This window comes from Tenacibaculum larymnensis (assembly GCF_028829235.1).
GTDB lineage: Bacteria > Bacteroidota > Bacteroidia > Flavobacteriales > Flavobacteriaceae > Polaribacter > Polaribacter larymnensis.
This window is the reverse complement of record NZ_JAIWJY010000014.1, coordinates 1-57,671: the sequence shown is the minus strand read 5'-3', so window position 1 is coordinate 57,671 and position 57,671 is coordinate 1. Positions and strand designations below refer to the sequence as shown.

Genomic DNA, 57,671 nt, shown 5'->3' with positions numbered 1-57,671 from the left:
GATTTATCAAAATTTGATTTAGATAAATTCGCCAACTATCTAGTAGAATTATTTGGTGATAGAGTGGCTGGTTTATTACACACTATTAACGACGAAACTGGTGATAGAACTATTGCCACTTCAGGAAGCGTTAAATTGGTATACGGAAAAGATAAAATTGTAGAAGAGTTATTAGGGCTGAATTTTGAAATTAGCATGAAAAGCTTTTTTCAAACCAACCCTAAATCTGCCGAAAAACTATATACCAAAGTTGTTGATTATGCGTTAGAAAACAAAGATGCAATTGACAATACCGTAGTGATGGATTTATTCTGTGGTACTGGAACCATTGGGCAAATTATTGCTTCAAAGTCGAATAATACTAAAATTGTTGGTGTAGATATTGTAGCCTCTGCTATTGAAGATGCTAAGAAGAATGCAGAACGAAACAATATTGAAGGTTTACAATTTTATGCAGCTGATGTAGGAAAGTTTTTAAATGAACACCCACAATATAAAAACAAAATAAGAACCATTATTTTAGATCCTGCTCGTGCAGGAATTGCGCCAAAAACGCTTAAGAAAATCATAAACTTAAATGCAGATAGAATGGTTTATGTATCTTGTAACCCAGCAACACAAGCTCGTGATACTGAAGAGTTGATGAAAAACGGATATCAATTAAAAAAGATTAGTTTAGTAGATCAATTTCCACATACATCACACATAGAAACAGTGGTTTTATTTGAAAAATAAATATTAATGAAAAAATACATTGCTCTATTCATACTTCTAGTAGGTTTAACAGCCTGTGAAAAAGATGATTTCTGTACACAAAACCCAGTAACACCCAATTTAGTGCTTCGTTTTTACGATATCGATAATACGAATGATTTAAAAAGTGTAGAACGCTTATCTGTAATTGCAGAAGGTAAAACTGATAGTCTCTTTACCAATAGAACAACAGATAGTATTGCTATTCCTTTAAACAGTATATCTCAAAAAACAGTATATACATTAAAAATGAATGATGTAGATGGTAATATAGCTAACAATAAAACCGCTACGCTTACTATTGAGTATAACCATGAAGAAGATTTTGTTTCTCGCTCATGTGGTTTCAGAATTATTTATGAAAATGTAACTTTAAGTAATACAGGTTGGATAAACAGTTTATCAACTACAGAAATTCCATTAATCGACAATCAAGCTAGCGCCCATGTACAAGTATTTCATTAGTTTATGTTTCGTTTTTGTATTTGTGAACGGATACTCACAAATAAACACGTCTAAAAAAGAAACCAAAGAAAAAAAAGATACCGTTACATATAAAACAGGATATGGCTTACGTATCGGATTAGACATTAGTAAACCTGGTCTTGCTATTATTGATAAAAGTTATAGTGGTCTCGAATTAGTGGGTGATTATAGAGTATCTAAAAAATGGTATATCGCCACTGAGTTAGGTTTTGAAGATGAAACCACTTATGAAGATTTTTCGTCTTCTAGTTCAAAAGGAAGTTATATTAGACTTGGAGCAAATTACAATGCTTATGAGAATTGGTTAGACATGAATAATGAAATTTATGTTGGTATGCGTTATGGTTTTGCCATATTTGACCATACCTTAAATAGCTACCAACCTAATGTTTCTTCGGGTACCGAAAATCTACCTCCTTATTTTCCCTCAAACCCAGTTACAACACCTATGTCTGATGACGGACTTACCGCTCATTGGACTGAATTACAACTAGGTATAAAGGCAGAAACTTTTAAAAACCTGTTTATAGGTTTTAGCTTTTCATATAAAATTATGTTAAGTGTTGACGATCAAAAAGGTTTTAAAACACTATACACACCAGGTTTTAATCGTGTTTTTGAAAGTAGTACAGGTTTCGGATTCAATTATACAATATCGTACTTAATCCCTTTTGTTAATAAATAAATTATCAGCATACACTTGATTTTACTAACTTTACTGCCTGAATAATAAAACTTATTAACAATGAATAAAATTCCAAGCGTAAACTTAGCAGATTTTTTATCGGACGATGCTGAAAGAAAACAAAAATTCATCAATGAAATTGGTGACGCTTATGAGAATATAGGATTTGTAGCATTAAAAGGGCACTTTTTAGACGATGAATTAGTAGACAACTTATATGCTGAAATCAAGAAGTTTTTTAATTTACCTACAGATGTAAAAGAAAAATATGAAATTCCAGGTATTGGTGGTCAAAGAGGATATGTTTCTTTTGGTAAAGAGAGTGCTAAAGGAAAAAAAGAAGGAGATTTAAAAGAGTTTTGGCACTTTGGTCAGTATGTTGATGCAGATTCAAAGTATGCTAAAGAATACCCAGAAAATGTAGAGGTTGAAGAATTACCTGAATTTAACAAAGTAGGTAAAGAAGCATACCAAATGTTAGAAAAAACAGCTAAATACGTGTTACGTTCGTTAGCATTACACTTAGGCTTGGAAGAAACGTATTTTGATAACTATATTAAAAACGGAAATAGTATTTTACGTCCAATTCACTACCCTCCTATTACTACTGAACCTAAAGGTGCTGTAAGAGCTGCTGCCCATGGAGATATTAACTTAATTACTTTGTTAATGGGAGCACAAGGAAAAGGGTTACAAGTACAAAACCATAAAGGAGAATGGATTGATGCTATAGCGGAAGATGATGAATTAATGATTAATGTAGGTGATATGTTATCACGTCATAGTAACAACAAATTAAAATCAACAATTCACCGTGTAACCAACCCTCCTAAAGAATTATGGGGAACATCTCGTTATTCAATTCCATTTTTTATGCACCCTGTTTCTGATATGAAACTAGATGTTTTAGAAAACTGTATTGATGAAAACAACCCTAAGCAGTTTGAAGATATTACTGCAGGTGAGTTTTTAGATGAGCGTTTACGCGAATTAGGATTGAAAAAATAAATCTAAATGGATTTACAAGATCAATTAAAAAATTTATTTCCAGATCATCAGTTTGAAGAAAAACCTGTAGAAAAAAAACCTGATATCTGGTTACAAGAAGAACCTATTCTTTGCAAGTATGAAAAACGAAAAGGGAAACCAGTTACTATTATAGACGGCTATAATGGAGCTACTAAAGATTTTAAAAAGCTTGCTAAAGAAATTAAAACTAAGCTAAGTGTTGGTGGTAGTTTTAAAGACGATAAAATAATAATTCAAGGAGATTATAGAGATACTATAATGCAACTTCTTAAAGACAAAGGATTCAACGTAAAACGCGTTGGTGGATAAGTAAAAAATGTCGAAGAATTGAATCTTCGACATTTTTTTTATATTTACAACTTTTGTAAAGTGTTAAATACCAACCAATAAATAATAACGTATAAAATAAATCGTTTATTTTATATAAATAAAGAAATCAACAAATTCCCTAGAAATCATGAAACATTCTTTATTGCACATAACCAATGGAGACGTCACAACTCAAAGACTTCAAAAGTTAAATATTGAAGGAGATATTATTACATGGCGTGAAATGTTATGTGAAGGAAAAACTTCTGTAGACGTAGGTAGTGAAGACTTTTGGAAAACCCGCTTTGACTTTTTAAAAACTACGTATAAAGTTACCAAGAAGAAGTTTATAGATTATACCCTTAAAGAGTACCGTAACCTTTGTAATCAAAAACAACAAGACGAGATTGTTTTATGGTTTGAATACGATTTATTTTGTCAAGTAAACATGCTAGCTGTAATAAGCTGGTTAAAAAGATATCGTAAAAACCACAAAATATCTTTAGTTACTAGTGGAAAAATAGACAATTCAACAAAACTATATGGTTTAGGAGAATTATCTGACGACCAGTTAATAGAGCACTTTAATAATAAAATAGAGCTCTCTCAAGACGATATTGAGTACGCAGACTACATTTGGCAATTGTATTGTTCAGATAGTCCGTTACCTCTTGAAAATGCGCATAAATTCAATCCAGAATCACCATTTGTATATTTAGAAAACGCTATAAAAGCACATTTACTTCGTTTTCCATCTATTGAAAATGGTTTGAATCATATAGAAAATAACATTTTAAGAACAGCTAACGAGCATACGTTTGCAAACCAAAATGAACTTCTTACCAACCTTTTAACCCATCAAGAAAACTACGGGTTTGGTGATATTCAATACATTAACAAACTTGAAAGTCTTAAAAAGTTATTTACCTCATTTGACCCTGTAAAACTTAGTAAAACAGGTAAAAAGGTATTGCAAAACCAAACAAACTATTATGCTAAAATTCGTTCCGATTTTTCGTATCTTGGTGGCGCAAAAAAATACAGCTATCTCTATGTAAACTCTACTGATAAGCTGTTAAAAATAACATCATAAATGAGTATACAACATTCTGAGCTCATCTTAAATCCAGATGGTAGTATTTACCATTTGAATTTAAGACCTGAACATATTGCTACCGATATCATTTTTGTTGGAGACCAATATCGTGTTGATAAAGTTACCAAACACTTTGATAACATAGAATTTAGCACCCAAAAAAGAGAATTTAAAACCACTACTGGTACCTATAAAGGAAAAAGAATTTCTGTAATTTCTACAGGAATAGGTCCTGATAATATTGATATTGTTTTAAACGAGTTAGATGCCTTAGTTAATATCGACTTAAACACACGTCAAGCTAAAGAAAAGCATACACAGTTAAATATTACCAGAATTGGAACTTCGGGTTCTTTGCACGTAGACATTCCTGTTGATAGCTTTTTATTAAGCTCTCACGGATTGGATTTAAACGGAATGCTTCAATCATATCAAGTAGATAAAATTTCACATCCTGATATTGAAGAAGCTTTTATAAAACATACTAGCTGGAGTACAAAAAAATCGTACCCTTTAATTGTTTCCAACGGAAAAACTTTAGAAGACAAGTTATTATCTGACAAAGTATATAAAGGAATTACAGCCACTGCTGGTGGATTTTATGGTCCTCAAGGACGTGTTTTACGTTTACCTTTACAAGACCCTGATTTAAATAAAAAGATTGATAGTTTTAACTACAACAACAATCGAATTACCAACCTAGAAATGGAAACTTCTGCTATTTACGGATTAGCTAAATTACTAGGACACAATGCTGCTTCAATGAACGCTATTATTGCTAATAGAGCAAACGGAACGTTTAGTGAAGATCCGTACAAAGTAGTAAATGATTTGATTGTATACACTCTTGAGAAATTAGTTAAATAAATGCTGAAATTAAAAATAGGTGGTGTTCCAGAACATTTTAATTATCCATGGTACATCACTTTAAAAAATAAAGAATACACCAAAGAAGGAATAAACTTACGCTGGAAAGATTATCCTGGAGGTACAGGAGCTATGGCAAAAGCTTTACGCTCTGGTGAAGTTGATATTGCCTTAGTACTTACTGAAGGAATTATAAAGGATATTATTAACGGAAATCCGTCAAAAATTACACAAACCTTTGTAAAAAGCCCGCTTGTTTGGGGAATCCATGTAGCTGCCAATTCTAAATTTAAAACTATTGACGATTTAGAACATGCAACTGTAGCTATTAGTCGCTTTGGTTCAGGTTCTCAACTTATGGCAATTGTAAATGCTCATAACAATGGTTGGGACATTAATAAATTACAATTTAAAGTAGTTGGAGATTTGCAAGGAGGAATTGATGCTTTAACAAATGGAGAAGCAGACTATTTTATGTGGGAACACTTTACCACCAAACCATTGGTAGACAATGGTACTTTTAGAAGAGTTGGTAACTGCCCTACTCCATGGCCTTGTTTTGTTATTGCTGTTCGTGATGAAGTACTAGAAAATCATTTTGAAGAAGTAAAAAAAGTACACGATATAATTAATAATTGTACTAAAGACTTTAAGGATTTTGATAATATTGATGAAGTTCTTTCCAACAGGTATGAACAACAAATAGACGATATTCAAGAATGGTTATCTATTACTGAATGGAATGACGGTGAAGCTATTTCTGAAAATTTAATTTCGGACATACAAAATAAAATGATAGAGTTCAACGTTATTGAAAAGAAGGAAAATTCTGGTGACTTAATCAGAAATATGTATATTTGATTTTTATAAAACGGAATAATGATGAAAAAAGTAGTATTTATTGCAATTTGTACTGTTAGTTTATTAGGTTTTTCTTCTTGCGGAAGTACTAGTCCTTGTGGATTAGCAAAAACTAATCAAAACAAACAAAAACAACATCAACAACAAGAGGTAGTAGTTGCAGATGCAACTGAAGTAGCAATCGCTGAATAAGTTGATGTTTCTTTATTCAAATTCAATAAATCCGCTTTTTTAGGCGGATTTTTTATTTTTAACTATTATAGCATAAAAAAATCCTTTTCTAAATAGAAAAGGACTTAATGTATTTTATATTGATTTTTACTTTGCTATAATTTCTCCTAATAATGCACCTTTTTCAAAGGCAAACACCATTACTAATAATAACATGATTCCCGCACACGTAATAGCGTAATATTTTGTTTTATTCTCTTTCTTCATAATATAATTTAGTTTTAATGATTAATTTTTCTTTTTTAGCATAGGTACAAACCTGAAACCACCTAGTTCGTGCTTTTCAAATTCTTTTGGTGACTTTCTAATAAACAATGTCATTACTTGCTCTTTGTCTCCCACAGGAATCAACAACCTACCTCCTACTTTAATCTGTCCTAATAATGCTTTAGGAACATATGGTGCTCCAGCGGTAACAATAATTTTATCAAAAGGAGCTTCTTCTGGCAGCCCTTTATAACCATCACCAAAAATAAATCGTTTAGGTTTATAACCTAACTTTGGTAAAAACATCGAAGTTTTTTTAAACAGCTCATGTTGTCGTTCTATTGAATACACCTCTGCATCCAACTCTAACAATACTGCTGTTTGATAACCAGATCCTGTTCCAATCTCTAATACTTTATCGCCTGGTTTTATTTCTAATACTTGTGATTGAAATGCCACAGTATAAGGCTGAGAAATTGTTTGTTCAGCAGCAATAGGAAATGCTTTATCTTGATAGGCATGCGCTTCAAAACTACTATCCATAAACAAATGTCTTGGAATTTTTCTAATAGCCTTTAACACTTTTTCATCATTAATTCCTTTTGCTTCTAAAACGTTTGCTAATTGATTTCTAAGTCCTTGATGTTTGGTTGTATCCTTCATTCTTACATTAATCTACCAATGGGTTTTACTAGCTAAATTACTATAAAATTTATAATTTCTTATTTAAAACACCCATTATAGGGCTTACTAATTATAAAATTTCGGGAGGATAAAAGTAGTAATAAATCTGTATAAAAGTGTATCTTTGTTTGCGTTGATTTTTTGTAGAAATCATTTCTTTTTCAACAAACCAATCAAATAACTAATAATCTTTCACTTATGTTAAAAGCTGGAGTTTTAGGCGCAGGTCACTTAGGAAAAATCCATTTGCGTTTGTTACAACAATCAGATAAATATGAATTAGTAGGGTTTTATGACCCTTTTACAGAAAATGCACAAAAAGTAGCTGATGAGTTTGGCTATAAATTATTCGATTCAGTAGAAGCATTAATTGATGCTGTTGAAGTAGTTGATATTGTTACTCCTACTCTTTCTCACTTTGATTGTGCTAAACAAGCTATAGAAAAAGGAAAACATATTTTTATTGAAAAGCCTATTACGAATACAGTGTTAGAAGCTGAAGCAATAAGAACTTTAGCTAGTCAACATCATGTTCGTGGTCAAGTTGGACATGTAGAGCGTTTTAACCCTGCTTTTATGGCTGTTAAAGACTTGATTGACACACCAATGTTTATTGAAACACATCGTTTGGCTGAATTTAACCCTCGAGGAACAGATGTTCCTGTTGTGTTAGATTTAATGATTCATGATATTGACATTATTTTATCTGTGGTAAATTCAAAAGTAAAGAATGTGCATGCAAGTGGAGTATCAGTTATTTCAGAAACTCCTGATATTGCCAATGCACGTATTGAATTTGAAAACGGTTGTGTTGCAAACCTAACAGCAAGTAGAATTTCAATGAAAAACATGCGTAAAAGTCGTTTTTTCCAAAGAGATGCTTATATCTCTGTAAACTTTTTAGAAAAGCAATCGGAAGTTGTTAGAATGAAAGATGTACCAGAAAAACCTGATGAGTTTGCTATGATTTTGCAGAATGCTGAGGGAGTTAAAAAGCAAATTTATTACGATAATCCTGAAGTAGTTGCCAACAATGCTATTTTAGATGAATTAGAGTCGTTTGCAGATGCTATTAAGAATAACACTACTCCTATTGTTTCGTTACGTCAAGGTACTGAAGCTTTACGTGTAGCACATCAGATTATAGATTGTTTTTAGAATAAAGTAAATAAGTAATAACCGCGTTAGGGATTGCAGTGAAAATCCTTTTTGTTATTCTGAGTGAATCGAAGAATACAACAAAAAAGATTGTAGCGGAAAGCCCGACCCGCAGGGGAACGCCCATATAAATATCAAAACACAACAACATGAAAAATATCGCCGTAATTGGAGCAGGAACAATGGGAAATGGAATTGCGCATACTTTTGCTCAATTTGGATACAATGTTCAACTTATCGACATTTCGCAAGCTGCCTTAGATAGAGGACTAGCAACCATTACTAAAAACTTAGACAGAATGGTAGCGAAAGAAAAAATTACTGAAGACGATAAAAATAATACTTTAAATAACATTACTACACATACTTCTATTAAAGAAGGTGTTCAAAACACTAGTTTAGTTGTTGAGGCAGCTACTGAAAATGTAGATTTAAAACTTAAGATTTTTAAAGATTTAGATGAGGCTTGTGCTGAAGATACTATTTTAGCTACCAACACTTCTTCAATCTCTATTACTCAAATTGCAGCAGCTACCAATAGACCTGAAAAAGTGATTGGAATGCACTTTATGAATCCTGTGCCAATTATGAAGTTGGTTGAAATTATTAGAGGATACAACACTTCTGATGAAGTAATGGACTTTACAGTTGATTTAACTAAGAAAATTAATAAAGTTCCTGTTGAAGTAAATGATTACCCAGGTTTTGTTGCCAACCGTATTTTAATGCCAATGATTAACGAAAGTATTGAAACTTTATACAACGGTGTTGCTGGTGTTGCTGAAATTGATACTGTAATGAAATTAGGAATGGCACACCCAATGGGACCATTACAATTAGCTGATTTTATTGGATTAGATGTATGTTTATCTATCTTAAACGTAATGTATGACGGATTTAAAAACCCTAAGTATGCTCCATGTCCGTTATTAGTAAACATGGTTGCAGCAGGAAAATTAGGAGTAAAATCTGGTGAAGGTTTTTATGATTATTCAGAAAGTAGAAAAGCTGAGAAAGTAGCGAAGATGTTTTCTTAGTTCTTTAAGACTTTATAAAACAAAAAAGAGAAATTTCTTAATTGAAATTTCTCTTTTTTGTTTAAGATATATTTTTACCACTGCTTAATTAAACTACGAATTCCTTTCTCAACTCCTTCGTAGTAATTCTCATTCTTAAACTCTGAGATTATTATACTATCAATTACTTTTTTACAGATTTCATCTGTAAGTGTTTTTTCTGTTCTTAACCCCGTAGATATTCGTATTTCTCTTAATTTAACAAGAGGTATCCGCGATGATTTTCCATTCGCCTTGTATCTTCTTAAAGATAACCATAAAAACGCCGTTAGCGTCTCCTACGGTTCTTTTTAAATGATATTCTCCCATTACAGAATAAGCCCCATTGGTAATTTTAGAAATATCATTAACCTTAAACGTTAATGTTCCAGAGTACTCTTTTGTTGGATACCCTTTTTTATAATTATCTAAGGTTTTTTGCCAACCAAAAGTTATTCCGTTACGTCCATAAAACTTTAATGAATCACTTTTCCAATATCCTTGCATAAAGCCTTCTAAATCGTGATTAGACCAAGCTTCTTCTTGTGCTTTCATTACTGATAAGATTTCTTGCTTTTCTGTTTCTTCTGAGACAGTTTGAGTTGCTTCTTGTTTACACGCAACAAATAGTGCCAATAAAAAAATGACAGTTAATAACTTCTTCATCTTAAAATAATGAATTTATAATTTCTTTTATAGTAATACCTTCGGCTTCTGCTTTGTAGTTCTTTACAATTCTGTGTGATAAAATAGGAATAGCTACTGCTTGTACATCTTCAATATCAGGTGAGTATTTTCCGTGTACTGCTGCATGTGCTTTAGCTGCTAAAATTAAATTTTGAGAAGCTCTAGGACCTGCTCCCCAATCAATATATTTTTTGATTAATTCTGTTGCTTTATCTGAATTAGGACGTGTTTTACCTACCAATCTAACTGCATATTCAACTACATTATCTGCCACAGGTATTTTACGGATTAACTTTTGGACTTCAATAATCTCATCTGAAGAAAAAATTGCATTCACTTTTTGTTCAGCTATTGAGGTAGTATTTTTTACGACTTGTACTTCTTCTTCAAAACTTGGATATTCCAAGTTAATTGAAAACATAAAACGGTCTAATTGTGCTTCTGGTAATGGATATGTTCCTTCTTGCTCAATTGGGTTTTGCGTAGCTAGTACAAAAAATGGCAATTCTAACTTATAATGATGCCCTGCAATAGTTACCGATTTTTCTTGCATTGCTTCTAACAATGCTGCTTGCGTTTTAGGTGGTGTACGGTTAATTTCATCTGCTAAAATAATATTTGAAAAAATTGGTCCTTTTATAAATTTAAAATGACGTGTTTCATCAAGTATCTCACTTCCTAAAATATCTGATGGCATTAAATCTGGAGTAAACTGAATTCTATTAAAGTTTAGTCCTAATGCGCTAGAAATTGTATTTACTAACAAGGTTTTTGCTAATCCTGGTACTCCAATTAACAATGAATGACCACCACAAAAAATTGACAATAATGTATAATTTACAGCTTCTTGCTGTCCTATTATAACCTTACCTATTTCTTGTTGTAGTTGACTATATTTTTCTACAAGTGTGTTTACTGCTGTTACCTCAGACATAAATCAAAGTTTTTCTTTGTTCAATAAATTTAATTACAAACTTTTATAAAATGAAATTCCCGCTTTCGCGGGAATGACAATATACTAAATTTATTACTTCTTATTTGTTTTCTTTTTTCCAATCTTTCTTAAAAGTACACTTCTTATAATCGTTGCTTAATTTTAAGTAAGTTTCTTGGATTTTTTCTTTCGTCCATTTTGTAATTTCTTCCTCTTTTTTCTTAGCTAAAGCAAACTGTTGCATTCTTACATAGTCTTCTACTAAATCAGCTTTATGTGTGTCTGTTTTCTCTTTTAATAAGATTACTTTATACATCTTTTCACCTTCACGAGTTTCATCGTAATAAACATCACATAATTCACCTTGTTTTAATTCACTAATTCTTGCAAATAAATCTGGAGGCATTCTTGTTAACTCAAAAGTAGGCTCTTGTGTATAAGGATTCATTATAATACCCGCACTATTTTTTGTTTCTTCATCTTCAGAATACTTCTTTACAGCTTCTTCAAAAGTTATTTTTCCTTCTTTAATATCAGCTACTATCTTCTCTATTTGCTCTTTAGTTTCATTTAATTTTTCTTCAGAAACCTCAGGCTGCATTAAAATATGAGATACTTCACGTTGATTACCTTTTATTTTATGTAACTGAAGTATATGGTATCCAAAAGCAGATTTAATAGGCTCAGAAATTTGATTTACATCTAACGAGAAGGCAGTTTCTTTAAACTCTTTGATAAATGGGCTATCCTTTGTTATTACATATTTACCTCCGTTTTGAGCAACTCCAGGATCTTCTGAATTAATAATTGCTTTTAACTTAAAGCTTGCACCATTTTCTATCTCTTTTTTAATCTCTTTTAGCTTGTTAATTACACGCTCTTTCTCTTCTTCTGTTGGTTCTGCTTTAATTACTAATTGTTGTAATTGAACTTCTGCAGGTATTTCAGGAAGCTCTCCTTTATCTTCTAATCCTTTGAAATAAATACGAATTTCTTCAGGAGTTACATCAATATTTTCAGTAATTTTTTGTTGCTCCTTTTGTATGAGTATGTTTTCTTTTTGAACTCTTCCTAACTCTTTCTTAAAATCTTCAACATCATTAAACCCATAAGCTGCAACCGCTTTTTCTTCACTTCCGTATTCTTGGGTAAAAAAAGCAACACTTCTATCTACCTTATTATCTATTTCTGATTGAGATACTGTAACACTATCAATAACCGCATGGTGAGCTAATAACTTTTGCTGCATTAATTCTTCTAACATTTCACAGTCAGAAATCTTTACTTTTCCTTCACTTCTTAACTCTACCTCTTGCTTAAACTTATCTATATCAGAATCTAAAACAATGTTTTTACCTACTACAACAGCAACACCATCTATTTTAGTTCCTTGTGCGTTTAATGTTGTTAAGCTTGCTAAAAACAACGTAAATGCTATACTAATATTCTTTAAAGTTCTTGTTTTCAATTGCATCATTTATCAGCGTTTTTTCAATATCTCGTATTAATTCTAATTTTCTTTTATGTAAAATAATTTGCTTTATTCTAGGGCTTACATAGCTTAATGGAGCCGTAGCATTTTTTGGTAACATATTTTTTACAGCGACCAAATATACTCCTAAACTATCTTCTTTTTGTATGAATTTTGATATTTTTAACAAGTTTTCTTTCGTTTCGTTACGAAAAGGTGGAATTTTTTTCTTTAAATAGTCAAAAGTTACCCAAGTTGAATCTTGCAAGCGATATGATTTAAAATTTAATAAGTGTCGTTCTAAATCTTCTTTATCTTCTTCTTTTTCTGATTTAAACTGTTTTATTGTTTCTTTTTTATCCAAGTAGTTTTTACCAAAATGCACATATTCAAACTGTACAAGCTCTTCACTTACCTTAAAATTATCTTTATTTTCTTGGTAGTACAACGCTATTTCTTCCTCAGTAACAACAGTATCTAGTTGTTGTTTTATTAAACGCTCTTTATACCCATTAATGTATAAGCTCTTTTTATAATCGTTAACTAAACTTTGTATTTCTTCACTGTTTACTTCTGAGATATTTTCCTCTGCTTTTATATACAGTAGTTCTTGTTTAGCCCATGAGTTAATCAACCCCTTCACAATAACTAAACTATCTTTTGGTGAAAGGTTTTTGGGTAATAAACCTGCAATATCTTTCTTATACAAATGTTTATTATAAACAGTAGCTATTGGCCTTTCATTGGTAACCTTTTTTGTCTTTAAACTTACAAGATCACATGAAACTATTATTAATAATGTAATTAAAAAAATATATTTTCTCACTATACTATTGGTTATACGTATTCTTTAATTTTCTTAATGCCCCTTTTCTTACTCTAACCATATTATTTTTTCGTAGCTCTTTAATCCATTTTTTTTCTAGCTCGTCTTGATAATCACTTATTACTTGCCCCCTTATATCATCAAGTTCTTTGCCATATTTTACTTTGTTCGCAATATAAAAAGATTTTAAGCCTAAGGTATCTTTTGATGCCTTATTCCATATTTTTTTTTGCATTAAGTCAAATAGTAGTAAACCTTCTTTATATTCTAACAATGTATTTCTATATTCTAAATTTGTTTGAAACAAACTTTCTTTAAAAGAACTTAATAATGCTCTTCGTTTAAAATCTCTAAAACTTTCTGTTATTGTCTTATTTTTTAGTTTTATAAACTCTAAAAAATCTTTTTGAGTAAACTTTTTCTTATTAACAGAAAGTAACACTGAATTTAGCTCTTTTATCTTTAACTCCTCTTTTTTATTTTTTTGAAAAACTGTCAATGCTTCAGGATATTCTTTAACTTGGTATTTATCCATTAGTTTTCTGAACAATGCCTGATCGGATACCTTTATTCTTTTAGATTGTTTTACTTTTCTAATTAACTCATTTTCCATTTCTGAAAAAGATGGTACTGGATAGTTTTTTATGAGTTTAGCTATATGCCAACCATATTTTGTTTTAAATGGTTTACTATAATCTCCAGAATCCTTTAAGTTTCTTACATTATTCTCAAATTCATCAACCATTTTTCCTGTTCCAAACCTTGGTAACTTACCTCCTATCTTAGCTGTATTAGTATCTTCTGAATGTTCCTTTGCTACTTCTTCAAATAGTTTTCCAGACTCCAGTAGTTTATATAATGAGTGAATCTTTGACTCGCCCTTAGATGAATGTCTAACTAAAATATGAGCTGCTTCAAACTCTCCTTTAGAGTTTCTTATATCTGTTACTTTTACAATATGCCATCCAAATTTTGTTTTAAAAGGCTCTGAAACTTCTCCTACCTTTGTTTTGTATACTGCCGTCTCAAAAGGATATACCATTTGAAAAGCTTTAAAATAACCTAAATTTCCTCCATTAATTTTTGCTGATGGATCTTCTGAAACCTCTCTTGCTACTTTTTCAAAACCTTCTCCTTGTAAAATACGATTTCTGTAACCTACAATCTTATTTCTTAAAAACAGTGTATCTACAGCTAACCCTTCACTTGGATATCTTACTAAAATATGACTCGCTTTAACTTCATTTTTAGTACGATAATAAGCTTCTTTTACTAGTTCATTTAATACTTCAGCATCATACAAATAAGGTGCTAATAATTCCTTTTTGTAGCTTTCTAGCTCTTTTTGGTAAGATTTTACTGTATCTAGTTTTAACTTATAAGCTTCTTTTACTTTTAGCTTATAATTAATAAATAATTCTAAATAACTTTCGATATCATTAGCCTCTTTATCCTCGGCAATCATTAAATTCTTTTCATACATCTGCCTAAACTCCGAAACCATTATTGGAGCATCATTAATACGAAACAATTCCATATCCTTTTGACCAAAAGAAGAAAACGTAACGTAAAAGACAGCAGTTATGAAAAATACTTTTTTCATGCTATAAATTTACAAAGAAATAATTCCTTTTATAGCTTCTGCCTTCTTATAGTATGAAATAACCTCGTCTGAACTTTTAACAGTTAAATGTATCGATACACTTACATACTTTCCTGTTTTAGATTTTTTTGTATCAATAACTGCTCCTCCATTATCAAATAAATCTTGTACTTCTTGTACTTGATTACCATCAGTAGGAACTATAAACTTGTATAAATATTTAGCAGGAAACGTTGTAGTATCTTCTAACTGTGATTTTAACTTTGCGTAAAAAGCTTCTCTATCTTGCATAACTCAAAAAATTACTGTTTTATTAAAAATCATCAAAAAATATAGAAATTGTAATGATGAAGCACAAAATTACACTATTTATTATATTTATAACTTGAAACTTTTATTTTTGCCCCATGCAACAAAAAATAGTTTTAATAGGTGGTCCTGGTACAGGTAAATCCTCTATTTTAAGAGAATTTATTAGACGTGGATATGAATGTATGCCAGAGATTTCAAGAGAGGTTACACTAAAAGCTCAAAAAGATGGGATTGACCAACTTTTTTTAGAGCAACCTTTATTATTTAGCCAACTATTATTAGAAGGAAGGGAACAACAGTACATAGATGCTCATCAAAGCGATGCTGAGATTATCTTTTTTGATAGAGGAATTCCTGATGTACATGCTTATATGAATTATTTAGGATCTGACTACCCAGATATTTTTATTGAAAAAAGTAATAAGTATTTATATAGTAAAGTTTTTATGTGTGCCCCTTGGGAAGCCATATATAGATCTGATAATGAACGTTACGAGACTTTCGAACAGTCAGTAAAAATAGATACCTTTTTAAAAGAGGCTTACGAGGAAGTAGGCTATAATATTATTGACGTTCCTTTTGGGTCGATACATGAGCGCTGTGACTTTATTTTACATTCGTTAAAACACGATGTATGATGAATCTCTACAAATATTAAAACATTATTGGGGTTATACTTCTTTTAGAAAACCGCAACAAGAAATAATTACTGAAGTATTAGCAGGAAACAATGTTGTTTCTTTACTTCCTACAGGAGGCGGAAAATCTATCTGCTTTCAAGTACCTACATTGGTTAAAGAAGGAGTTTGTATAGTAGTTTCTCCTTTAATTGCCTTAATGCAAGATCAAGTTTCTAACCTTGTTGATAAAGGTATAAAAGCAACTTTAATACCTTCAGGAAGCACACAAGATGAGATTATTACATTATTTGATAATATTCGATTTGGAAACACTAAGTTTTTATACATTTCTCCTGAACGATTACAATCTCGTTTTATTCAAGAAAAAATAAAGCAACTAAATGTAAATTTAATTGCTATTGATGAAGCACATTGTATTTCTGAATGGGGGCATGATTTTCGTCCATCTTATCAAAACATTACCATTTTAAAGGAACTACAACCTACCTCTCCAATAATTGCTTTAACTGCTACAGCAACTCAAAAAGTAATTTCAGATATTATTTCTTCTCTTGAATTAGAAAACCCTACTGTATTTAAAAAATCTTTTTTTAGAGAAAATTTAGCCTACCAAATTTTTAAAACTGAAGATAAACTTGGTAAACTCAATCAGATTTTCACCAAAACAAAGGCTCCTGCAATTGTATATGTAAATACTCGTAGTAAGACAAAAGAAATTAGTAATTATTTAAATGCACAAGGCTTTAAGAGTTCTTTTTACCATGGTGGATTATCTTCTGTAGAGAAAAAAATAGCTTTTGATAATTGGATGTCTGAAAAAACTCCAATTATTGTTGCTACGAATGCCTTTGGTATGGGAATAGACAAACCCAATGTTAGAGTGGTTGTACATATTAACTTACCTTCTTCTATAGAAAATTATATCCAAGAAGCAGGTCGTGGAGGTCGTGATGGAATAAAATCTTTCTCTGTAGTATTAACAAACAATAGTGATATTTCTTTAAGTAATGAATTACTTGAAAAATCATTACCAACCATTGAAGAAATAAAAATTGTTCATCAAAAACTATATCAGCATTTTCAAATTACGAAAGGAGAATTAATAGAAACTGCTTTTGATTTTAATTTTTTAGGCTTTTGTAGTAAATACAATTTCATACCTAACAAAACATTTAATGCACTTCAAATACTTAATAATAATGGAGTCATAGAATTAAACCATAGTTTTCAACAAAAATCTACTGTTCAATTTTTAGCTTCAAGTAAACAAGTTATATCACATACAAATCAAAACACCCAGATTAAAAATTTTATTCAACAAATGTTACGTATGTATGGTGGTATTTTTGAAACTCCTGTAAAAATTGATGAGTTTTATATTGCTAAAAAATTAGAAACTACTTCATGGTTTGTAATTGACACATTGGAAAAGTTAACTCAAAAAGAACTAATCTCCTATACTAAAACTACTAATAATGCTGAACTTTTCTTTTTACAACCCAGAGAAGATGATAAAACCATCAACCGAATTTCGGTAAATATCAAACAATATATTAAACAGAAAAAAAAGAAAAATAGAGATTTACTTCAGTTCATAGAAAATAATTCAGTTTGTAGAAGTGTACAACTACTCTCCTATTTTGATGAACATCAATCTCAAAACTGTGGAATTTGTGATGTTTGTTTACAGAAAAAAAATAAAACTAGTATCAATCAAAAAGATATTCTTTCTAACTTACAAAAAGAGAAAACCTATACGGTTACTGAAATCTGCTCGCTATTAAATGAAAAAGAAGCGAACATTTTAATACTTTTGCGAGAGCTTCTTTCCGAAGAAAAAATACACACAAAAAACAATAAATACTTTTTAAAATAATGAGAGATTTACGCATCGTTTTTATGGGAACACCTGATTTTGCTGCTACTATTTTACAGCATTTAGTGGAGAATGATTATAATGTAGTTGGTGTTATCACTGCAGCTGATAAACCTGCTGGTAGAGGTCGTAAGCTTAATCAATCAGCTGTAAAAAAATATGCTTTATCTCAAAACTTGCCTATTCTTCAACCTAAAAACTTAAAGAGCAAAGAATTTCAAGAAGATTTAAAAAAGTGGAATGCTAATTTACAAGTAGTTGTAGCTTTTAGAATGTTGCCAAAGTCAGTTTGGGCAATGCCAGAATTTGGCACCTTTAATTTACATGCTTCATTGCTACCAGAATATCGTGGTGCTGCTCCTATTAACTGGGCTATTATAAATGGTGAAACAAAAACGGGTGTTACTACTTTCTTTATTGATGATAAAATTGATACTGGTGAAATTATTCTGCAAAGTGAGGTAACAATTAAAGAAGATGAAATTGTTGGTGAATTACACGACAGATTAATGCATTTAGGAGCTAAACTAGTAGCTGAAACTTTAGACTTAATAGCTAAAGGTGATGTAACAACTACTAAACAACCTGAATTAGAAGAAAAATCTGCACCAAAATTATATCCACATAATTGTAAAATAGATTGGTCTAAATCTTTAAATGATATTTACAATCATATTCGCGGATTAAATCCATATCCTGCTGCTTGGACTACTATAGTTAACGGAGAGGATGAACTTTCAGCTAAAATATATGGAGTTGGCAAAGAGCCTTCTTCACATAATCTTGATATTGGTACCATTGTTACTTCTAAAAAAGAACTAAAAGTAGCTGTAACAGATGGTTACTTAAATATTCATCAAATTAAAATTTCTGGTAAAAAATTAATGGATGCTCAAAGTTTATTAAACGGTTATCAGTTTAACAAAGAGGCAAAAGTGCTGTAGCCCTTTATTTATAGGGTTTTAACGTTTTTAACAAAAAACGGCCAGTGGTTATTAACAATTAAGGGCAACTTATTAACAAAACAGTATTTTTTTTAAGTCAAATCTTGCACAATCCCGCATTCCGTCTATATTTGTTGAGCTATTGAAGCAAAAAAACATTAATTAATTTTAAAATCTATTTAAATTATGAACAAATCAGATTTAATCGATGCGATGGCTGCTGATGCAGGAATTTCAAAAGCTGCTGCTAAAGCTGCATTAGACTCTTTAACTGATAACGTAACAAAAACTTTAAAGAAAGGTGATAAAGTTGCTTTAGTTGGATGGGGAACTTGGTCTGTTTCTAAGAGAGCTGCTAGAACTGGTAGAAACCCTCAAACAGGAAAAGAAATTAAGATTGCTGCTAAAAATGTAGTTAAGTTTAAAGCTGGTGCTGGTTTAAGCAATTCAGTAAACTAATATTTTCCACGAAACATATTACAAACAGCATTTAGGCAACTAAATGCTGTTTTTTTATATCAAAGTGTCACAAAAAATAAATACTGGTTGTCTATTATATAGAACTTAAAACCTTTTAAAATGAAAAATATAGTTACTGTCATCGGACTTTTATTTTGCTTTTCTACAACTTTTGCCCAAAGAACCTTCAATGCATCAGATATTATGAAAGATGTTAAAAACGGGAAAGCGGTAGAAATTTCTAACGCCACTATTAAAGGTACATTAGACTTTACTTTTATGGATGAAGCCTTACCTAAATTACCTAAAAGAAAAAGTTGGTGGAACAATGGTGGATCTAATACCATTGAAAAACAGATTACCAATAAAGTTTCTTTTGTTAATTGTGTTTTTGATGATGATGTATTAGCTTACATTCCTCATGAAAAAAGCGGATATACCTTTGTAGCTAACTTTGAAGATGTTGTTGTATTTAAAGACTGTACTTTTGAGCAAAAAGCTATGTTTAAATACTCTGATTTTGAAAGAAACACTAATTTTTCTAATACTAAGTTTAAAGGAGATTCTACCTTTAAATATGCAAAATTTGATAGAGATATTACTTTTGAAAATACTTCTTTTGAAGAACCAGCTACTTTTAAATATGCAGATTTTAAACGTTTTGTAAGCTTTAAAAACTCTATTTTTAATGAGAGTGCTATTTTTAAATATACTGAGTTTAAAGACGGGGTATCATTTAGAAATGTAAAATTTGAAGAAGACTTAAATATTAAATATACTAAAGTGTCTGGTGAATTTGATATTACAGGAATGGAAGTAGCTTTTGATATAGACTCAAAATACACTAAAATAAATGGAAAAAGTTTTAATAAGTATTTAATGAAAAGATAAACTTTATTTTCAGGATAAAAAAAAGAGGAGCTACGCTCCTCTTTTTTTAAAAAACTTTTTAATTCAATTTTTAAATACATTACACTAAATTTTTAGTTTATAATTTTTCTTTCCAAAAAACTCCTTTTAAGGTAACTTCTTCTTCATTATTATTGGTAAAAGTAACTTTAAATTCCCCTAATGTATGGTATACAACTCCTTCAATTTCTTTCATTTTATATAAAGTCACATTACCAACTCCATTATTTTGATAAGCATCATTAGTAGGTAGATACATTTCTACAACCATTCCTGATAAATATTTTGACTCTTCTAGACTCAATGTACTCTCATTCAAATCGTTTCCGTTTTCGTCATACATTAAGCTATCAGGAGTATTTACCTTATTTCCAAATGAATAACGTAAATACATTGTTGATATATATTCTGTACTAATTCTAAATTGTCTAAAATAAGCTGAATTCAGTAATTGTCCACCTCCATAACTTACAAAACTAGCTTCTTCGTTCTTTACTTTACTTCCGTTTTTATATACTTCAAAATAAGCTCCTTGTTCTCCTTTTACTTTATCCCAAAATGTTACTCCTATTTCAGATGGTTGAGGCTCTGATGATATTTCATTTTCTGAACATCCCACAAAAAAGATTAATGCAGTTAATGCTACTATTGTTTTTAAGTAATTTATTTTCATAATTTTTATACTATATAAGATGTCATTTTGAGTGAATTTCAAGCATTTCAGGGAAAATAAATAAGAAATCATTCGTAATTACATAGTATAACGCTATTAACAAAAGTAAAAACACCCAAAATGACTTATATTTTATTTTTTTAACCTTTTAAATTAAACTTTTCCTTTACCTCTTCCCAGCTAAGTCTTAATAAACTTTCCTTATCAATTCCTTTACCACTTAGTTGAGCACCCGATGGTATTAAAACATAACGAAACTTATTTCCTTTAGCAGAATCATATTCAATATCCCTAAGGTCATTTCCATCTATACTATTTAAATGAATCCATAAAATATTACCTGTAGAAGTAGGATACACTTTATAACTTCCATTTCTAAACTCATAACTAAATGGTGTAAAGTAATTAGCTCCATAATTTTTTCCATAAACTAAAATTGCTCCTCCTTCATCAGAAAAATCATATAAACTATTGTACCCTATAGCTGCTAACACAGGATCTGGCACAATATATTTCATTATCTTTACAGTGTTTGAGTTAGTTGAATTCCAGTCATAATCCACCCAAGTAGTTGCTACAACATTAGCTGTACCTTTTAAGTTAATTGGAATACCCCAGCTATTACTGGTTTTAGGTCCATATAAATCTCCTGTGGTACTATCTAAATAATAATCTCCTACTATACCTAATGAGGTTGAAGGAGCCCCATTACCATTTAAAATTACTGAACCATCTTGTCCGTCTGCACCATCTTGTCCGTCTGCACCATCTTGTCCATCAACTCCATCTTGTCCGTCTTGTCCGTCTTGTCCGTCTTGTCCATCAACTCCGTCTTGTCCATCAACTCCGTCTGCCCCTTTTAAACTTAAAGGTGTTCCCCAGCCATTTTCTGCTTTTGGTCCATATAGGCTACTTGTATTCATATCTAAATACATATCCCCTATATTTCCTGTAGTTGCTTCTGGTATTCCACTTCCACTTATAATAACACTACCGTCTTTGCCAGGAATTCCTTGAATACCTTGTTCTCCTTGAGGTCCTTGTTCTCCTTCATCACCCGAACAACTTACTATTACTCCCATTGTGGCTAGTAATATAATTAATGTGACAATCTTTTTTATTATATCATTCATTTTAAATATTTTTTCTATCTATATTTTCTCTTTTACTATTTTAAAAAAGTAGATTTTTAAAAATCTACTTTTTTTGCTACATACAATGTTCCTGAAATAGAAACTTCAACTTCATTAGAATCTATAAATGTTCCTGAAAACTCCAAAAGAGTTTCTGTTTTACCTACCTGGTCAGTTCCTGAATTCACAGTACTGTATGGTGCATCTTTTTTAATAGTAATTGCTCCTGACTTAGAGGTATATACTTTATTATTAAGAGTAACAACTACAGCTGAGTTTTCATCTTCACTTCTTCCAAAAGGCTTTAATTCTCCGTCTATTTTAACTGGAAATGCATTTACTTTTACCTCTTCATCTTCTACGTAAGCAAAAATTGTATAAAAGCTCCTTTGTGATTCCTGATCAGTTCCTTTCACAATAGTAGCTGAAGACGTTGAAACTGTGTTATTTTCATATTTAGTACCATCTATAGTAATTTCATAATAGGAATCCTTAGTCGATAATGGACTATCATCAAGATCATCACTACTCGAACAAGATACTATTAAGGTAAGACCAATAAAAAGACTTAAAAATTTAAAAATGTGTTTTGTTGTTTTCATAAGTTTATTTTTTAATTATGTGTTTATATACTTACAGGCTGTACATTACACCTGCACTAAATACAATTTGATTACCATTATTTAACATTGCTTTAATTTCTGAAAAGCCTGTTACTTTATTAGAAATAGTGTAGTTTAAACCTCCTCCTAGGTTTATTCCAAAATCTGTTGAAGAAACTGAATATGCCGAATTTAATGAAGATGACACACTTGTATAAAACAAATTAATACCAATTAAAGGGTATACGCTAAATTTTTCTTTCAATTTAAAAAAGTAATGTGCATCTGCATCAAAACTCATCATTGTTGTTGATAGTTCAGGTATACTTTCTGTGAAGAAATAACTCATACTGGGTGATACCTTAAGTTTTTCAGAAATATCAAATGAAGCTTTTACTCCTAACCCTAAATCTGACTCAGAGCCATATACCACACCTGCTCCTACTTTTGTTTGACTAAAACTTACTACAGCTATTAATAATGCCAAAGTTGTAAATACGTTTTTTCTCATGTTCTTTTTTTAAAATTAACTTTTGATTTTAGTGTTCTCCCTGAACACAAAGCAAATGTGCATCAATAAGCTAATCTTTAAAAAACCTTTTTTATAACTCGTAAGGTTATCTTGTATTTTGCTTAATAAACCTCATACAACTGATTTACAAAAACAAAAAGCAAACTATGAACTATTTTATGTTATTTATGGCTTAAATTAATAGATTTATAACTTCAAATCTATATTTAGAAGAGATAAATAATAAATTAGCTTAAAAATTTACATAAATGATTCGAGCAATAATTGTGGATGATGAGTCTAAATCAATAGAAAACTTAATTTGGGAATTAGGTAGTTTTAAAGATCATATAAAGGTTATACAAACATTTACTTGTCCAAAAGAAGCTATTCTTTTTTTAGAAAAGAACACTATTGATACGATTTTTCTAGACATAGAAATGCCCTCTATGAATGGTTTTACTTTTTTAGATAAACTTAATAGTAACGATTTTGCCATTGTTTTTACTACAGCTTATAGTGAACACGCTTTAAGAGCGATAAGAAAAGGAGCTTATGATTATTTATTAAAACCTATTAGTAATTCACAATTAAAAGAAGCTATAGAACGAATAAAAAAAAGAAAATCTCCTACAATAAACATAGATACACTAGAAAATATACTAGTTGACTTTAATAATAAACAAACAAAAAAAAGAATTGCTGTACATAATGATGGATGTTTAACATTTATTGAACTTCATAAAATTATTTATGCCGAAGCAGACGGTAGCTACACTAGGTTGATAATTCAAGGAGAAAAGGATATTGTCTTAAGTAAAAAACTAAAAGACGTTACAAATATGTTAGGAGACAAATTGTTTTACCGCATTCATAATTCATATGTTGTAAACCTTCAAAAAATAAAAAAATTTTTCAAAACTGAAGCTTATTTAGTTATGGATAACAATAAAAAAATTCCCGTAGCTCGCCATAAAAAAAATGATCTTTTAAATCATTTTTAACACTAAAAAATTGAAAACAAAATGCTATGTATCTTTTAAAATACTTCTTAATAATTGTTTCTCTATTCTATACTATAACAGCTCAGTGTACTAACTCTATAGATAGTTTAGACTATCAAAAAACATACACTTACAAGGAAATAAATAGATTTTTAAAAAAACATAATAAAGACACTACTATACAGAAAGAACTTTTTGAAAAATTCAAAAAAAATAATTTTGCTTATGGTCAAATATACGAGCTGATTCATTTAGGAAATAACTACAGAAAGTACTCTTTATTTGACAAAGCTATTATTACTCATAAACATGCTCTAGAAATAGCTAAAAGAGCAAAAAATGATGAATTCATTATTTTTAGTCTTAATATGATAGGTGTAGATTATCGAAAGAAAGATGCTCATAAAACTGCTATCGATTATAACCAAGAAGCCTTGAAAGTTGCTGAAAAAATAGTAAACCCAACTTACGGAATATTAAGAAGTATTGAGGTTTCATATAACTCAATTGGTAACATTTATTTTTACTTAGAACAGTATGATTTGGCCTTAAAAAACTACAAAGCTGCACTAAAATATGCTAAAAAATCTAAAAATAAGTGGTCACAATCAATTAATTACGAAAACATAGGAAAAATTAAAATAGTTCAAAATAATTTTAATGAAGCCGAAGAATATATTCTCAAAGCTTTAGAGATTGATACAAGCATTAAAAATCATTTCGGGCGTATGATTTGTTATAATAGTCTTGCTTACGTTAATATTAAAACAAATAACTACCAAAAAGCAAAAGAATATTTAAAGCTGGCAATGCCCATAGCCTTATCTGTAAAAAACAAATTTTATATTGCTAGTACTAAAGCTAATTTAGGATACTTATACTTAAAAACAAAACAACATAAACTTGCAAAAGAGTTTTTAGGTGAAAGCTTAAATATAGCAACTAAAGAATCTTTTAAAACTTTATTGGTAAACATACACAATTACTTCTATGAATTTTATCTAAATAACAATCAACATAAAACTGCTTTATATCACTATAGAAAACATATAGAAATAAGACAACAACTAAATGCTAATAAAAAGGCTCAATATGTTAATGACTTAGTTCTTAAATATGAAACTAACAAGAAAAAAGAGCTAATAGAAAAATTAGAAAGCGAAAAAAAAATAAGTGATTTAAACCATGAAAACTCTAAAAATCTTTGGTTAATGGGGTTTAGTATAGTTATATCACTTTTTTTAATTATTTACTTTTTTTCACGTCAAAAACAACTTCAAGCAAAGAAAAAAATTTCTGACTTACAAAGTACAGTATTACGTTCTCAATTAAATCCTCATTTTATTTTTAATGCATTAAACTCGATTAAACACTATATTATTAAAAATAAAAAACACGATGCAATAGACTATCTTAATAAATTTTCTGAATTTACAAGAAGAGTCCTAGAAAAAAGTATACTAAGAAGTATCTCTTTAGAAGATGAACTCTATAACTCTCAACTATATGTTGAACTTGAAAATGCTCGTTTTGAAGATAATATTAACTTCGAAATAGATGTTTCTAAGGATATTTCTCTTTCTAGTATCATTGTTCCACCATTTATTTTACAACCTTTATTAGAGAATGCTATTTGGCATGGAATAGCCTCCATAAAAAATAAAAGAATCAGTATTCATATACATCAATTAAAAGAACATATCTATATTACAATTACTGATAATGGTATTGGTAGACAAAAAGCTTATGAAATAAAAAAAGAGCAAAAAAAATATAAAAGCTCAATCGGTATTAACCTTGTAAATCAAATTTTAGAAAATTTTTATAAAGAAAAATACACCCTTTCTTACAAAGACTTAGATATTAATAATGAATTTAACACCTCAAAAGGAACTATGGTAACTATAAAAATACCAATATTAACAAAACTACTTTAGAAGTTTATTTAAACACTTAAAACTATATGGAAGTAACTTCTTTTTTATGGCACATAGTAATAGCTAACCTTACTATATTCTTTATTATCAGTCTTTTTATTTATAAAAACATTAAAGAAGAGGTTTTTAAATATTATGCTGTTTTTAAATTTTTTTTACTTTTTTATTTAATTATTAAATCTGGAAATATTATTACTCCTGAGCTCAACTACTTACGCCCTTTAAACTGGGGAATTCAGGTAGTTTATAACATATATTTATCTTACTTTGGAATATCTTTCCTTAAACTTCAAAACTATTTTCCAAAAACTATAAAACATATAAGATATATACTTAAAAATGTTTTAATTGGTAGTAGTATTCTTTGTTTTATTACAATAGTGTTTAGTTATACTATTTTTTATTTTTACTTCTTTACTTTTATCTACCTTCCTTTTCATCTTTTAATTAGTTTTTATCTTTTATACTTAGCTAGTAAAACTCAAGCAAATGAACGTATTTATTATTTTTTAGGTACGTTGAGTTACATTGTTTTTGCTAGTATTGCTTTTATCTTAACTATTACTCAAAATATTTACATTGGTGCTTTTAGTGCTGTTTCTTTTTTTTACATAGGTATACTTATAGAAGAATATAGCTTTGGTTATGGTTTAAGTGAAAAAATAAAAAAAATATACTATGATAAATTAACCACAGAACGAAAACTTACCCTCGCTCAAAAAAAAATAAACAAACACTTAAAAAGTGAAGTAGATAAAATTAAGATAGAAAAACAAGTAAAAGATTTAAAGTTCATTGTAATGAACTCCAAAATGAATTCTCATTTCATTTTTAATGCTCTAAACTCTATTAAACACTATATTATTAAAAGTGATAGAGATAATGCCATTAATTATCTGGGGGAATTTTCTGAATTTATTAGAAATATTTTAGAAATAGATCCTACCAAAATGATATCTCTCGAAAAAGAGTTAAACAATATTAACCTGTATGTATCTCTTGAAAATATGCGATTTAATAATGAAATTAAATTAAAAACCATTGTTAATTATGGTATAAGTTTAGAAAACACAAAAGTACCTCCGTTTATACTTCAACCTTTTATAGAAAATGCAATTTGGCATGGTCTTGCTTCCAAAAAAAACAAGAATATTAAATTAATTGTTGAACAACAAAATGATAACATAGTAATTAGCATTACAGATAATGGTATTGGAAGAAAAAAAGCTTCTAAGCTATCATTTAAAAGAGAATCTTATAAAAAGTCAATGGGAATTGATATTACTAAAAACATTTTAAAAAACTTTTATGAAAATAATTTCTCTATTAACTTTTTAGACCTATATGATAATAAAGCACCCATAGGTACAAAGGTTATAATTGAAATTCCAAAATAATTTGCATATGTAAATAACACAAATAATTAACCTTTAAAATTTAGGTTGACTCTTATTATTAATTACACTAACTTAGTATACAACTTCTTACCCTCAAACCTACAAATACTAATGGAGTCCAGAAACCATTCAAAAACGGGGTAAATCCGAAAAACCAAACGAGTAGGAATTAAATTTAATGTCATGCCTAAATATGTTATTGAACGAGAGCTCGCAGGAGCTAGCGAACTAACCCCTGAGCAACTAAAAGAAATTTCACAGAATTCTTGTGGAATTTTAGATGAATTAGGACCTAAAATACAGTGGGTTCATAGTTATGTAGCAGAAGACAAAATATATTGTATCTACAATGCACCTGATAAGGAAATGATTCTTAAACATGCAGAAAAAGGAGGTTTTCCTGCAAACAAAATCAATCAAGTTTCAACTATTATTGACCCTATTACTGCCGAGTAATCATTATTAAAACACTAAAAACAAACCTAGTAAGAGAATTCTTACGAGGTTTGTTTTACTTTCTAATAAACTGGGTAATTATTTAAAAATCATAAACTTTTTTTAACTTTAAGATCTAATTAAATAGTAACTACTTTAATCATCATAGCAGAGAATAATGACATTCGACAAAATTTGGGATACTCATAAAGTCCATTTACTAAATTTTATCAATACTAAAGTTAATGACAAACATATTGCAGATGATATTCTACAGGAAGTTAGTTTAAAACTATATAAGAGTTTGGCTAAAGAAATAGAAATAAAAAATTATAAGAATTGGCTTTTTCAAGTTACCAGAAACACAATTGCTGATTACTACAGAAAGCAAGTAAAACAAGATAAAATTGTAATGAATCAGCCTGAAATGAATATTAATTTCGATCCTTGTGTTTGTGACTTATCCTCTTTTATTATTCAACAATACCTTCCTAAAAAATATAGTGATCCTCTTTATTTAAGTGATATCGAACAAAAACCTCAACAAGAAATTGCTGACACTCTAAACCTAAGCTTAACAGCAACAAAGTCTAGAATACAAAGAGGGCGTAAAAAGCTAAAAGAATTAGCTATTGAATGTGTTGATTTTTCTTATAATAATAAAGGTCAAATAACTGATTTTACACTAAAGAAAAACTGTGAACTCCCACAAGAATTAAAAAATGAGATGAAAAGAATAAACTTTATGCCATAATCTTGCATCTTTTTACTTCCTTTTGACGACTACAAGAGAAAGTAAAAACATATGATACATAAAAAAACATCTTTACTAGCTGTCCCTTTCTTATTATTATCAACTGCTATATTCAGTTATTTAACTCTAATAAATAAATGGAATTTTGAAATTTCCTCTTATGCTATTTTCTGCTTTACACTCTTATATATTTTAGTTTTAGAACGTATTATTCCGTTAAAAAGAAAATGGACTCCTCAAAAAAACTCACTTTGGACAGATATTAAACATTTAATTTTCTCTACAGCTTTATTTGATGCTTTTGGAAAAACACTCGCCTTATCAATAAGCATTTATGTTCAAGAAAATACTTTTACTTTATTCAACTTCTGGAATACACTCCCTTTTTGGGTCTGTTATATTATCGCTAATTTAATTGGTGAACTTCTTCCGTATTTATACCATCGCATTAGTCATAAAGGTAACTCTAAATCATATTTAAGTCTCTTACTCTGGAAAATTCATTCAATTCATCATTTACCAACAAGTTTAAATTGGTTTAAAACAAATTGGATACATCCTCTTAATATGTTTTTAAACACACTTTTAAAGATGGCTCCTATTCTACTTTTAGGATTCAGTAAAGAGATTATTTTTTTAGTAGGAATTACACATACTGTTATTGCCTATATTTCTCATGCCAACATTCAAACAAGAAAAAGTTTTTTGGATTATCTTATTGTTACACCTCAAATCCACCATTTTCATCATAGTACCGATATGGAAGAGGCTAAAAACTTTAGCAATATCTTTCCTTTCTGGGACTTGTTATTTGGTACCTATTACAACCGAAAGGGAGCTGTTAAAGAAGTAGGAGTTATGAAAAGTTCTAAAATTAATTACCCAGAACCTTTTACATATTATAAGCAATTAGTATTTCCTATAACAACTTTAAAAGAATGTTGTAAATAAAAAATCACAACACAATATATTTGATATATCAAATATATTTTTATTTTTGCTTGATATATCAAATAAAATGAATTTTAATACACCTACAACTACTGTTTTATATTCTATCGAAGAAACTATAAAGGCATATCGTAAGCTCAGTCAACATAATATTGCCCAAATTGTTCCTGATATAACTGTAGATCAGGCTCTAATTTTATTAATGCTTGAAAATAATAATAAAACTCAAACAGAAATTGCCGATTTAGTTTTTAAAGACTATGCCTCTATGACACGTATAGTGAAACTAATGATATCTAAAAACTATTTAATTAAAACAACGGATAGAAAAGACAAGCGAAAAGCTAAGTTAGAAATTACAGATAATGGAAAAGAAATTATAAAAAAACTAAAGCCAGTAATACAAAAAAACAGACAAACTGCCTTAAATAATGTATCTAATAAAGAATTAGAACAGTTATACAAAACTTTAAAAAAAATAACTAAAAATTGCAATTCTTAAAATGAAGAGATTAATCTATTTACTTATACTTACAATTACTTTTTCTTGCACAAAGAAGAAATCTACTCTTATTAAAAGTCAAAAAATAAATCAAATTGCTAATTACTTAGACTCTTTAGATGGATTTAGTGGTGCTGTTTTAATTGCTAAAAATGACAGCATATTATTCAAGAAAGCATATGGGTTTGCTCATCTGGGACACAAAATAAAAAACAATACAGAAACTAAATTTTCGTACGCATCTATAGGCAAATCTTTTACTGCTGTTGCTATACTAAAACTAGTACAAGAAGGAAGATTATCACTAAAAGATCCTATCGGGAAATTTCTTCCTAACTATAAGAACAAAGAAACAAGAGATTCTGTTACTATAGAATTATTACTAAAACACAGAAGCGGTCTCCCAAATTACTTTCATTCCGAAAAGTTCTTAAATACCTCTAAAGATAAATATAGAACTATGGAGCAACTTTCGCATTTGTATGAAAATGAACCTTTAGAGTTTAAACCTAACAAACAATTTGCATATAGAAATACTAATTATATTGTACTAGGTAGAATTATAGAAGCCATCACAAAATTGCCCTATAATGAATATGTACAAGAGCATATATTCTCTATAGCTGGTATGCAAAACACAGGTAATTTTGATATTGATCATACTATTGAAAATGCTTCTGAAAACTATACCCTTTCAGACAGTTACCCTAATCAATTACAAAAAACAATTTTCATGGGAGGTGTAAAAGGTACTCCAGCTGGAGGTGGATACACAAACGTAGATGACTTATATAATTTTACAGTAGCTTTTAAAAACAATAAGCTTTTAAACAAAACCTATACCGACCTTATGAAAAAAGAACCAAAAAATGATTGGTATGGGTACGGAATGCAGTTTGCAGGAGCTAAAGGTTCTGGAATTTATGGTCACAGTGGAGGACATTTCGGTACTGGTGCTGAATGGCGAGTTTTTGAAAAACAAAATTACATCGTAATACTTTTAACTAATAAAGATCTAGATCAAGGCTTTTTTGACGCTCGTTTTTTTATAGAAAAAACAATCTCAGGCACAACTCCAAAGCTAGACAACTACTTTTTTACTAAAAAGATAATTAAAACTTGTTTGAATAACAGTATTGAAGAAGCTAAAACAGAAATTAAAAACTCAAAATTCAAACTTTCTGAAATAAACTTAAACGCTAAAGGCTATGAAATGATAAAAAGAGGCTTTTATAAAAATGCTATTGATTTATTTATGCTTGAAGTATTCTCTTTCCCTGAGTCTTATGATGCATATGATTCTTTAGGAGAAGCCTACATGAAAGACGGACAGATAAAAAAAGCTATCAAAAATTATCAAAAAAGCCTCGAGTTTAATCCTGATAATACAAATGCTGTAGAGAAACTAAAAGAATTAAAATCTATTTAATTGTAATTAAATGAAATACTACACTATTCTACTAATATTCATTACATCGTTAGCTTTTGCTCAACAAGAGACAACATTAGAAAGTTACATGGATGCTCAAGCAAGTATTAATCATTTTTCAGGAACAGTATTAGTAACTAAAAATGACTCCATCTTATTAAAAAAAGCGTATGGAACTGCTGATTATGAATGGAAAGTTCCTAATACAATTGATACAAAGTTTAGTTTAGCTTCAGTATCAAAACAATTTACAGCTGTTGCTATCATGCAGTTAATAGAAAAAGAAAAGGTCTCATTAGATGATAAACTTACTAAGTATTATCCAAACTTTCCTAAAGGGGACCAAATAACAATTAAAATGATGTTGACGCATAATGCTGGACTCCAAATGGATTATGATGAGTTATATCTTACAAAAACATCATTAGATAAAGATTCTGTAGCAAATTATATTATGCAAAAACCTTTGTTGTTTAAACCAGGTTCAAATACAGCATACAGTAATATTGGGTATTATTTACTTGCACGTATTATTGAAAAAATTTCTAATCAATCCTATGCAGCATATCTTAAAGTAAATCTATTTGATAAAGCTAAAATGTATAATACAGGAATTAGTAACAACGATTCTATAGTTCCTAAATATGCAGAAACCTATTACCAAAAAGAAGGTACGCTTATAAAAAAACCTTATATAAACTGGAATTTTAATATTGGTCATGATGGAATTTATTCCACTGTAGAAGATTTATATCTCTGGAATAAGGCTCTATTTGACAGTACTATTTTACTAAACGAAACCTCTAAAAAGAAAATGTTTACATCGTACAATGACCAAAAGTTTGGGTTTGGTCTAATGATAAATCCCTTCTATAATCAAAACCATGAATTAATAGCTCATGATGGAGGATTTTATGGAGCCATGACTTCGTTTAATAAATTTACCAATGATAACATTTTTATTACCATTTTATCTAATAATCAATCTCCTTCATATTTAATTGCTTACGGACTTGCTGCTATTATTTTCAATAAGCCTGTTGAGCTTCCATATAAACATCTACAAGTCAAAATAAATCCTGCATTATATAACGAGTATGTTGGTAACTATGAAAATGTTACAATTCTTAAAAGGAATAAAAAACTATACTACTCTAATTATGATACTGAATTATTACCAGAATCTGATGTCAAGTTTTTTATTACTAAAAAAAATAAGACTATTGAATTTATTAAAAACAAAAAAGGTAAAGTCACCAAAATTATAGTTAGAAAAGCTGGAGTCGCTGAAATTAAAAAGAAAACTAGTTAATTAAATAGTACTCTACCCAAGTCTTAAATATTATTTTAAAGAGTTGTTTTAGCTCTTTAAGAATATAGATAAAAAACGTAAACCCTAAAAATGAAAAAAACAACTTATTCCCTTTTACTTATAATCATACTTTCTTGTACAAATAAGAAACCTACATCTATTAAAGATCCTAATGTAGATAAAATTGCTAATTACTTAGACTCTTTAGATGGATTCAGTGGAGCAGTTTTAATTGCTAAAAATGATAGCATTTTATTTAAGAAAGCTTATGGATATGCTCATTTAGGGCATAAAGTTAAAAATAGAACAGATACAAAATTCAATCAAGGTTCAATTGGTAAATCATTTACTGCCGTAGCCATATTACATTTAATACAAAAAGGAAAACTATCACTTCAAGACAATATAGGAAAGTTTCTTCCAAATTACCCTAATAAAACTGTTAGAGATTCTATAACAATAACTCATCTTTTAACACATACTAGTGGACTACCTCATTTTTTCGCTAGAGAATCTTTTATAAAAGGATCTAAAGATTTATTTAGATATACAAATGACTTTAGTTCTCTTTATGAGAATGAATCAATGGAATCCAAACCAGGTAAAATATTTTCATACCGTAATACCAATTACTTAATACTAGGTAAAATAATTGAAGCTGTATCTGGTACAGAATATGATAATTATTTAGAAAGCAATATTTACTCGATTGCTTCGATGAAAAATACAGGAAACTATGACTTAGATCATCCTATTGACAATGCCGCAGAGGGTTATACAACTTCTGAAGTCCACCCGAATAAGCTTAAAATAAATATTCATACGTATCCTGTAAGAGGCGGTGCTCACGGAGGTGGGTATACTACTTTAGACGATCTTTATAAATTTTCCCAAGCTATACATAACTATAAACTACTTAACAAAGAATACACTAAACTATTCACTACTCCTTTAAAAAAAGACAGTTATTATGGTTATGGAATGCAATTCTCTAATCCAGAAAAAGGCACTATATATGGACATACTGGAGGGCATTATGGTGTAGGTAACGAATGGCGTGTTTATAAGCAAAAAGGATACTCAATAATAATTCTAACAAACAAAGACGCTGATAAAGGTTTTTTAGATGCTCGTTATTTTATTCAAAAAACTATTTCTGGAAATAGCCCTAAACTAAACAATTACTTTTTTACCAAAGAAGTCATAAAAACCTGTTTAAATGAAGACATTGAACAAGCAAAAGCTTTAATCCGAAAATCAAAATTTAAAATTTCAGAAATTGACTTAAATACGAAAGGTTACGAAATGATAAAAAAAGGTTTTTATAAAAAAGCAATCAACTTATTTACTCTTGAAATACTATCCCACCCTGAATCATACAATGCTTACGATTCTTTAGGAGAAGCCTACATGAAAGATGGACAGATAAAAAAAGCTATAAAAAATTATCAAAAGAGTTTAGAAATAAACCCTGAGAACTTAAATGGAAAGGAGAAGTTACGCGAATTATTGGCTATGAATAATTAGCACTAACAAAAACTCCGCTAAAAAAGCGGAGTTTTTATTTTTATTCTTCTTCATCGTTAAATGAAGTATTCTTCTTTGCTTTTTTACTTCCTTCGTAGAGTTCGTATTTTACAAAACGACAATCTAAATCAGCATTCTTAAGCGGAATCCTTTTCGACGTTCGTAAACCTACATGCTTTAAAGCTTGAATATCCGATGTGATTAACCACGCTGTTGAGTTTGGATAATTATTCTTTAAAGTATCTCCTATTTTTGTATAAAACTCTTCTACATCAATATTTAAACGCTCACCATAAGGCGGATTGAACAAGATTGTAGTTTTACCAAATACTTCTTTCTTAGAATTGAAGAAGTTTACATGATGTACCCCTATAAACTCTTCTAAATTTGCATTGATAATATTCTGTTGTGCTTTTCTAACTGCAGATGGAGCCTTATCAAATCCCATAATTTTAAAATGAGAACTTCGTATTTTCTTTAATAACGAATCTTGAATAACAAAATATAAATCTTCATCATAATCCTTCCAATTTTCAAAAGCAAAATGCTTTCGGTTAATGTTTGCAGGAATTTGATTCGCTATCATTGCTGCTTCAATCAAAATAGTTCCTGAACCACACATCGGGTCTATAAAGTTCTCTTCACCTTTATACCCTGAAAGCAAAATTAATCCTGCTGCCAATACCTCATTAATCGGCGCAATGTTTGTTGCACTTCTATAACCACGCTTGTGTAACGATTCACCAGAAGAATCTAACGATATAGTTAGCCATTCTTTATGAATATGTACATGAACTTTTACATCTGGATATTTTAAATCTACATTCGGACGCTTTTTATACTTGTGCATAAAATAATCTGCAATAGCATCCTTCGATTTCAAACTAATATAGTGCGAGTTGGAAGTAAAGTTTTTTGAGTTTACTACCGAGCCAATAGCAAATGTTCCATCAACATCTAAAAATCGTTCCCATTTTACACGTTGAATTGCTTCGTATAAATCTTCTTCATCAAAAATTTTACTACGTTTAATCGGTTTTAAAATACGAATAGCAGTACGTAAAGCTATATTAGCTTTATACATAAAACCTTTATCTCCTCTAAAAGTAACACTACGTACTCCCTCCTTCACTTCCATTGCTCCTAGCAGTCGTAATTCATCTGCTAAAACACCTTCTAAACCTGCCATGGTTATGGCAGTCATTTTAAAATCTTTTTCCATGTAACTGTAAAATTTCATTGCAAAAGTACAGCTAATTTTGGGTTGTTGTGAATCTTTTCTACTTTGAATATAAAAAACGTAAGTTTTACGTATTTTTGCAGACCTTATAGTTATGAATACAACAACAGATTGGTTTACTTCATGGTTTAATACACCATACTATCATATTTTATACAAGCATAGAAACGATGCCGATGCACAGTTTTTTATGCGAAACATTACTTCTTTTTTACAGTTACCTAAATTGAGTCGTATTGCTGATTTACCTTGCGGTAAAGGACGTCATGCAGTTTATTTAAACTCGTTGGGTTATGATGTTGTGGGAGGTGATTTAAGTGAAAACAGTATTGAACATGCCAAACAATTTGAGAATGACACACTTCATTTTGAAGTTTGGGACATGCGAAATCCTATTGAAAGTAAATACGATGCTGTATTTAATCTTTTTACCAGTTTTGGTTACTTTGAAGATGATAACGAAGACATTGCTGTTTTAAGAAGTATTAAAAACGGACTAAAAGAAAACGGTGTTTTTGTGTTAGACTTTTTAAATGTTGAAAAAGTAAAAAACACACTAGTAAAAGAAGAAGTAAAAACTATTGACGGCATTGAATTCAATATTCAAAAAGAAATCAAAGACGGATTTATCTTGAAACATATTTCTTTTACTGCTCAAGGTAAATCACATTCATATACTGAACGTGTAAAATTTTTAACTTTAGAAAAACTACAATCATATTTTGATAGTGTCGGCTTACAAGTAACACATGTTTTTGGCGATTACAATCTTAATGAGTTTAATTCACAATCTTCTGACCGCTTAATTATTGTTGCTAAATGAGTTACTTATTGCTAATTATTTCTGTTTTAGTAGGTGTTTTATTCGTTTTTACACTAAAACCTAGTAACACCTTCGTTCGCTTATTATTAGCCTTTAGTGGTGCTTATTTACTTTCGGTAACTATTTTACATTTATTACCCGAAGTATATCACCATACCGATGATACTAAATTAATAGGTATTCTAATTTTAATAGGAATTATTATTCAATCGGTATTAGAATCATTTTCAAAAGGAGCTGAACACGGGCACATACACTTACATTCTGACTCGTCTAAATTTCCTTGGTTACTTTTTGTAAGTTTATGTATTCATGCTTTTTCAGAAGGATTACCAATTCATCATGCAGATGATAACTTATTATGGGCAATTATTGTACATAAAATTCCAATTGCAGTAGTTTTAACCACCTTTTTACTACAAACAAAGTATTCAAAGAAAACAATCTTTTTCTTTTTAACTGTATTTGCATTAATGAGTCCTTTAGGTATTTTAGTATCTAACAAAGTTCCTTTAATAGAACAATACCATACAGAAATTACAGCTTTAATAGTTGGAGTATTTTTACACATTTCAACCATTATTCTTTTTGAAAGTACTGAAAACCACAAATTCAACTACAAAAAATTTGCTGCTATTATTTTAGGAATATTACTAACTATCTTCTCTATGCACCAACCCCATTGAGAAAGCAGGTAAACAAACTGCTAAATACTCACAAGGTTCTGTAAATGGATTGGAATATTGAATACGTGTATTTTTTTCAATTTTAATAGATTGTCCTGCTTCTAACACGACAATTTCACCATCAATATTAAATTGCTTCTTTCCTTTAATTATATAAGTATATTCTTCAAATTCTGGTTTTTGAAAAGGTTCACTCCAACCTGGAGGAGCTATCATATGTGCAATACTTACTTTTGAATTTCCATCAGTAGCATTTCCAAAATGTTCTTCGATTAATTTTCCGTCGGTAGTTGGCACTACAAACGGACTTTTTTGAATGGTATATTTTTTACTCATATCGTTTTACTTATTTCTTTCGAATTTTTAAGCTTATGATTGTTTTACGAACTTAATTAAAATAGACGAAAAGTTATTCCAATATAAAAAAACAAAAAAGAGCACCCTAAAAGAATGCTCAATCTTTTCCATGTACAGTTACTAGCCCCCCAGCTGTATTACTGTACATTTCGGTTAGTGATTATTAACACAAAATTAACAATTTTATCTTATTACAAAACTAGAATTAATATAAATAAAGAATCCTTCATTTAGGAATTGTAATTCTTAGAAAAAAACTTCCAAAAAACTATAAAATAGAACCATACTCTGTAAACTTCTCCTTTGTATATCAAAGTATATATAAGTTGATAACATTACGGCGTACTCCGTTGATACTACGCTATGGGTAGTTGAGATCACGGCATGGGTTGCTAATACTACGGCATGCTCCGAAGACACCAAGGCATGGGTCGCTGATATCACGGCGTGGGTCGCTAATACTACGGCATGCTCCGAAGACACCAAGGCATAGGTCGCTGATATCACGGCATGGGTTGCTAATACTACGGCATACTCCGAAGACACCACGGCATACTCCGAAGATATCACGGCACACCCCTTTAGCATCAAGGCATTAGTTAAATAAAAAAATGAGTGGTATCTCTTTTAGTTCTTTTTTTCAGACTCCCAAATTGGTAGAAGACTTCTTTTAACACTTTTAAACCTATCTGGCATGTTTTTAAAAGGAGTAACAACAAAGGTAAAACTGTTATCGGCACTAAACCTCCAATAATTTCCTTTTAACACTCCATCTTCTGTTTCAACATTCCAATCAGGGATATTAATTAAAGAGAATTCTTTGGCTTCTTTATTAAAGTCTAGCGCAAAATCTCTTAATACATGTTCAGAAGGATACTTCAGTGTAATTTTTGCGTTTAAACTACCCTCATCAGTAACATATAAAGTACATGATTTTGATGGATAGCTTTCTATTTCTTTCCTCCAGTTTCTTGTTACCACTTTTTTTAGTTCTGAACTAACTTGCATACTATCTGATTCATTGGCTATAAGTGCAAATATATTTTCTTGAACTATGATTATTGTTTGCTCATTTGGGTTTATGGTAACGGTTGTTTTCTCCGCTCCTATTCTACTGTTTTCTCCAAAAAAAACTCCCAATACAAAAAATGCTATTTTTATTACTTCCATCTTTTAAAAATTACATAGCTATTATTAATTAAAAAGCCGAAACATCTGTTTCGGCTTCGAATATTTTAGTTAAACCAAATGGTAAATGATTTAATTTTGGCTAAATCTGGAATTTGTTCTTTGGTTACTTTTTGAGTACTAAATTCTTTTAAACCTAAATCTTCATTATCAATCGTTATTGTTGCGTTTAAATCATCAATAAATAAGGTTGCTGATGAAAATGATGATTCTACTTTACTCACTTTAGTATTTGCATTAATTTCTTGAAAAGTAGATTTTATATTTACTCCTGATTTTGTTTTAAAACGATCATCAAAAATTTCAATACTCTTAATTGTTGATGTAGAGTCCAATTGTTCTTTTGGAGTAATTGTTAGTAAATGCTTTCCTCCTTTTTCATATACTAAGTACTTATCATCTTCTTGAAAAAGATTATTTCCTTTAGCCCCTTCACTTAATACTTTAACTACTGAATCTTGCTTAAATACGTTTTCTATTTCGTTAACAGTTGTTTTAGTAGTTAACTTTCCTACTTTTCCTTTAGCAATATCAAATTTACTATTACCACACTGGATGAATAGTACTGATATTACTGCGATAACTAAAGGTTTCATTAATGTTCTCATTTGTCTTCTTTTATATTTAAAACGTCTATTTCTTGTATTTCTTATTTTATTACTTTTTTCAAAATTCCAAAGGCTGCTCTTATAAAAGTAGCACTTGTTAATACCTTTACTATTGGATTCATACGTGTACTTCTACTACCTGTTGATGAACTTCTTCTTGTCTTTTCTTCTTCCTCTTTGCGTGCTTCTTCGGTTTTCTTCTCGTTAATTTTTTCTATCTTCTCGTTTAGCATTTCGTAAGCACTCTCCCTATCAATAGTATCGTTGTATTTCGGAATTAATCTTGAATTATCTAAAACTTGTTTAATTTCCTTTTCTGTTAACACATCCATTCTACTCATAGGTGCACGCAACATGGTTCGTGCCAATGGTGATGGAATTCCTTTTTCATTTAATACAGAAATCAACGCCTCTCCTATTCCCAATTGTGTTAATACTTCTTTAGTATCGTAATATTCAGAATCAGGATAATTTTCTGCGGCTAATTTAATTGCTTTTCTATCTTTTGCTGTAAATGCACGTAAAGCATGTTGAATCTTCATTCCTAACTGAGCTAATACATCTTCTGGAACATCTTTTGGATTTTGTGTAACAAAATACAATCCTATTCCTTTAGATCGAATTAATTTTACAATGCTTTCTATTTGACTTAACAACGCTTTTGAAGCTTCATCAAACACTAAATGGGCTTCATCTATAAAAATCACCAATTCTGGTCGCCCACTATCTCCTTGCTCTGGAAAAGTTTCATATACCTCAGCTAGTAACTGTAGCATAAAGGTTGAAAACAGTTTTGGCCTATCTTGAATATCTGTTAAACGTAATACAGAAATAACACCACGTCCGTTTTCATCAATACGGGTTAAATCGTCAACTTCAAATGATTTTTCTCCAAAGAATAAATCACCTCCTTGTTGTTCTATTTCTATAATTTTTCTAAGAATTGCTCCAGTACTTGCGGTAGAAATTCGTCCGTATTCTTTTTTAATCTCTTCTTTCCCTTCATTGGTTATATATTGAAGGATTTTCTTGAAATCTTTTAAGTCTAATAACGGTAATTGGTTATCATCACAATATTTAAAAATAATCGCTACAATACCAGATTGTGTTTCAGTCAAATCTAAAATACGTGATAATAAAACAGGTCCGAATTCAGAAACTGTAGCACGTAAACGAACTCCATTTTGTTCTGAAATTGATAAAATTTCTATTGGGAATTTTGTTGGAGTAAATGGTATTCCAATTTTTTCGTGGCGTTCATCAATTTTAGCATGCCCAGGGCTTGGTTGTGCTAATCCACTTAAGTCTCCTTTTACATCCATTAACAATACAGGAATTCCTTTTTCTGACATGTTTTCTGCCAGCACTTGCAAGGTTTTTGTTTTTCCTGTTCCTGTTGCTCCAGCTATTAATCCGTGACGGTTTAATGTTTTTAAAGGAATATTTACATGAGCATTTGTTACAGTTTCTTCTCCTAACATTCCTGCTCCGAGTGTAATAAACTTTCCTTTTGTTGTATAGCCTTCTTTGATGTAATTGAAAAACTCTTGGGTTTTACTCATTATTTATGACCTTTTTTGTGATAAAAACACGTAAAAGTAACAAAAATCATTCATTAAATTTTAATGTTGCCTATCTTTGCACCCTTATGTTGAAAAAAGAAGTACAAGAGTTAATTAATACAGGAGAAATGCTTCCGTTAATGGAAGAGTTTTATACGATTCAGGGAGAAGGAGCACACACTGGTACTGCTGCTTATTTTATTCGTATTGGTGGTTGCGATGTAGGTTGCCACTGGTGTGATGTAAAAGAAAGCTGGGATGCTAATTTGCATCCACCTACAAAAACGGATATTATCGTTGAAAACGCAAAGAAATATGCCGAAACTGTGGTTATTACAGGTGGAGAGCCTTTAATGTGGAGTTTGGACTATATTACACAACAACTTCAAGAAAAAGGTATTAAAACACATATTGAAACTTCTGGAGCTTACGATTTTTCTGGTGTTTGGGATTGGTTTTGTTTATCGCCTAAAAAAACCAAATTACCTTTGGAACGTGCTTACCAAGAAGCGGATGAATTGAAAATGATTATTCATAATAAAAATGATTTTCAGTTTGCTGAGGAACAGGCTGCTAAAGTTGGTAAAAAATGTAAGTTGTTTTTACAACCTGAATGGAGTAAAAAGGAAAAAATGACTCCACAAATTATTGATTATGTGATGGAGCATCCACAATGGAAAATTTCCTTACAAACTCATAAATACTTAAATATACCATAAATAAAAAAGCAACCTAGATTAGGTTGCTTTTTTAGTATTCACTTGGCTCTATATGAATTAAAACATGTCCTAAATCTGGGAGTTTTTCTCTTAAATAGTCTTTTAGTTTATGAGCAATATCGTGTCCTTCTTTTACTGTAATGGTACTATCTACAATAGCATGTAAATCTACATGATATTTCATTCCTGCTTTACGAACAAAGCATTTTTCTGTTCCTAAAACACCTGCTACTTCCATAGACTTTTCTCTTATTTCATCTATCAAATCATCATATACATGTTCATCCATTATTTCACCCAGCGCTGGTCTGAAAATCAGGTAACTATTGTATAGAATAAAAAACGAAGCTAATAAAGCTGCCCAATCATCAGCTGTTTCATAGCCTTCTTTAAAAATAAGTGCTATAGAAATTCCTATAAATGCCATTACAGAAGTAATTGCATCACTTCGATGGTGCCACGCATCTGCTTTTAAGGAAGAACTATTAGTTTCTTTACTTTTTCTGATAACCACTTGAAAAGATATTTCTTTCCAAATAATAATTGCTCCTAAAACAAGTAACGTCCATGGTTTAGGAGTTTTGTGTGGTGTTTGGATATTCTGTATACTTTCATAGGCTATAACTGTAGCTGAAGTTACCAAAAAGGCTACTACCACAAAGGTGATTAAAGGTTCTATTTTTCCATGTCCGTACGGATGGTTTTTATCTGCGGGTCTTTTCGCGTATTTCAATCCTAATAGCACTAAAAGCGAAGAAAAAATATCGGTAGTAGATTCAATTGCATCTGCTATTAATGCGTATGAGTTTCCGAAAACACCTGCCAATCCTTTAATAATTGCTAAACTAGTATTGCTAAGAATACTAAAATATGTGGTTTTGATGGCTAACTCTTCTTTACTCATTGAATTATGATATTACAATCTCTTTTTATGAGGTAGTACGAAGGTACTTGAAAACTATCGAAAAACCCTAGATTGTACAATAGAAAATCTATTACTAAAAAAGACTCGCCAGTTGGCGAGCCTTTTGGATAGTTAATAAAACTACCACTTTAACAACAATTAATATTTAATAACGAATGAAAAAATTAGTTCCAGCCTCCTCCTAAGGCTTTATATACTTTTACGTTTGCCAACAATTGATCTCTTTTAGTTTCTATTATTTCAATTTTAGATTCTAATGCTTCTCTTTGCGTTAACAACACTTCTGTATATTCAGCCCTTGCCGATTTAAACAGACGAATTGAAAGGTCTATAGATTCGTTTAACGCTTCTACTTGTTGCTTTTTTAAATCGTAACTGTTTTTTAAGTTATCAATTTTCGAAAGCTCATTCGCTACTTCTAAATACGCATTTAAAATAGCTCTTTCGTATTCGTAAACAGCTTGTAATTGTTTATTGTTGGCTGTTTTATAGGCTGCTTTTATAGCGTTTCTATTGATTAAAGGTCCTACAATATCTCCTGCTAAAGAATACACTAACGATTCTGGTGTTGATGTTAAAAATTTAGGTTTAAATGCTTGTAACCCTACTCCTGCTTTTATACCGATTGATGGATAAAAATTAGCTCGTGCTATTTTAGTATTTAATTTGGCTGCTGCTAATTCGTATTCAGCTCTCCTTAAATCGGGTCTGTTTTGTAACAGTTGTGATGGAATTCCTGCTTTTACTCCTTCAATAGGTTTATCTATAAAATTATCTGAGTTTCTTTCTATAGGTTGTGGGTATCTTCCTACTAAAAAGTTAATTTTATTTTCAGTTTCTACGATTTCTTGTTGAAGTTCATATAGGTGACTTTGGTTTTTAAGTACACTCGCTTCAAACCTACGTACTGCCAATTCAGTTGTTCTTGCAGCCTGTTTTTGAAGCTTCACCATTCGCAATGCATTTTTTTGAATTTCTAAGTTTTGTGAAACCATAGATAATTCATTATCTAAAGCTACTAATTCGTAATATGAATTTGCAATTTCTGAAACTAAATTAGTTACCATAAAGTTTTTTCCTTCAACACTAGCTAAGTATTCTAGTACTGCTGCTTTCTTCTCATTTCGTAACTTCTTCCAAACATCTAATTCCCATGAAGCAGAAAGTCCTATTGAAAAATCAGTTAATGGTTCTGGAAATTTTTCATCTTCGCGAATATTTAAATTTTCTTCTACGGCTCCATTTCTAGTATACTTCCCTACCTTTTCTACTTCTGCCCCGGCATACATATTTACAAATGGTAAATACTCACCTTTTTTTGCCTTGATATTATTTTTTGAAATAGCTACTTGTTGTAACATTATATTCAACTCTTGGTTGTTTGATAAAGCTGTATCTATCAGAGAAATTAAATGTGAATCTGAAAAAAAGTCACGCCATTTAATAGTAGCTGTATTTAATAAATCTACAGGTTGGTTCTTAAAATTCTCTGGTACCGCCTTATTTTCTTCTCTTACTACTTGATTTGATACACAAGAGCACAAAACTAAGAGGGTAAGCACACTTAAAAAGTGTGCTTTTTTTATTACAAATAAACTTCTTTGTTTAGTTTTCATTGTTTTCTCTTTTAATTATTTTCTTTAGAAGTTTTTTAAGCTCTGCTATTTTAGCTTTTGTTTTACTTCCTTCAACTTCATTTATTCTTATAAACTCTTCAGAAACTGGTTCATTAGCTTCGTCTTTAATTAAGCTTCTTCCATCACTCATTTTAGCAAATATGTAATAGAGACCTGGTATAATTAAAACTCCGAAAATTGTACCTATTAACATTCCCCCTAAAGCCGAACCACCTATAGTTCTGTTACCAATAGCCCCAGCTCCATGAGCTATAACTAACGGTATTAATCCTGCGATAAACGCAAATGAAGTCATTAAAATTGGTCTGAATCGTTCTTTAGCTCCTTCAATAGCTGCTTCAAAAATTGTTGCTCCCTGACTTCGTTTTAGTACCGCAAATTCTACAATTAACACTGCATTTTTACCTAATAAACCAACCAGCATTATTATTCCAATTTGTGCATATACGTCATTCGCTAAGCCCATTAGTTTTAATAGTGTAAATGACCCGTACACTCCTACTGGAAGCGAGAATATTACAGCTAATGGCAGTATAAAGCTTTCATATTGTGCTGCTAATACAAAATATACAAAAGCTAATACAATGATGAAAATATACACTGATTCATTACCTCTTCTTGCTTCATCATAGGTAAGTCCTTCCCAAGCTACATCATAACCTCTTGGTAATTCTTTTGCTGCTACTTCTTTAATTGCGTTAATAGCATCGCCACTTGTGTATCCTGGCGCTGGTAATCCTCTAATAGCTGCTGAATTATATAAATTGTATCGTGTTATCTCATTAGGTCCTAGTTTTTTTTCTAAACTCATAAACGCTGAATAAGGCACCATTTCTCCCTCTTCATTTTTAACATATAGTTTTTCTAAATCTGAAGGAATTCTTCTGTATTCTGGCGCTGCTTGTGTATATACTTTAAAGAATCTACCAAAACGAATAAAACCTTGTTCATAGGTACTACCTATTAAAATGTTTAGGTTTTCCATGGCTTTACCAATGGTCACTCCTTTTTGCATCGCTTTTTTATTGTCGATTTTTAATTCGTACTGCGGATAGTTTGCAGAATAAAAAGTAAATAACCCTGTAAGCTCTTTTCGTTTTGATAACGACTCCATGAATTTGTTATTGATACGTTCAAACTCGTGGTAGTCTGTTGAGTTTGTTTTATCTAATAAACGCATTGAGAATCCTCCTGAAGATCCAAAACCTGGTACTGCTGGTGGTTCAAAATATTCTATAACCGCTCCTAAGTCTTTAGTTTCTTCTTCTAGTTCTTCCATGATTTCATGAACTGAATGATGACGTTCTGACCATGGTTTCAAATTAATTAAACAGGTACCTGCGTTTGACCCTCTACCTTCGGTCATAATTTCATATCCTGCTAAAGATGAAACTGACTCTACTCCCTCAGTTTCTTCACAAATTTGTTGTAGTTTTCTTGCTACTTCGTTTGTACGTTCTAAGGTAGCTCCTGGTGGTGTTTGAATGATTGCGTAAATCATTCCTTGGTCTTCACTAGGAATAAAACCTGCTGGTAATGTCTTATTGGTAATAAATATTCCTGCACAGAAAGCTAGTAATACTCCAAAGGTTAACATTCTTCGTGCTACGATTCTGTTTAACACTTTTACATATCTTCCTGTAAGCTTTTCAAATCCTTTGTTAAACCAATCAATAAATTTATCTACTATTGATTTTTTTCTTTCTTTTCCGTGGTTGTTTTTTAACATCATTGCACACAATACTGGTGTTAATGTTAATGCTACCACTGCTGAAATAATGATAGAACCCGCCATTGTTATAGAGAACTGTCTGTAGAAAACTCCTACTGGCCCTGTCATAAATGAAATTGGCACAAATACAGAAACCATCACCAATGTAATTGCTAAAATAGCACCTCCTATTTCTCCTAATGCTGCTTTAGATGCTTGATAAGGTGTTAAATGTTCTTTCTCCATTTTTAAATGGACTGCTTCTACAACTACAATAGCATCATCTACTACAATACCAATAGCTAGTACTAATGCAAACAGGGTAATTAAGTTGATTGATAGCCCGAAAAGTTGCATTATAAAGAATGCTCCGATTAAGGACACTGGTACTGCTATAATTGGAATTAAGGTTGATCGTAAATCTCCCAAGAATAGGAATACCACAATGGCTACTAAAATAAAGGCGTCTCTAAGTGTATGTATTACTTGTTCTATAGAGGCGTCTAAAAAGTTAGAAACGTCATAACTAATTTGAAAATCAATCCCTGGTGGTAGATCTTCTTTTAATTCTTTTAGTTTTTCTTTTACCGATGCTATTACATCACTACCATTACTTCCAAAGGTTTGTTTTAAAACAATAGATGCTGATGGATGCCCATCTAGGTTTGAGTAAATATCGAAGAATTCACTTCCTAATTTTACTTCGGCAACATCTTTTAGCTTTAATATTTCTCCTTCTTCATTTGCTCGAATAATAATGTCTTTGTACTGATCTGGTTCATTATACCTGTTTTGATAGGTAAGTACGTATTCTAGTGATTGTGACTTGATTCCTGAACTTCTTCCCAATCTTCCGGGTCTTGCCAAAATACTTTGGTCTTCCATCGCTTCTAAAATTTCTTCCGCAGAAATATTATAGGCTCTCATTCGGTCTGGTTTTAACCAAACTCTCATCGCATATTTTCTACTTCCTAAAATTTTAGCACTGGCGATACCGTTAATACGTTGAATCTCGGGTATCATTTTGGTGTACGCATAGTTGTATAGGAACTTTTCGTCATTATGTTTTTCTTTACTAAAAAGGTTCACATACATTAACATACTTGGTTGTACTGGAGTTATAATTACTCCTTCTCGTTGTACTAATTCAGGTAATAAAGGCATTACTTGATCTACCCTTGTTTTTACCCTAACTACCGCTTGGTTGGGATCTGTACCTGGTTCAAAAATTACACGTAAGGTTCCTTCTCCTGCACTTGTAGCATCAGAAGCGATATAACGCATTCCTTGTACTCCATTGATGGCTGTTTCTAGAGGAATTAGTGTTGAGTTTACCAATACATCTGCACTTGAGCCTGGGTACGCTATAAATATGTTTACCGTGGTTGGTGCTATTTGTGGAAACTGTGATATTGGGAGTTGTTTTATTGATAACAACCCCGTAAAAACAACTATTATCGAAATAACAATTGCTAGTACTGGTCTTTTTATAAATTGACTAAACATGTTTTGTTGAATTTTAGTTTTTGATTACTCTGCATATAAGTCTAAACTAGACATTACAGCATTTGGCTCTTTAAACTCAACATGTATCTTTTGTTGGTCTTTTACCATACGGATTCCTTCTAACAATATTTTATCGTTTTCTGTAAGTCCTTTTTCTACTATAAATAAGTGTGGTAATTCTGCTTCTACAGTAATTTCTCGTTGTTTTACTGTATTATTTTTATCTACTACAAAAACATATTTTTTATCTAATACTTCAAAAGTGGCTTTTTGTGGAATTATTAAGGCTTCTTCGTATGGAACTTCCATTAAAATACTTCCTGTTTCTCCGTGTCTTAAAATTCCATCTGGATTTGGGAAAGTTGCTCTAAAGGCAATATTTCCTGTTTCATTGTTAAACTCTCCTTCAATCGTTTCTACTATTCCTTTTTGATTGAATGGTTTGTTATTTGCCATTAAAAGTGTTACTTCTTTTTTCTTGTCTTTATCTTGACTCATTATGTAGTCTAGATATTCTGTTTCTGGTACATTAAAATATACCCACATTTTACTGTTGTCTGATAGTGTTGTTAGGAGTTCTCCTTCATCTAACAAACTTCCTTTTCTAACATGTAAGTGGTCCATTATACCGTTAAATGGTGCCTTAATGCTTGTAAAACCTAGGTGTGTTTGTGCTAGCATTACTTCAGCTTTTGCTTTTTCGTAGTTTGCTTTCGCTAAGGCTAATTCGTTTTTAGAAACTACGTTTCCATCTGCTAATAATTCCGTGTTTTTATATTCAATTTCAGCAGCTTTTGCTTCTGCTTTTGCTTTTTGTAAATCTGCTTTATAAACGTTTGCTGATATTTGAAACATGTTTTGTCCTTTTTTTACATGTTGTCCTTCATCAACAAATACTTTCTTTAAATATCCTTTTTCTAGTGCCCTCAATTCTATATGCTGAATGGCATGTATTTGACTTACATAATCTTTAGTTATTGATGTATCTTTTTTAATGGGATTGGTTACAAGGAACTTTGTTTCTGGATGTTTAGATTCCTTTTTTGATTCGCAGCTAATATTAATTAATAGCGCAAATAGGCTCATGAAAATGAAGCTTTTTTTCATTTTTTTGTATGTATTTGTAAAGTTAGAGTGAGTGTGTAACCATTGAAAACCAATGGTTATTATAAAAATTTAATTAAATTCTTATGTGTGAATAAATAAAATAAGCTAAATGATAGGTTTAGCCTACTTTACCGAAGAGGGTATCAAATTATAAAAACTTGAAATTTTACATGGAGTTTTACTATAGCGCTAAAAGTGTACTCTTTAAAGCGTTGTGCTTTTTCTTTTACTACACAAAACTGGCACTCAAAAAACTGCGCATGTAAAATGGCTGATAAGTAACTTCCGAATTTTGATAAACTTTCATCTACTTCATTTTCGTCTTGGGTTTTGTCTTCAATCTCGCTGATTTCAAAATAATTCTCCCTTTCAGAGTCTTGATGCTGTTTATCAAAAGCTAAGTTAATGGTGTTTTGAGTAATTGATTGTGGCTCTGTTTTTGCGTTTACAGATTTATAAGTAACCACTGAGGTTGTTGTATCAAAAGCCTTTTGGTCTGCATATGATGTAGACCATCCTTTTAATAAAAGTATTAATAAAAATAGATATTTATTAAATGTATTACTCATTTCGACCGGCAAAATTATAGATATATATTCATTTAACAAACAAATCGTATCGTAAAATATTTATAAAACAAAAAAACTCGCCAAATGGCGAGTTTTAATAGTGTGTTTTTTGGGGTATAAAGCTACTCTTTATATACTCCCATATTTTCATATTTCTCCATACGTTGAGCTATTAATTCTTGCTCCTTAAGTTTCTTAAGCTCTCCGTATGCTTTTATAATCTGTTCTTTAACAGCTTTAAAAGTTCCTTCACGGTCAGAGTGTGCACCTCCTAATGGTTCTTTGATGATATCATCAACTATTTTTAGTTTCATACCATCTTCTGCTGTTAACTTTAATGCTTCTGCTGCTTTTTCTTTCTCTGACCAGCTACGCCATAATATTGAAGAACAGTTTTCTGGAGAGATAACCGAATACCAAGAGTTTTCTAGCATATATACTCTGTCTCCTACTCCTATTCCTAAAGCTCCTCCTGAAGCTCCTTCTCCTATAATTATGGTAATAATAGGTGTTTTTAAGCGCGTCATTTCAAAGATATTACGAGCAATTGCTTCTCCTTGTCCACGTTCTTCAGCTTCTAATCCTGGGTATGCGCCTGGAGTATCTACTAAAGTTACTACTGGTAATCCAAATTTTTCAGCCATACGCATTAAACGTAATGCTTTACGATATCCTTCTGGATTCGCCATACCAAAGTTACGGTATTGACGCGTTTTGGTATTATATCCTTTTTGCTGACCTATGAACATAAAAGATTGGTCTCCAATCTTACCTAGTCCACCAATCATTGCTTTATCATCTTTCACACTACGGTCACCGTGTAATTCCATAAAAGTGTCTCCGCAAAGCGCTTTTATATAATCTAAAGTATATGGACGATTAGGATGACGAGACAACTGTACACGTTGCCATGCCGTTAAATTCTTATATATATCTTTTTTAGCTTTCTCTAATTTTTTTTCAATCTTCTCACATGTAGCTGTTACGTCTACATCACTTTCTTTTCCTATATCAAAACATTTTGCCAACTGATCTTCTAGCTCTTTTATTGGCATTTCAAAATCTAAATATTCCATTGTATTCTTGTATATAGTTTGATTTTCTAATTTACTAGTTAGTTGTTTGTAAAGGCAAACATACTAAAAAATTGTACAGTTTACCTTCATCCTTTTTCTTAAAATACTATTTTTTTATAATTTTCTTTTTTATAGAAGAGGCGTTTTTAAGTACTCCGTTCAGTAACACCACTATTAAAACAATACAGGCACCATAATAAAACTCTGGATTCATTTGTTCTTTTTCTCCAAATATTAATAATGCCAAGATAATGGCGTAGATAGGTTCTAAATTAATAGTAAGCATTACTGTATAAGGTGTTAAATACTTCATTACTTGTACTGAAGCAATAAAAGCATATGCTGTACAAATACTACTTAAAATTAATAAATATATCCAATCACTTGCTTGTAATTGGAAAAATTCTACTGAAAATTTTTGTGTAAATAATAAATAAACTGTTACTCCTAAAACTCCGAATAATAGTTGGTAGAATGAAATTGTATTGGCTTCATGTTTTTTTATAAACACACCATTTAACACTGAAAATAATGCGGATAGAAAGGCTGAAATTAACGCATAAATAATTCCAAGTGTATACTGACTTTCAAAATTAAATATAATATACAAGCCTACTATTACTAACAGTCCTAAAACTATTTCGATTAATTTTATTCTTCTTTTAAAGAAAAAAGGTTCTATAAATGAAGCGAAAAAGGCTCCAGTACTCATCATAACCAAAGCAACTGATACATTTGATACTTTTATTGCTTTAAAGAATGTTATCCAGTGTACCGCTATAATTATTCCTGAAATAGCAAACTTGGCTAATGCTTTTTTTTCTACTTTAAATGATTTCTTTCTTATTACAAAATAAATAGCAATAAAGCCTACTGCTAATAACATTCTGTACCAAACTAAAGGAACTGCATCAATTGATATTAATGCTCCTAATATTGCTGTAAACCCCCAAATAAAAACGATTAAATGTAAGTGTAGGTAGTTTTTTAATTTATCTCCTTGCATTGAAATATAAATAAATAGCGTATAAACCAAATACTATATTAGGTATCCAAACATTTAACAGGGCATTTGCTCCTGCTACAGCTCCTAATACTTCTGCTACTTTTAAAAAGAAAACATAAATAAACATAACGCTAATACCTATGGCTAAATTAACTCCTATACCTCCTCTACTTTTCCTATGTGCTAGCCCTACTGCAATTAATGTTAGTATGTAGCTAGCAACTGGTAAACTTGTTCTTTTGTAGAGTTCAACCAAGTATGCGTTTAAGTTTTTTATTCCTCTTTTTCTAGACACTTCAATAAACTTGACCAACTCTGGAGAGTTCATTTCTTGTGCCATAATATTCTTGTAATTAAAATCTTCTGGTGTAAATGTAAATGTAGTATCTAAGCTTCTTCCAGAAAAGATACTATCTCTTTCTTTAAAAATTTTTCGTTCTTTCCAGTTATATAGTTTAAATGTACTATCCTTTTCCTTCCAATTAATATTATCAGCAGTAAGCTTTCTTTTTAGCTTAATACCATCATACAGATCGATTGAAAAATTAAACCCTGAGTTTCGCTTTAAATCAAAGTTTTGGATATATACATAAGTGCTATCATTAAGCTGTAAGCTAAATTCACGAATAGTAGTGTCTGAATACTTCTTTTTCTTTAGATATTTTTTTTCAAAAGCTTTTCGTGTTTTACTACTTGATGGTACAAAAAAGTGATTCATTGATAACGCTACTGCACAAACAATAGTTGCTCCTATAAAATATGGATATAAGAATCGTGTAAATGATACTTGAGAACTGTTAATTGCTACAATTTCTGTATTACTTGCTAGCTTTGAAGTAAATAAAATAACTGCTATAAACAATGCTAATGGCATAAACGTATTAGCATAGTAAATAATGAAGTTTTTATAGTAGTCATTAACTATTTCAAACAACGTAAGATTTTCTTCTCGTAAAAATTTATCAACCTTTTCTGCAATATCAATAGCTACTGCAATAGGTATTAAAATAAGTAACGTAAACAAAAAAGTTGTTAAGTAACGTTTTAATATGTACCAATCTAGTATTTTCAAATTACAAACGTTTATCCATTTGTTTTACCATCTTGTCTTTCCATGAAGCAAAATCTCCTGCTATAATATGTTTACGTGCTTCACGAACTAACCATAAATAAAATCCTAAATTATGAATAGACGCTATTTGTTTACCTAACATCTCTCTTGAAGCAAATAAGTGACGTAAATAGGCTTTAGAATACATAGTGTCTACCCAAGTAATACCCATTTCATCAATTGGAGAGAAATCTTTTTCCCATTTTTTATTCTTGATGTTAATGCTTCCGTGTGCTGTAAATAACATTCCGTTACGTGCGTTACGTGTAGGCATTACGCAATCGAACATATCAACTCCTAATGCTATATTTTCTAGAATGTTAATTGGTGTACCAACTCCCATTAAATAACGTGGTTTATCTTCTGGTAATATTGCTGTAACCACTTCTGTCATCGCATACATTTCTTCTGCGGGTTCTCCTACTGATAATCCACCTATTGCATTTCCTTCTGCTCCTGAGTTTGCTATATATTCTGCTGATTGTTTACGTAAATCTTTGTACGTACTTCCTTGTACTATTGGAAATAAAGACTGACTGTACCCGTATTTTGGTGGTGTATTCTCAAAGTGTTTTATACAACGATCTAACCAACGATGTGTCATGTGCATAGATCGTTTTGCATAATTATAATCACAAGGGTACGGTGTACATTCGTCAAAAGCCATAATTATATCTGCCCCGATGGTACGTTGTGTTTCCATTACATTTTCTGGTGTAAAAAAATGCGTAGATCCATCTATATGACTTTTAAACTTTACTCCTTCTTCATTTATCTTCCTTCTCCCTGATAAAGAATACACTTGGTATCCTCCACTATCAGTTAAAATATTACGATCCCAATTCATGAACTTGTGTAAGCCTCCTGCGGCTTCTAAAGTTTCTAATTTTGGACGTAAGTATAAATGATATGTATTTCCTAAAATAATATCAGGATTGATTTCGTCTTTTAATTCTGATTGATGTACTCCTTTAACTGTAGCTACTGTACCTACAGGCATGAATATTGGAGTTTCTATGATTCCATGATCAGTAGTAATAACGCCTGCGCGTGCTTTACTTTTTGGATCGGTTATTTTTAAGTCAAATTGCATAAGTGGCAAAGATACACATGTAAGTTGAATGTTTAAAAGTAGATAGTTAAAACTTTCTTATTACTAATTTTTAACTTTTCCTTCTTCTTCCAAACTTGGATTTAAAATCTGTTTTTTTCTTGGGTTTAGTTTTTTGAGGAGAAGTAGTTTTAGTCTTTTTTTCCACTTCTTCGTATGTTTTTGACGAACCCGCTACGAGTTTATTAATTTCATCCATTTCTTTAGATGATAACTCACGCCACTCTCCTACTTTTAAACTTCCTAAAGTTACGTTCATAATACGTGTGCGTTTTAACTTTTTTACTTCGTAACCCAAGTATTCACACATACGTCTAATTTGACGGTTTAAGCCTTGTACTAAGGTTATTTTAAATGTAGTATCATTTACACGTTCTACCTTGCATTTTTTTGTTACAGTTCCTAAGATTGGAATTCCGTTACTCATTCTTTTTATAAAGCGTTCATCGAAAGGTTTATTAACCGAAACAATGTATTCCTTTTCGTGGTTATTCCCTGCTCGTAATATTTTGTTTACAATATCACCATCATTGGTTAAAAAAATTAATCCTTCTGAAGGTTTATCTAAGCGACCAATAGGAAATAGTCGTTGTGGGTGCCCCACAAATTTCACGATATTTTTACGTTCTTTACTATCGGTAGTACAAACAATACCTACTGGTTTGTTTAACGCTATATAAATAGTTTTAGGTTTTTCTTTTAATGGTTTTCCATCAATTTTTACCACATCTCCTTCATGTACTCTGTTACCTAACTGAGTAGGTTTGCCGTTTATCGTTACTCTTCCCTCAGTAATAAAGCGTTCTGCTTCACGACGTGAACAAATACCTGTACTACTGATATATTTATTTAGATTTATTGATGTATCGTTATTTTTTTCCATTAATACAAAGAAAAAGAAAATCCTCAAGCTAACACTTGAGGATTTGATAATTTATGTGTTTTTATATTAAAACATAATCATTTTTTGTGTACAACGTGCTAAACTTGGTCTTCTTTCATAATCAAATCCAAGTGTAATCATGTGTGTTCCGTAATTATAATCTTGTGTTTTATTCATATTGATACTAAAACCATACGACATATACAGGTTATTTTTCTTTAAACCAAACAATGGTGCAATAGCATTTGGTTGAAAAAACTGGTCGTTTAAGAATGTATAACTTAAACCAGCCCAAACATATCCATCTCTAATTCCTTTTCTGGCCTTAATATTCATATCTGTTTTAGAACGTCCTGTAGCTTCTCTATATTCATAAAGAATAGAAGGTTCAAGCTCATAGTTTCTACTTATTCTTGAAAGAGTATAAGAGGTAAATACGGTATATTTTCTAAGCTCTTCCGGATCTCCAGTTCTAAAATTCTTAATATCTCTATTTAAGATATTTACTACATTGGCTGTAATACTAAACCCTTCATAGCGATATAACAAACCTACATCAAAATTTGAGTGATTTTCTTGTATTGCTGGAACATTTTCTCCAGAGTTATTATTAGAAGTATCTATACCAAACTGAATAAAACTATAACTTAAAGCAAATGATAAAAAACTGTCATGAAAATCACTTAATGTTAAGTGACTTGCAAACGATAGTTTTGCTCCTTTATGAGTAGTAAATCCATTACTGTCGTTAAATATCGTTATTCCTCCACCAAAAGTATCTGCGATACGTGCTTCAACTGTTAATGATTGTGTATCGGGTGCATCTTTAACTCCAATCCACTGGCTTACTCCATTTAATCTAACCTGTAACCCTGTTCCTATACCTGCATAGGTTGGGGAAATTAAAAATGGGTTATCTGCTAAGTGATTTACGTATTGTGGTAATTCTATTTCTTGTGCAGTACCTTTTATATTACAAAACACTACAACTAAAATTATTAATATTTTTCTCATTTTTTTACTTTCTATATAGTGTAAAATGTCCCATTATTTTTTTCTCTTGACCTGATAACTCTTTAAAGTAAATAGTATACCAATAATCTCCTGACGGCAATGGTTTACCATCGTAAGTACCGTCCCATCCTTCTACAGTACCTTTAAAGTCTGCGATGTTACGTGCATACCTATCGTAAATAAACACTTTGATATCGTGGTAATCTTCTACTTCACGAGGATACCAATAATCGTTTGTTCCGTCTCCATCTGGTGTAAATAAGTTTGGAACGAAAATAGAAATATATTCTCCTCTTACAGTTAACGTAACCTCACAATCTCTAGCGTCTCTTACCGTAATGGTATAATCTTTTGTTTGTAAAATTAAAAATTCGTTATCTGGACCAAAATCACCTCCATCTACACTGTATTCATAAGGCGGTAACCCAAAGTTTGCATTTGCTATTAAAGTATTCTTAACCGAATCATCAATATCTAGAGTTAACGCTTGAATATCTTCAATACTAATCGGACTACTAGTAGAACTTTCAGAACATGAAGTTATTGTATGTGTTGCTGTAACATAATATCCTGTTCCAGCTGGTACATCAATAAATTCTCCTGAATTATTTGTTGCTACAGGATTTCCTGTTCCATCATATAATGTATAAGACATATTAGCTCTATACGCTTCATCAACTATTGCTTTGATAATATTTCCAACTTCACAGGTATATGCAAAGTCTACCGTTAATTGTAAATCTACTGATTCAGCCGTAGTTACTCTAATTGGATCTGCAACATTACAACCTGCTTCATCTCTTACTGTAATATAATAAGATGTGCCTGCTTGGATGTTTTCTGCAGCTCCTAATACAATAGTATTGGTCGTATACTGAGTAGGTTGTTCTATATTATTAATACTTACATAATATGGTTGTGTTCCTCCCTGTACGTCTAACTCTATTGTTGGAGTTGCATCGTTAATACAGGTTTGTTCTGTAACCCCTACTAATGTTGCTGTAAACTCTTGTGGTTGATCAATAACTACATCAATAGTATCAATACATCCAACCTTATCTTTAACAGTAATAGTGTATGTACCTGCTGTTAAGTTTCTGAACACATTATCGGTAACAAATTTACTTGGTGAATCTGTACTAATGTTGTATTCATATCCTGTTAAGTTACCTCCTGAAGCTAATACTGTAATAGTACCATCATTTCCTCCAAAACAACTTACATCTGTATGATTTTCAGCAACTACTAAAGGTTGTGGTTCTTCAATAGTATGTGGTACAGTGTCTTCTGTACATACTTCTCCAAATCTGTTGGTACTTCTTACTCTAATTTTATATGTACCAACATCTAAACCTCCAAAACTATTCGATGTTTGCCATGTTCCATCAACTGGATTATCACTACCGTCTAACAATTGGTATTCGTAATTACCAAAACCACCTGTTACAGTTGCTGATAACACTCCATTAGCATCTCCATTACAGGTAACAAATCCTGAATCGACTACTAAAGTTGGCACTAAAGGCTCGTATGCATTAACTGTTACTACAACTGTGTCTTCACAATTATTATCATCACGTACATAGAATGTTTGAGAACCTGAACTTACGTTTGTAAACGTATTATTAGGGCCAAAATTCACTCCATCACTACTATATTCATAAACGCCTGTGCCTCCTATTGCACTCACTTCTACGGTTGCATTAGGGATGTTACAAGTTATATCCGCGGTGATATTTGCCGAAGCTTCTACTTCTGATGGATCAACTATGTTTACAGTTTCTGTATACTCACAGCTATATTTATTATCTCTAACAATTACTGTATAATTAGTACCCGCTGGTAAATTGTTAAATGTGTTTGATAACTGTTCTACTTGTGTTGTTCCGTCAGGGTAAATTAAAATATAACTATAACTTACAGTTGCATCTTGTGTTTGACCTCCTGTTACATTAGTTACCTCAATAGTTGCTGTGTTTTCTCCTTCACATAAGTTTGGAATAACATTTACAAGTGCATCCATATTTGTAGTTGGCTGTAATGTAAATGTAAATGTTTCTTCACACCCTGTAACATCTCTAACTGTTGCTGTATAATCACCTGCTGTTAATCCAGTAATTCTTCTATTGCTATCAAAATTTTGAACTGGTGTAGCTGGTGTCGCATCATTTATTAATTGATACTCATACGGTGCCCAACCTCCTTGAGCTTCTAACAAGATTTCTCCAGAATCAGTAACATTACAATTAATATACGTTGGTGTACCAGTTAATGCTAATGCATTTGCTGGTTCTTCAATTATAAAGTTTTCTGTTCTTGGTGAACAAAATGGTGTATTCGTCATGTTTACAACCACATAATATTCTCCTGCTACTAAATTAGTAGTAATTGTTTCTGGAGTACCTCCTGTACCATTTCCTGATGTAATAGCAGTTGGGTTACCTACTTCAAATACTTCGTAAGTATAAACATCTGTATATGGTGTAGCTGTACTAAAATCTATAGTTACGCTTCCTGTACCACCAAAACAAGCTCTTTGAACATTACTTACTAATATATCAAAGGTAGGCTCTGGTTTTACC

General features: G+C 30.7%; 58 protein-coding genes (1 of these 58 running past the window's edge). 29 read left to right on the top strand and 29 right to left on the bottom strand.

Features of this window, described 5'->3' with window-relative positions:
• The 9 genes from rlmD to LCI24_RS15965 all read left to right on the top strand — a co-directional run.
• Positions 1 to 735, top strand: the 3' portion of a protein-coding gene (gene rlmD, locus LCI24_RS16005; protein WP_274641279.1) for a 23S rRNA (uracil(1939)-C(5))-methyltransferase RlmD. The gene continues 717 nt to the left of window position 1, outside the view; 735 of the gene's 1,452 nt are visible here — the last part of the coding sequence; its start codon lies beyond the left edge, outside the window; the stop codon is at positions 733 to 735.
• Positions 736 to 741: 6 nt separating this feature from the next.
• Positions 742 to 1,218 (top strand): DUF6452 family protein, encoded by a 477-nt coding sequence (locus tag LCI24_RS16000; protein WP_274641278.1) that lies wholly within the window; start codon positions 742 to 744, stop codon positions 1,216 to 1,218.
• Positions 1,199 to 1,924 (top strand): DUF6048 family protein, encoded by a 726-nt coding sequence (locus LCI24_RS15995; RefSeq protein ID WP_274641277.1) that lies wholly within the window; start codon positions 1,199 to 1,201, stop codon positions 1,922 to 1,924. Before LCI24_RS16000 ends, LCI24_RS15995 begins: the two co-directional genes overlap by 20 nt.
• Positions 1,925 to 1,984: 60 nt before the next feature.
• On the top strand, positions 1,985 to 2,932 hold the full coding sequence (locus LCI24_RS15990) for an isopenicillin N synthase family dioxygenase (RefSeq protein ID WP_274641276.1): 948 nt from the start codon (positions 1,985 to 1,987) through the stop codon (positions 2,930 to 2,932).
• A gap of 6 nt (positions 2,933 to 2,938) precedes the next feature.
• Complete coding sequence (locus LCI24_RS15985; RefSeq protein ID WP_274641275.1) at positions 2,939 to 3,262, top strand: translation initiation factor; 324 nt, start codon at positions 2,939 to 2,941, stop codon at positions 3,260 to 3,262.
• Positions 3,263 to 3,410: 148 nt separating this feature from the next.
• A complete protein-coding gene (locus LCI24_RS15980) occupies positions 3,411 to 4,355 on the top strand; it encodes a DUF1835 domain-containing protein (protein ID WP_274641274.1) in 945 nt (314 codons plus the stop codon).
• Complete coding sequence (locus LCI24_RS15975; RefSeq protein WP_274641273.1) at positions 4,356 to 5,225, top strand: nucleoside phosphorylase; 870 nt, start codon at positions 4,356 to 4,358, stop codon at positions 5,223 to 5,225. It begins immediately after the preceding gene.
• Positions 5,226 to 6,086, top strand: a complete 861-nt coding sequence (locus tag LCI24_RS15970) for a substrate-binding domain-containing protein (protein ID WP_274641272.1) — start codon at positions 5,226 to 5,228, stop codon at positions 6,084 to 6,086.
• 21 nt (positions 6,087 to 6,107) lie between these two features.
• The gene (locus LCI24_RS15965; RefSeq protein WP_274641271.1) at positions 6,108 to 6,278 is read left to right on the top strand and encodes a hypothetical protein; all 171 of its coding nucleotides are present in this window, start codon (positions 6,108 to 6,110) and stop codon (positions 6,276 to 6,278) included.
• Between the two features lie 267 nt (positions 6,279 to 6,545).
• Here the strand turns inward: LCI24_RS15965 and LCI24_RS15960 are convergent, their stop codons facing one another.
• A complete protein-coding gene (locus LCI24_RS15960; RefSeq protein ID WP_099216089.1) occupies positions 6,546 to 7,187 on the bottom strand; it encodes a protein-L-isoaspartate(D-aspartate) O-methyltransferase in 642 nt (213 codons plus the stop codon).
• A 219-nt stretch (positions 7,188 to 7,406) separates the two neighbouring features.
• On the opposite strand from LCI24_RS15960, the gene LCI24_RS15955 reads away from it, so the two are divergent.
• On the top strand, positions 7,407 to 8,366 hold the full coding sequence (locus LCI24_RS15955; RefSeq protein ID WP_274641270.1) for a Gfo/Idh/MocA family protein: 960 nt from the start codon (positions 7,407 to 7,409) through the stop codon (positions 8,364 to 8,366).
• A gap of 149 nt (positions 8,367 to 8,515) precedes the next feature.
• Complete coding sequence (locus tag LCI24_RS15950; protein WP_099216090.1) at positions 8,516 to 9,403, top strand: 3-hydroxybutyryl-CoA dehydrogenase; 888 nt, start codon at positions 8,516 to 8,518, stop codon at positions 9,401 to 9,403.
• A gap of 74 nt (positions 9,404 to 9,477) precedes the next feature.
• Here the strand turns inward: LCI24_RS15950 and LCI24_RS15945 are convergent, their stop codons facing one another.
• From LCI24_RS15945 to LCI24_RS15915, 7 genes are all read right to left on the bottom strand, one after another.
• Complete coding sequence (locus tag LCI24_RS15945; protein WP_338001113.1) at positions 9,478 to 9,630, bottom strand: TPM domain-containing protein; 153 nt, start codon at positions 9,628 to 9,630, stop codon at positions 9,478 to 9,480.
• 10 nt (positions 9,631 to 9,640) lie between these two features.
• Entirely contained in the window at positions 9,641 to 10,087 is a 447-nt protein-coding gene (locus tag LCI24_RS15940) for a YybH family protein (protein WP_274641269.1), read from the bottom strand.
• 1 nt (position 10,088) lies between these two features.
• The gene (locus LCI24_RS15935) at positions 10,089 to 11,042 is read right to left on the bottom strand and encodes an AAA family ATPase (protein ID WP_274641268.1); all 954 of its coding nucleotides are present in this window, start codon (positions 11,040 to 11,042) and stop codon (positions 10,089 to 10,091) included.
• 100 nt (positions 11,043 to 11,142) lie between these two features.
• Positions 11,143 to 12,519, bottom strand: coding sequence for a peptidylprolyl isomerase (locus LCI24_RS15930; protein ID WP_274641267.1), 1,377 nt, complete (start codon positions 12,517 to 12,519; stop codon positions 11,143 to 11,145).
• Positions 12,482 to 13,339: a hypothetical protein gene (locus LCI24_RS15925; protein ID WP_274641266.1), complete on the bottom strand. Its 858-nt coding sequence runs from the start codon at positions 13,337 to 13,339 to the stop codon at positions 12,482 to 12,484. Before LCI24_RS15925 ends, LCI24_RS15930 begins: the two co-directional genes overlap by 38 nt.
• Positions 13,340 to 13,343: 4 nt before the next feature.
• Positions 13,344 to 14,942 carry a peptidylprolyl isomerase gene (locus LCI24_RS15920; RefSeq protein ID WP_274641265.1) on the bottom strand — a complete coding sequence of 533 codons (1,599 nt, stop codon included), beginning with the start codon at positions 14,940 to 14,942 and terminating at the stop codon, positions 13,344 to 13,346.
• 9 nt (positions 14,943 to 14,951) lie between these two features.
• Complete coding sequence (locus tag LCI24_RS15915) at positions 14,952 to 15,233, bottom strand: DUF493 family protein (RefSeq protein ID WP_274641264.1); 282 nt, start codon at positions 15,231 to 15,233, stop codon at positions 14,952 to 14,954.
• Between the two features lie 116 nt (positions 15,234 to 15,349).
• Between LCI24_RS15915 and LCI24_RS15910 the strand changes: the two genes are divergently transcribed.
• From LCI24_RS15910 to LCI24_RS15890, 5 genes are all read left to right on the top strand, one after another.
• Entirely contained in the window at positions 15,350 to 15,892 is a 543-nt protein-coding gene (locus LCI24_RS15910) for an AAA family ATPase (RefSeq protein ID WP_274641263.1), read from the top strand.
• Positions 15,885 to 17,771 (top strand): RecQ family ATP-dependent DNA helicase, encoded by a 1,887-nt coding sequence (locus LCI24_RS15905; protein ID WP_274641262.1) that lies wholly within the window; start codon positions 15,885 to 15,887, stop codon positions 17,769 to 17,771. The genes LCI24_RS15910 and LCI24_RS15905 overlap by 8 nt, the downstream gene beginning before the upstream one ends.
• Positions 17,771 to 18,715: a methionyl-tRNA formyltransferase gene (gene fmt / locus LCI24_RS15900; protein ID WP_274641261.1), complete on the top strand. Its 945-nt coding sequence runs from the start codon at positions 17,771 to 17,773 to the stop codon at positions 18,713 to 18,715. Before LCI24_RS15905 ends, fmt begins: the two co-directional genes overlap by 1 nt.
• A 186-nt stretch (positions 18,716 to 18,901) precedes the next feature.
• On the top strand, positions 18,902 to 19,174 hold the full coding sequence (locus LCI24_RS15895; protein ID WP_099216100.1) for an HU family DNA-binding protein: 273 nt from the start codon (positions 18,902 to 18,904) through the stop codon (positions 19,172 to 19,174).
• A 120-nt stretch (positions 19,175 to 19,294) separates the two neighbouring features.
• The gene (locus LCI24_RS15890) at positions 19,295 to 20,065 is read left to right on the top strand and encodes a pentapeptide repeat-containing protein (protein ID WP_274641260.1); all 771 of its coding nucleotides are present in this window, start codon (positions 19,295 to 19,297) and stop codon (positions 20,063 to 20,065) included.
• Between the two features lie 97 nt (positions 20,066 to 20,162).
• Here LCI24_RS15890 and LCI24_RS15885 read toward each other — a convergent pair whose 3' ends face one another.
• The 4 genes from LCI24_RS15885 to LCI24_RS15870 form a co-directional block, all read right to left on the bottom strand.
• On the bottom strand, positions 20,163 to 20,756 hold the full coding sequence (locus LCI24_RS15885; protein WP_274641259.1) for a hypothetical protein: 594 nt from the start codon (positions 20,754 to 20,756) through the stop codon (positions 20,163 to 20,165).
• 140 nt (positions 20,757 to 20,896) lie between these two features.
• On the bottom strand, positions 20,897 to 21,889 hold the full coding sequence (locus LCI24_RS15880; RefSeq protein WP_274641258.1) for a collagen-like domain-containing protein: 993 nt from the start codon (positions 21,887 to 21,889) through the stop codon (positions 20,897 to 20,899).
• Between the two features lie 56 nt (positions 21,890 to 21,945).
• Entirely contained in the window at positions 21,946 to 22,491 is a 546-nt protein-coding gene (locus tag LCI24_RS15875) for a hypothetical protein (protein WP_274641257.1), read from the bottom strand.
• A 31-nt stretch (positions 22,492 to 22,522) separates the two neighbouring features.
• Complete coding sequence (locus tag LCI24_RS15870; RefSeq protein ID WP_274641256.1) at positions 22,523 to 23,002, bottom strand: outer membrane beta-barrel protein; 480 nt, start codon at positions 23,000 to 23,002, stop codon at positions 22,523 to 22,525.
• 269 nt (positions 23,003 to 23,271) lie between these two features.
• On the opposite strand from LCI24_RS15870, the gene LCI24_RS15865 reads away from it, so the two are divergent.
• The 10 genes from LCI24_RS15865 (at position 23,272) to LCI24_RS15820 (ending at position 34,250) form a co-directional block, all read left to right on the top strand.
• On the top strand, positions 23,272 to 24,006 hold the full coding sequence (locus LCI24_RS15865; RefSeq protein WP_274641255.1) for a LytR/AlgR family response regulator transcription factor: 735 nt from the start codon (positions 23,272 to 23,274) through the stop codon (positions 24,004 to 24,006).
• Between the two features lie 26 nt (positions 24,007 to 24,032).
• Positions 24,033 to 25,943, top strand: coding sequence for a tetratricopeptide repeat-containing sensor histidine kinase (locus tag LCI24_RS15860; protein ID WP_274641254.1), 1,911 nt, complete (start codon positions 24,033 to 24,035; stop codon positions 25,941 to 25,943).
• A gap of 26 nt (positions 25,944 to 25,969) precedes the next feature.
• On the top strand, positions 25,970 to 27,340 hold the full coding sequence (locus tag LCI24_RS15855; protein ID WP_274641253.1) for a sensor histidine kinase: 1,371 nt from the start codon (positions 25,970 to 25,972) through the stop codon (positions 27,338 to 27,340).
• 183 nt (positions 27,341 to 27,523) lie between these two features.
• Positions 27,524 to 27,796 (top strand): DUF4242 domain-containing protein, encoded by a 273-nt coding sequence (locus tag LCI24_RS15850; protein ID WP_099216102.1) that lies wholly within the window; start codon positions 27,524 to 27,526, stop codon positions 27,794 to 27,796.
• A 157-nt stretch (positions 27,797 to 27,953) separates the two neighbouring features.
• The gene (locus LCI24_RS15845) at positions 27,954 to 28,529 is read left to right on the top strand and encodes a sigma-70 family RNA polymerase sigma factor (RefSeq protein ID WP_274641252.1); all 576 of its coding nucleotides are present in this window, start codon (positions 27,954 to 27,956) and stop codon (positions 28,527 to 28,529) included.
• Positions 28,530 to 28,580: 51 nt separating this feature from the next.
• Positions 28,581 to 29,480 carry a sterol desaturase family protein gene (locus LCI24_RS15840; protein ID WP_274641251.1) on the top strand — a complete coding sequence of 300 codons (900 nt, stop codon included), beginning with the start codon at positions 28,581 to 28,583 and terminating at the stop codon, positions 29,478 to 29,480.
• 67 nt (positions 29,481 to 29,547) lie between these two features.
• The gene (locus LCI24_RS15835; RefSeq protein ID WP_274641250.1) at positions 29,548 to 29,982 is read left to right on the top strand and encodes a MarR family winged helix-turn-helix transcriptional regulator; all 435 of its coding nucleotides are present in this window, start codon (positions 29,548 to 29,550) and stop codon (positions 29,980 to 29,982) included.
• 1 nt (position 29,983) lies between these two features.
• Positions 29,984 to 31,411: a serine hydrolase gene (locus tag LCI24_RS15830; protein WP_274641249.1), complete on the top strand. Its 1,428-nt coding sequence runs from the start codon at positions 29,984 to 29,986 to the stop codon at positions 31,409 to 31,411.
• Positions 31,412 to 31,421: 10 nt separating this feature from the next.
• The gene (locus LCI24_RS15825) at positions 31,422 to 32,723 is read left to right on the top strand and encodes a serine hydrolase (RefSeq protein ID WP_274641248.1); all 1,302 of its coding nucleotides are present in this window, start codon (positions 31,422 to 31,424) and stop codon (positions 32,721 to 32,723) included.
• A gap of 90 nt (positions 32,724 to 32,813) precedes the next feature.
• Positions 32,814 to 34,250 carry a serine hydrolase gene (locus LCI24_RS15820; protein ID WP_274641247.1) on the top strand — a complete coding sequence of 479 codons (1,437 nt, stop codon included), beginning with the start codon at positions 32,814 to 32,816 and terminating at the stop codon, positions 34,248 to 34,250.
• Positions 34,251 to 34,290: 40 nt separating this feature from the next.
• Here LCI24_RS15820 and LCI24_RS15815 read toward each other — a convergent pair whose 3' ends face one another.
• Positions 34,291 to 35,472 (bottom strand): THUMP domain-containing class I SAM-dependent RNA methyltransferase, encoded by a 1,182-nt coding sequence (locus LCI24_RS15815; protein WP_274641246.1) that lies wholly within the window; start codon positions 35,470 to 35,472, stop codon positions 34,291 to 34,293.
• 112 nt (positions 35,473 to 35,584) lie between these two features.
• On the opposite strand from LCI24_RS15815, the gene LCI24_RS15810 reads away from it, so the two are divergent.
• Together LCI24_RS15810 and LCI24_RS15805 are read left to right on the top strand one after the other, a co-directional pair.
• Positions 35,585 to 36,313 carry a class I SAM-dependent methyltransferase gene (locus tag LCI24_RS15810; protein WP_274641245.1) on the top strand — a complete coding sequence of 243 codons (729 nt, stop codon included), beginning with the start codon at positions 35,585 to 35,587 and terminating at the stop codon, positions 36,311 to 36,313.
• Positions 36,310 to 36,999, top strand: a complete 690-nt coding sequence (locus tag LCI24_RS15805; RefSeq protein WP_274641244.1) for a ZIP family metal transporter — start codon at positions 36,310 to 36,312, stop codon at positions 36,997 to 36,999. Before LCI24_RS15810 ends, LCI24_RS15805 begins: the two co-directional genes overlap by 4 nt.
• Here LCI24_RS15805 and LCI24_RS15800 read toward each other — a convergent pair.
• The 4 genes from LCI24_RS15800 to LCI24_RS15785 form a co-directional block, all read right to left on the bottom strand.
• Positions 36,967 to 37,335: a cupin domain-containing protein gene (locus LCI24_RS15800; protein ID WP_121147479.1), complete on the bottom strand. Its 369-nt coding sequence runs from the start codon at positions 37,333 to 37,335 to the stop codon at positions 36,967 to 36,969. The genes LCI24_RS15805 and LCI24_RS15800 overlap by 33 nt on opposite strands.
• Positions 37,336 to 37,983: 648 nt before the next feature.
• Positions 37,984 to 38,526: a hypothetical protein gene (locus LCI24_RS15795; RefSeq protein WP_274641243.1), complete on the bottom strand. Its 543-nt coding sequence runs from the start codon at positions 38,524 to 38,526 to the stop codon at positions 37,984 to 37,986.
• A gap of 65 nt (positions 38,527 to 38,591) precedes the next feature.
• Entirely contained in the window at positions 38,592 to 39,152 is a 561-nt protein-coding gene (locus LCI24_RS15790) for a hypothetical protein (RefSeq protein WP_274641242.1), read from the bottom strand.
• Between the two features lie 41 nt (positions 39,153 to 39,193).
• Positions 39,194 to 40,714: a helicase HerA-like domain-containing protein gene (locus tag LCI24_RS15785; protein ID WP_274641241.1), complete on the bottom strand. Its 1,521-nt coding sequence runs from the start codon at positions 40,712 to 40,714 to the stop codon at positions 39,194 to 39,196.
• Positions 40,715 to 40,800: 86 nt separating this feature from the next.
• Between LCI24_RS15785 and LCI24_RS15780 the strand changes: the two genes are divergently transcribed.
• Entirely contained in the window at positions 40,801 to 41,433 is a 633-nt protein-coding gene (locus LCI24_RS15780; RefSeq protein ID WP_164723437.1) for a 7-carboxy-7-deazaguanine synthase QueE, read from the top strand.
• A gap of 31 nt (positions 41,434 to 41,464) precedes the next feature.
• On the opposite strand, the gene LCI24_RS15775 is transcribed toward LCI24_RS15780, so the two are convergent.
• The 12 genes from LCI24_RS15775 to LCI24_RS15720 form a co-directional block, all read right to left on the bottom strand.
• The gene (locus LCI24_RS15775) at positions 41,465 to 42,337 is read right to left on the bottom strand and encodes a cation diffusion facilitator family transporter (RefSeq protein ID WP_274641240.1); all 873 of its coding nucleotides are present in this window, start codon (positions 42,335 to 42,337) and stop codon (positions 41,465 to 41,467) included.
• A gap of 185 nt (positions 42,338 to 42,522) precedes the next feature.
• Positions 42,523 to 43,974 carry a TolC family protein gene (locus LCI24_RS15770; protein WP_274641239.1) on the bottom strand — a complete coding sequence of 484 codons (1,452 nt, stop codon included), beginning with the start codon at positions 43,972 to 43,974 and terminating at the stop codon, positions 42,523 to 42,525.
• Positions 43,964 to 47,212, bottom strand: a complete 3,249-nt coding sequence (locus LCI24_RS15765) for an efflux RND transporter permease subunit (RefSeq protein ID WP_274641238.1) — start codon at positions 47,210 to 47,212, stop codon at positions 43,964 to 43,966. The genes LCI24_RS15770 and LCI24_RS15765 overlap by 11 nt, the downstream gene beginning before the upstream one ends.
• A 24-nt stretch (positions 47,213 to 47,236) precedes the next feature.
• Entirely contained in the window at positions 47,237 to 48,319 is a 1,083-nt protein-coding gene (locus LCI24_RS15760; RefSeq protein ID WP_274641237.1) for an efflux RND transporter periplasmic adaptor subunit, read from the bottom strand.
• A 143-nt stretch (positions 48,320 to 48,462) separates the two neighbouring features.
• Positions 48,463 to 48,900, bottom strand: coding sequence for a hypothetical protein (locus LCI24_RS15755; protein ID WP_338001112.1), 438 nt, complete (start codon positions 48,898 to 48,900; stop codon positions 48,463 to 48,465).
• A 110-nt stretch (positions 48,901 to 49,010) separates the two neighbouring features.
• Entirely contained in the window at positions 49,011 to 49,964 is a 954-nt protein-coding gene (locus LCI24_RS15750; protein WP_274641235.1) for an acetyl-CoA carboxylase carboxyltransferase subunit alpha, read from the bottom strand.
• 106 nt (positions 49,965 to 50,070) lie between these two features.
• Positions 50,071 to 50,970 (bottom strand): DMT family transporter, encoded by a 900-nt coding sequence (locus LCI24_RS15745; RefSeq protein ID WP_274641234.1) that lies wholly within the window; start codon positions 50,968 to 50,970, stop codon positions 50,071 to 50,073.
• On the bottom strand, positions 50,957 to 52,042 hold the full coding sequence (locus LCI24_RS15740; RefSeq protein WP_274641233.1) for an LptF/LptG family permease: 1,086 nt from the start codon (positions 52,040 to 52,042) through the stop codon (positions 50,957 to 50,959). Before LCI24_RS15740 ends, LCI24_RS15745 begins: the two co-directional genes overlap by 14 nt.
• A 1-nt stretch (position 52,043) precedes the next feature.
• Positions 52,044 to 53,174: a tRNA guanosine(34) transglycosylase Tgt gene (gene tgt, locus LCI24_RS15735; RefSeq protein WP_274641232.1), complete on the bottom strand. Its 1,131-nt coding sequence runs from the start codon at positions 53,172 to 53,174 to the stop codon at positions 52,044 to 52,046.
• 70 nt (positions 53,175 to 53,244) lie between these two features.
• Complete coding sequence (rluF, locus tag LCI24_RS15730; protein WP_274641231.1) at positions 53,245 to 54,075, bottom strand: 23S rRNA pseudouridine(2604) synthase RluF; 831 nt, start codon at positions 54,073 to 54,075, stop codon at positions 53,245 to 53,247.
• Positions 54,076 to 54,141: 66 nt separating this feature from the next.
• The gene (locus LCI24_RS15725; RefSeq protein WP_274641230.1) at positions 54,142 to 55,089 is read right to left on the bottom strand and encodes a PorP/SprF family type IX secretion system membrane protein; all 948 of its coding nucleotides are present in this window, start codon (positions 55,087 to 55,089) and stop codon (positions 54,142 to 54,144) included.
• Between the two features lie 4 nt (positions 55,090 to 55,093).
• Positions 55,094 to 57,671 (bottom strand): T9SS type B sorting domain-containing protein (locus tag LCI24_RS15720; RefSeq protein ID WP_274641229.1); only part of this gene is annotated, 2,578 nt, incomplete at its 5' end.

What these genes read in the sequence shown, in the direction of transcription:
- LCI24_RS15955 (WP_274641270.1), top strand. Translation starts at nt 7,407, where the DNA reads ATGTTAAAAGCTGGAGTTTTAGGCGCAGGTCACTTAGGAAAAATCCAT.
- LCI24_RS15750 (WP_274641235.1), bottom strand. Translation starts at nt 49,964, where the DNA reads ATGGAATATTTAGATTTTGAAATGCCAATAAAAGAGCTAGAAGATCAG.
- LCI24_RS15880 (WP_274641258.1), bottom strand. Translation starts at nt 21,889, where the DNA reads ATGAATGATATAATAAAAAAGATTGTCACATTAATTATATTACTAGCC.
- LCI24_RS15965 (WP_274641271.1), top strand. Translation starts at nt 6,108, where the DNA reads ATGAAAAAAGTAGTATTTATTGCAATTTGTACTGTTAGTTTATTAGGT.
- LCI24_RS15915 (WP_274641264.1), bottom strand. Translation starts at nt 15,233, where the DNA reads ATGCAAGATAGAGAAGCTTTTTACGCAAAGTTAAAATCACAGTTAGAA.
- LCI24_RS15835 (WP_274641250.1), top strand. Translation starts at nt 29,548, where the DNA reads ATGAATTTTAATACACCTACAACTACTGTTTTATATTCTATCGAAGAA.
- LCI24_RS16000 (WP_274641278.1), top strand. Translation starts at nt 742, where the DNA reads ATGAAAAAATACATTGCTCTATTCATACTTCTAGTAGGTTTAACAGCC.
- LCI24_RS15975 (WP_274641273.1), top strand. Translation starts at nt 4,356, where the DNA reads ATGAGTATACAACATTCTGAGCTCATCTTAAATCCAGATGGTAGTATT.
- tgt (WP_274641232.1), bottom strand. Translation starts at nt 53,174, where the DNA reads ATGCAATTTGACTTAAAAATAACCGATCCAAAAAGTAAAGCACGCGCA.
- LCI24_RS15725 (WP_274641230.1), bottom strand. Translation starts at nt 55,089, where the DNA reads ATGAGAAAAATATTAATAATTTTAGTTGTAGTGTTTTGTAATATAAAA.
- LCI24_RS15920 (WP_274641265.1), bottom strand. Translation starts at nt 14,942, where the DNA reads ATGAAAAAAGTATTTTTCATAACTGCTGTCTTTTACGTTACGTTTTCT.
- LCI24_RS15770 (WP_274641239.1), bottom strand. Translation starts at nt 43,974, where the DNA reads ATGAAAACTAAACAAAGAAGTTTATTTGTAATAAAAAAAGCACACTTT.
- LCI24_RS15950 (WP_099216090.1), top strand. Translation starts at nt 8,516, where the DNA reads ATGAAAAATATCGCCGTAATTGGAGCAGGAACAATGGGAAATGGAATT.
- LCI24_RS15820 (WP_274641247.1), top strand. Translation starts at nt 32,814, where the DNA reads ATGAAAAAAACAACTTATTCCCTTTTACTTATAATCATACTTTCTTGT.
- LCI24_RS15990 (WP_274641276.1), top strand. Translation starts at nt 1,985, where the DNA reads ATGAATAAAATTCCAAGCGTAAACTTAGCAGATTTTTTATCGGACGAT.
- LCI24_RS15840 (WP_274641251.1), top strand. Translation starts at nt 28,581, where the DNA reads ATGATACATAAAAAAACATCTTTACTAGCTGTCCCTTTCTTATTATTA.
- LCI24_RS15935 (WP_274641268.1), bottom strand. Translation starts at nt 11,042, where the DNA reads ATGTCTGAGGTAACAGCAGTAAACACACTTGTAGAAAAATATAGTCAA.
- LCI24_RS15795 (WP_274641243.1), bottom strand. Translation starts at nt 38,526, where the DNA reads ATGGAAGTAATAAAAATAGCATTTTTTGTATTGGGAGTTTTTTTTGGA.
- fmt (WP_274641261.1), top strand. Translation starts at nt 17,771, where the DNA reads ATGAGAGATTTACGCATCGTTTTTATGGGAACACCTGATTTTGCTGCT.
- LCI24_RS15905 (WP_274641262.1), top strand. Translation starts at nt 15,885, where the DNA reads ATGTATGATGAATCTCTACAAATATTAAAACATTATTGGGGTTATACT.
- LCI24_RS15970 (WP_274641272.1), top strand. Translation starts at nt 5,226, where the DNA reads ATGCTGAAATTAAAAATAGGTGGTGTTCCAGAACATTTTAATTATCCA.
- LCI24_RS15860 (WP_274641254.1), top strand. Translation starts at nt 24,033, where the DNA reads ATGTATCTTTTAAAATACTTCTTAATAATTGTTTCTCTATTCTATACT.
- LCI24_RS15765 (WP_274641238.1), bottom strand. Translation starts at nt 47,212, where the DNA reads ATGTTTAGTCAATTTATAAAAAGACCAGTACTAGCAATTGTTATTTCG.
- LCI24_RS15830 (WP_274641249.1), top strand. Translation starts at nt 29,984, where the DNA reads ATGAAGAGATTAATCTATTTACTTATACTTACAATTACTTTTTCTTGC.
- LCI24_RS15780 (WP_164723437.1), top strand. Translation starts at nt 40,801, where the DNA reads ATGTTGAAAAAAGAAGTACAAGAGTTAATTAATACAGGAGAAATGCTT.
- LCI24_RS15745 (WP_274641234.1), bottom strand. Translation starts at nt 50,970, where the DNA reads ATGCAAGGAGATAAATTAAAAAACTACCTACACTTACATTTAATCGTT.
- LCI24_RS15785 (WP_274641241.1), bottom strand. Translation starts at nt 40,714, where the DNA reads ATGAGTAAAACCCAAGAGTTTTTCAATTACATCAAAGAAGGCTATACA.
- LCI24_RS15980 (WP_274641274.1), top strand. Translation starts at nt 3,411, where the DNA reads ATGAAACATTCTTTATTGCACATAACCAATGGAGACGTCACAACTCAA.
- rluF (WP_274641231.1), bottom strand. Translation starts at nt 54,075, where the DNA reads ATGGAAAAAAATAACGATACATCAATAAATCTAAATAAATATATCAGT.
- LCI24_RS15985 (WP_274641275.1), top strand. Translation starts at nt 2,939, where the DNA reads ATGGATTTACAAGATCAATTAAAAAATTTATTTCCAGATCATCAGTTT.
- LCI24_RS15825 (WP_274641248.1), top strand. Translation starts at nt 31,422, where the DNA reads ATGAAATACTACACTATTCTACTAATATTCATTACATCGTTAGCTTTT.
- LCI24_RS15810 (WP_274641245.1), top strand. Translation starts at nt 35,585, where the DNA reads ATGAATACAACAACAGATTGGTTTACTTCATGGTTTAATACACCATAC.
- LCI24_RS15865 (WP_274641255.1), top strand. Translation starts at nt 23,272, where the DNA reads ATGATTCGAGCAATAATTGTGGATGATGAGTCTAAATCAATAGAAAAC.
- LCI24_RS15815 (WP_274641246.1), bottom strand. Translation starts at nt 35,472, where the DNA reads ATGGAAAAAGATTTTAAAATGACTGCCATAACCATGGCAGGTTTAGAA.
- LCI24_RS15870 (WP_274641256.1), bottom strand. Translation starts at nt 23,002, where the DNA reads ATGAGAAAAAACGTATTTACAACTTTGGCATTATTAATAGCTGTAGTA.
- LCI24_RS15885 (WP_274641259.1), bottom strand. Translation starts at nt 20,756, where the DNA reads ATGAAAATAAATTACTTAAAAACAATAGTAGCATTAACTGCATTAATC.
- LCI24_RS15910 (WP_274641263.1), top strand. Translation starts at nt 15,350, where the DNA reads ATGCAACAAAAAATAGTTTTAATAGGTGGTCCTGGTACAGGTAAATCC.
- LCI24_RS15960 (WP_099216089.1), bottom strand. Translation starts at nt 7,187, where the DNA reads ATGAAGGATACAACCAAACATCAAGGACTTAGAAATCAATTAGCAAAC.
- LCI24_RS15800 (WP_121147479.1), bottom strand. Translation starts at nt 37,335, where the DNA reads ATGAGTAAAAAATATACCATTCAAAAAAGTCCGTTTGTAGTGCCAACT.
- LCI24_RS15995 (WP_274641277.1), top strand. Translation starts at nt 1,199, where the DNA reads ATGTACAAGTATTTCATTAGTTTATGTTTCGTTTTTGTATTTGTGAAC.
- LCI24_RS15845 (WP_274641252.1), top strand. Translation starts at nt 27,954, where the DNA reads ATGACATTCGACAAAATTTGGGATACTCATAAAGTCCATTTACTAAAT.
- LCI24_RS15790 (WP_274641242.1), bottom strand. Translation starts at nt 39,152, where the DNA reads ATGAGAACATTAATGAAACCTTTAGTTATCGCAGTAATATCAGTACTA.
- LCI24_RS15890 (WP_274641260.1), top strand. Translation starts at nt 19,295, where the DNA reads ATGAAAAATATAGTTACTGTCATCGGACTTTTATTTTGCTTTTCTACA.
- LCI24_RS15930 (WP_274641267.1), bottom strand. Translation starts at nt 12,519, where the DNA reads ATGATGCAATTGAAAACAAGAACTTTAAAGAATATTAGTATAGCATTT.
- LCI24_RS15760 (WP_274641237.1), bottom strand. Translation starts at nt 48,319, where the DNA reads ATGAAAAAAAGCTTCATTTTCATGAGCCTATTTGCGCTATTAATTAAT.
- LCI24_RS15805 (WP_274641244.1), top strand. Translation starts at nt 36,310, where the DNA reads ATGAGTTACTTATTGCTAATTATTTCTGTTTTAGTAGGTGTTTTATTC.
- LCI24_RS15850 (WP_099216102.1), top strand. Translation starts at nt 27,524, where the DNA reads ATGCCTAAATATGTTATTGAACGAGAGCTCGCAGGAGCTAGCGAACTA.
- LCI24_RS15875 (WP_274641257.1), bottom strand. Translation starts at nt 22,491, where the DNA reads ATGAAAACAACAAAACACATTTTTAAATTTTTAAGTCTTTTTATTGGT.
- LCI24_RS15775 (WP_274641240.1), bottom strand. Translation starts at nt 42,337, where the DNA reads ATGAGTAAAGAAGAGTTAGCCATCAAAACCACATATTTTAGTATTCTT.
- LCI24_RS15895 (WP_099216100.1), top strand. Translation starts at nt 18,902, where the DNA reads ATGAACAAATCAGATTTAATCGATGCGATGGCTGCTGATGCAGGAATT.
- LCI24_RS15855 (WP_274641253.1), top strand. Translation starts at nt 25,970, where the DNA reads ATGGAAGTAACTTCTTTTTTATGGCACATAGTAATAGCTAACCTTACT.
- LCI24_RS15940 (WP_274641269.1), bottom strand. Translation starts at nt 10,087, where the DNA reads ATGAAGAAGTTATTAACTGTCATTTTTTTATTGGCACTATTTGTTGCG.